Genomic DNA, 54,380 nt, shown 5'->3' on the forward strand with positions numbered 1-54,380 from the left:
GACCCGGCGAGCGTCGGCGCGGACGAACCGGAGGAGGGACCAGCGAGCGGGACCGACCCCGGCCTGTCCGCGCTCGCCGCCGACCGGCGCGCCCTCGTCGAGCAGACCGACCACGCCGAGTGGGTCGACCAGCAGCGCGAGCGGCAGCGCCGGCCCGGCCACGGTGACAGCTGGGACCCGGTGCCGGTGCCCCTGCCGACCTACGTGACCGCACCGGTCGCGCCGCGCGCCACCTCCGACGTGGACCTCGGGGCACCGGACGCGTGGAGCTCGGCGCGGTCCAGTGCCGTCGCGCCGGAGCAGGAGGCCGGGGCCGCCGCCGCGCCCGAGGCCGAGGCGGCGGTGGCGGAGCCCGCCGCCGACGACAGCACGGCGCCCGCCGACGGCCGGAGCGACACCCTCCCCCACGCTCGACGGCGCTCGCGCGGGGGGACCCCCACCGCTGCCTCCGCCCGCCGGGCACGCGAACGCGGCCGCACGCCCCTCTTCGACCAGTACGAGGACGGCGACCGCCCCCGCGCGGCCAACGAATGACCTGACGGCGAGGGCGCGGGGCGCCTCGGCACCCCGCGCCTGACCAGTCAGGGAACGGATTTCCAAGCACCCCGACGGGGATGCTAGAGTTTCACTCGTTGCAAGGGCCTGTGGCGCAGTCCGGTAGCGCACCTCGTTCGCATCGAGGGGGCCAGGGGTTCAAATCCCCTCAGGTCCACTGCACGGCTGTCTCTGAGTCTGCTCAGGGATGGTTGACAAGATCCCGACCGATCTCCAGATCGGTCGGGATCTTGTCATTTCCGAAGCTGTTCCAGCCGGGCGCACCGGCGTGCGGTGAACGTCACTTGGAGGAGTGATGGACCAGCGAGCGCAGGACCGCGGCACGGTGCACGGGACGGTCGGCCCCGGCCGGCTTCCTGAGGCGGACTGCCCGTTCTGTCGCATTGTTCGGGGCGCCGCACCCGCGCGCGTCGTCCGTGAATGGCAGGGAGCGTTGGCCATCCGCCCGCGGGGTGGCGGTGTCACGCCGGGACATGTGCTCGTGCTGCCCAAGACGCATGTCCCCGATGTGGCGGCCGATCCGGCCGTGTCCGCGATGACGATGAGGCACGCCGCCGAGCTCGCCGCCGAGGTGGGCGATTGCAATGTGATCACCTCGCGGGGTGCGATCGCCACGCAGACGGTCCCGCATCTGCATGTCCACGTGGTGCCCCGCCGTCAGGGAGACGGGATCGCGTTGCCCTGGACGACCTCGGCTGCCGGGGACAACCCGCCTCGTCCGGGAGACCGGCGCCCACGGTGGACGGCCCACCGCCCCGCCTGGCGCTGAGCACCGCGGCGGAGCCGGCGCACCGGGTGGTGGGGGGCCGTGGGAGGTCAGCTCAGGAAGAGGGTCAGCAGAGTGCCGGCGATGACGAGCGACCCGTAGCAGAACAGCATCGGCCGAGACAGCAGTACGGGCAGCCAGGGCGCTTCGCCGCCGTAGCGGTGGGCGTCCATCGTGAACGGGGGTGGAGGGGCCTCCCCGCCGGTGACGACCTTCTCGTGCAGGCCCCGGAACAGCCGCTCCTGACGAAGGTAGTAGCCGTCGAGCAGCCAGAATCCGATCGCCACGGTCGCGGTCACCGGAATCGTCCTCCAGGGCGTGCGGCCGTGTGCCACGGCGATCAGCGTGCTGTCGAGCGTGATGCACCAGCCCTTGACCAGGAAGGAGTTGTTGCCCAGCCGGGAGATCACGCTCTGCAGCAGTTCCAGGTGTTTGACGTCCTGCTCACTGAGGTGCGGGCGCCGGCTCATTCTTGCGGCGCCGCTGCCGGGGCGAACCGCGCGGGCGCGTCAGGGATCAGGAACTGGCGGTGCAGTTCATCGACGAGGTCCTCCAACTGATCCTCCAGCAGATCTGGGGCGTACTGGTTCAGCAGGTCGGTGTAGTGGTCCAGGATGTCCAGGCGCAGCCGGGGGGTGGCTCCTCCGCTGCTCTCCTCGTCCACGGGCAGGGCGTACTCCCGTAGCGGCAGTCGCAGGGTGCCGGCCAGCCCGGTCTCGGCCCGCTCGTCGACGATTGCGGCGCACGCGTCGTCCACCACCCGGCGCGCCTCGGCCGCGGCCCACTCCACGGCGGCGGACAGCCGGTGCCAGGACGCGGCGTGCGCGGTGATCCGCTCTCGCGCCGCCGGGACCATCATGCGCACCTGGCCCTCGGCGGAGGACAGGTCCTTCTTTGCCTTCTTGCAGCTCTCGGCGTACGGATTGTGCGCGAGGACCGCTGTGGTCAGCGTGGCGAGGCTGAGAGCGGTGAGGACGAAGACCGCCATGAGGTAGCCGTTCTCCCCGAAGGTCGCAGTGACCTGGTTGCTCTGCTTTGCGCGGCTGTGGGCGGTCGCCGCGAGCAGGCCGACGAGCAGCGCGTTGCCGAGCACCGGCAGCGTCAGGCCGGGCCAGGGAAGGTCGTCGGGCCGCCGGGTCTCCTCCCGCGGACCGTCCAGCCGCCACAGGTACCGCCAGGCGGCCCAGGGGGCACGCCGTACGCGTGCGAGGCGGCGGTCGTTGCGCTCCCGGAGCCGGAAGAGCGAACGGGCGAGTACGGAGGCCATGGCGAACTGGAGGCAGGACACCCCGATCGCGGCCAGATAGCCGAATGCGTGGATCGCCGTGTTCGCCAGGCCGTGCGCGTCCGGCAGATCCAGGAGAAGAACCACGGCCTCCCCGACGAAGGGCAGTTCGAAGAGCGAGCTGAGCACGAGCATGACCCACCGCAGCCACTTCCACGGTCGCCGTCCGTGGCGCCGGTCCTCCGGCCCGTCCGCGGCGTGCCGGTTCCTTACCTCCTTGACGTCGTCTCGTGCCTGCCCCGCTGAGCGGCGGGCCGCGAACCACCGCACCACGTCGATGGCCTCCCGCGCGGACTGGAATGTCTCGTGGAGTGCGTCGCCCATTTCGCCGAGGGAGGACTGGGCCTTGGCCAGGTCGGTGTTGCCCCGGGTGAAGGCACGCGTCAGCGCCGCGTGCTCCTGGCTGTCCACAGGGTCCACGGGGCGCCCGGCCTGGCGCTGACCGTTCGGGTCGACCAGAGGGAGGAAGGGTCTGGTGCAGGGTATCGGCGACTCGCGGGGACCCCCAGGTCCAGAACCGTTACTGCCGTTCACGTTCATAGCTCGGCGTCCGACCTCACTTCCAGAAGACGCGGATGTCCACGCGGCGGTCGCACTGGAGCCGCTCCTTGGCGGACATGTCGTCGGTGGACCTGCTTGCGGGGCACCCTGGGGACACCCCCTGGCCGAGCGCGTGGACGCGTGCCCTGGGCACCCCGTGCTCGGCGAGCACCTCGGCCACCGCGTTCGCGCGGCTCTGGGAGAGCGACCGGTCGTTGCCGGAGCCACCACGCGGATCGACGTAACCGTCGACCTCGACGCGGTCGAGTCCCGGTGTGGTGCGCGCTCGGACGGCGATGTCGGCGAGCGGCGCCGTGGCCGTCGGGCGCAGCTCTGCGGAGCCGGTGTCGAACAACGCGGCACCCGGCAGCGGATACGTCCGGGAGCGGCCGTCCCGGTACGGCACCGTCGGGTCGGCGGGTACCGGGCCGGTGGCGTGCGGGGTGGGCGCCGGGCCGACCGGGGTGTCGACGGCCGTGCAGGACGCTGCGGTCCCGCCCGCGCGTTCGCAGAGGGTTCTCCACAGGCGGGCCAACCATGCGCGCTGGCCCTGGTTCGCCGACGGCTGGTCCTCGGCCGACTGCCCCAACCCCACGAATGTGACGTCGACGCCAGTCAGGTCGGGCAGTTCGGAGAACTCGCCCTTGGTGGCGCACACCGACGCGATGGCCTTGATCTCCTCCTCGGAGCCGAAGGCGGCCTGGCGCAGGTCGGCGCAGCCGGTGGTCGACAGGCCGTCGCTCAGCACCACCAGCCGCCGTGAGCCCTCGACCCCCCGCAGCAGGGCCACGCCCGTCGCCAGCGCGCCCAGGACGTCGGTGCCGCCGTGGGCGGGAACCGCGTGCTGAGCGGTGGTGAGGTCCTCGGTGAGGCATCCGACCGCGTGGTCCCGGTTGGACTTCTGCCCGCCGGAACCTCGCGCGCTCCTCTTCCAGTCGGCGGACCGCTTCCGGAAGGCCCAGTCGACGTCTCCGGGGGCGCCCGCGAAGGTGCCGAGGGAAAACGTGTCGCCCGCCGCGACCCTCTTCCGCAGCAGGGCGTCGGCGGCTCCGGAGTAGTCGGGTCCTCCGGCACCGAGCACGGAGGCCGAACGGTCCATCAGGAGGACGGTGGCGCCCGCGCGAGGGCCGGGGGCCTGGTCCTTCATCCAGGCGCAGCCGGCTCTCGGATCGTCCGTGTCGCAGCCGACGAGCAGGGCGGCGAGCAGAACGACCGGTGCCAGGGCGCCGGCCGCGCGGGTGAGGTGGGATGTCCTCACAGCTCCATCTCCTCCAGCATGACGAGATCCCCGGCCCAGGCACCCGGGCCGAGCCCCATCTCCTTGCGGAAGGCGTTGAGCGCCGTGTCGTACATGGTGGTGAACTCGTACATCCCGGAACGCTGGTGTGCCCCGCTCGCGCCCTCGAGTGCCCGCAGCAGTGCCTGGACGCTGGTGAGGCGCTCCTTGCGCAGCGCCGACATCACCACGTGGAACTCGTCGTCGGCGAAGGCGGACGCGAAAGGCACCAGCAGGCGTCGCTTGTGCGCGTCGAGTTCGTCGAGCAGTTCCAGGTCCTTGATCACTTCGAGCCAGGCCTCGGTGAGCTCCCGCGCCCGCTTCGCCCTCAACTCACCGACCCGCAGTGTCTCCTTCAGAGTCAGTTCCTCCAGGCGGTACTGCAGCACGTGATCACGCACGGCGGGATCGACGCGCACCCGGACCGACGGTGTGCAGCGGATGCGGCCCTGTGCGTCGTCGTAGCACCAGTTGCCGTCTGTCGAGAGCCTGGTGTTGATCGCCTGCTCGGCCGCCTCCGGGTCGTCCGGCGCACAGGCGCGGGCGGCCGTCCAGGCGACCCGGAGCAGTTCCTCCCGAGCCGTCTCCTCGTGCTGGCGGACACGGGTCTTCAGCGTCTCCCGGGACATCTCCGTACTGGTCCACCGGAAGGCAGGAAAGACCTGGAAGGAGAACACGTCGCCGTGGGCCGCCATGGGGATCGCGCTCTCCACGGGCGGTGACTGCACCGACACCTTTTTCCGCGGTCCCGCTCCGTCGGTGTCGTCGTCGGAGCGGGCGTCCTCCGCCTGCGGCTCGCCGGTGCCGTCGCCGTTCTTCGAATGCCACCATGTGCGTACCGCTTCGCGCACGGTGGCGAGCAGGCCCTTGGGCCGTCGTCGCATGGCTGATCCTCCTGTGATCGGCTGGACTGCGGGATGTGGTGGGGAGCGGCCGGGCGGGCCGGCGCTCAGGTCCGGCGCTTGCGGATCGCGCGCAGTACGCGTCGCGCGCAGGCCGCGTCCGGGTTCTGCTGCACCGTGCGGGCGACGTTGAAGAGGGCCCGGGGAAGGTGCCGTTCGGTCGAGAGAACGCGGGGTGCGAACCTCTCCAGGAACAGGCACAGCTCGCTGTCCCTGTCGCCGGCCAGGAGCCACTGCTCCAGCAGCGCCCACGCCAGTTTCGTGTGGTCCGGGTCGAGCAGTGCGTGCCGCCACAGCAGCGCAAGGGACGTCTCGCGCTCGGGACTCGCCATCGCCCGGTCGGCGAGCGTCGGGCGGAACGGCAGTTCAAGCCCGACGGTGTACGGGCCGAGCACGAGCAGGGTCCCCACCGCGTGCCGGAGCGGGGACGCGTCGTTGTCCGGGCACCTGACCCACCGGGCGAGCGCCTCGGTGACGGGTTCGACGCCACCGGGTGTCAGGAACAGTGCGGCCGTCGCGTAGGCGATGGAGGCGTAACGGACGGGAGTGCGCCGGCCGCCCAGCGCTTCCAGGGCCTGCAGGGTGCGCGGAACATCCCGCGTGCCCACCAGCGTGCCGTAAGCCCGGGCCGCGCTGTCCCGCAACTGCGGTGTGGGGCTGCGGGCCCAGTCGGCGACCTGCCGGTCGATCCGTGCCGTCAGCCAGGAGTCCCCGGCCTCGACGGCCACCGCGAGGGACAGGGCGGCGTTCTGCCGGATCCGTGCCGACCCGTCGCGGGCCCAGAACTGTACGAGGTCCCGGTAGACGCTGTCGAGATCGTGGCGCAGCAGGAGGCCTGCGATGACCGCGGCCCTCGACCGGACCCGCGGCAGCCGGTCCTCGGCCAGCGTCCGCAGCCACCGCAGCAGTGGTGCGCGCAGCCACCCCGCCCCGTGCCAGACGACGTCGAGCACGGTCGCCATCAGCTCCGGCTCCGCGAGCCGGACGCGGCGCGGATTGTCGGACAGGCCGGCGTCCGGTGCCGCGGCGATGCCCGCGCCGGTATCGACCAACTGGTCGATGACCAGGTCCAGGACCCGGCGCTCGGGAGCGGCCTCGCGGGTCTCGGCCCGCTGCACCTCGTCACAGAGCAGCGTCCCGGCCCGGATGAAGTCGGACAGGGGCAGGCCGTCGAACAGGACGAAGGCGAGGCGCAACGGCAGCTGGTGAGGGCTGAGTGCCGCATCGGGCGCCGAGCCCAGACCGAGCAGGTTCTGGGCCTGGGTGCGCAGCCGGTCGCGCCAGGCCCCGAAGGCCTGGCCGAGTTCCTCTGCGGGACGATGCAGGTAGCCGGCCAGCGTGCTCGCCAGGGACACGACCTCGCGGACCGGTGGGTTCGCACGGAGCTCGTCGTCCACACGCGGGTCCCGCAGCGCGTCACGCAGGAACTCTCCCAGGGCCTGCCGCGGACATTCCCCCGCCCCGTGGTCCTTTGCACGGTGCTTTTGGAGGGCAGAGTCCAGGTGAGCCTTGAGCACCTCCTTCAAGTCGGGCCCGGTGTGCCGGAACGCGTACGGTGACAGCGCGTCGATCTTCGCTCCGGCGCTCTGCACGATCAGGACCACGTGGGCCCCGATCCGCTCCGCCCGGAGCGCCAGGGTCTCCAGGGCGGCCGGTGTGGGCAGCTCGGTGCCCAGGTCCAGCACGACGCCGTGCCCCTTGGCGAGCTGCTGGTCGGCCTGCTCGGCCAGGGCCTGTGCCAGTCCCGTGCCTCCGCTGTGCAGGACGGCGACCCGGTCTGCGCCGCAGGCATCGGCCAGCAGTACCCGGGCGGTGTTGTCCCGCCCGGTACCGCGGGCTCCGATCACGACGGCGAGGTGCGTCGACGTCAGGCAGTCGGCCATCGAGCGGTGATCCGGGACCGGTGCGTGCAGACGGTGGCGCCGCTGTATGTCCCCGGCGTCCAGCGGGGTCCGCTGGAACTCGACGGGTTGGGAGCCGGCCAGGTTCAGCGAGAGGGCGGTGTTGTGATGTCCGCCGTACGTGTTCGCGTTGCCGGTGGAGTGGCGGATCAGGAAGGAGAACTGGTCGCCGGAGATCGGTTCGACGGTTTCGCCTTCGTCCTCCGCGGCCCGGGACGGTCGGGGTGCCGACGGCCGCGGACCGGGAGCGTGCGAGCTGCCCGTGGCTCCCTGGCTGTCGTCCAGGGCGCTGCCGTCCTTCGGGGGGCCGGGAGCCGACGGGGCCGCCGTGCCGTCCTCCGGGGCGGCGGACAGGGGGGTGGCCGCGTCGACGGGGTCGTCCTGCCGCTGCGGTGCCTCCGTGACAGGGAGGTCGGTGCCGGAGGCGGCAGGGTCGGCGTCGCGGTGATCGTCCGCCGGGGTGCTCACGGGTGCTCCAGGTCGTCGTCGTCCTCGGGGTCCGTAGCGGTGGCCGGAGTGGTGGAGTCGTAGTGGTTGATCGAGTTGTACCGGCCGCCGAAGATGGCGTTGCCGCCGTCCATCCGCTCGATGGTGAAGGCGGTTCCACCGCCGGTCCCCGCGCCGCCGCCCTCGCCGCGCCGCTTCGGCCCCAGATCGGGGACGGCCTCGCGGATCGCGGCGAGGAGCGGAGGGAAGTCGATGTGCTCCTGGTGCGGGCGGAAGTAGACGGCCTGCCGGTATGCCAGGTACCGGATGTCGGCGGGGAGTTCATCCTCGTCCGGGAGTTGCGCGCCGTCGACCAGGACGGGGATGACGGGCAGCTTGTACAGGCCGGCGAGAGCGATCTCCCGGCGGACCCAGTCGTCCGCACGGTCGATGAGGCGGCGGCCCGAGGCGTCCGACACGGACGCCCACCGGGCTCCCACGACCACGAGCAGGAGGTCGCACTTCCTGACGGCCCGTTCGAGCTGTTCACGGAAGTCGTGGCCCTTCGGGAGGCTGCGCTGGTCCCGGAACGCCGCCCGCGCGCCGAACTCGCACTGGAGCTTGGTGTCGATGTGCGGGCCGACGGAACCCGTGTCAGCGCGACGGAAATTGGTGAAGAGAGAGGGGGTCACGGGGCTCCTCGTTCCGCGATGGAAGAGACGGCTGGTTCGCCATGTGTGCCTCGGGCGTGCGGGAAGGCCGCTGAATGACCGAAGGCGGTGCGTAAACCTGACATTTTCAGTCGCCCCGAGGGGGGTCAACGGTGTTGCCTGGCGCCACTTGTGTCGGCAACAGGACACAAAATCGGTCCACAGGGGCCGCATGGGATCGAGGCGACGGATGTGCCCGGTCGCGTACGGAGGTCCGCCCGTGCTGGATTCGGTGCGTCCGCGGTGGCGGTGCGGCGCACAGGGGGGTGGTTCAGTCCGCTGAGCCGCGGCGTGCGCGCGGTGCGGCGTCACCGCTCAGGCCGGCGGCGATGACCGGGAGGACCTCACGGACTGCCGCATGCCCGCTGCGCCTGGTCAGTGCCGAACGGAGTTGCCTCACGTCGGTTCGTACGGTGGCCGAATCGGTCGTCATGACGTCGTGGGCGACGGACTCGGCCACCTCGCAGGCGCGTTCGATCTCTCCGGCGTCGGCCAGGGCCAGGGCCAGCCGCGCGCTGTGGCGGGCTCTGGCGCGCAGCGCGTACGGTGCGATCTCGTCCTGGCCGGTGTCGAGCAGGGTCACCGCGTCCTCCGGTCGGCCGAGTTCTCGCAGGCACCAGGCCTTGACGAAGGCGGTGAGGTCGGGAATCTGGGTGCCGCCGAGGGTGGGAGTGCCGTCCGGCTGCGGCTGCGACTGGTCCAGGAGGCCGGCGCCGTGGTCCAGAGCCCGGCGGCAGGCGTCCTCGTCGCCGAGGAGCGCGTACCCCTGAGCCTCGCGCTGCGCGGCGAGTGCTCTGATGCGGAGGCCCCGGGCACGCGTCCCCGCAGCTCGGGCGAGCTCGACGGTGGCGAGCGAGTCGTCCTGATACAGGGCGAGTTCGGCCTGCCTCAACAGGGCGTAGGCCACGAGCTCCTGGTCTCCGACGGTCTCGGCGATTTCGGCCGCGTGGTCGGTCCAGTACCGCGCGGCCCGGTCGTCACCCGCCTCCTGCCACATCCACCCGGTGTACTCGGCGAAACGTGCGGCGAGCCCCAGAGCGGCGCTCCGGTGTGCGTGCGCCGTGCCACGTCGCAGTCCGCGGAGGGTCGCGGTCGCCGTGACGCTCAGTGGGATCACCACGGCCGGTCCGGAGAACTGGCCGAGCCGGCGGCATTCGTCGAAGAGGGCCCGGAACACCGGGAGTATCGCCTCGGCCGGCGCGTTGTTGAGCGAGGCGGGGGTGATGGCACTGCGCGCGACGACGGTGGGAATCCTTCCCGCCTCCGAGGCGGCCGGGCCGGGGGACATGAAGTCGCCCTCCCCGTCGTCGTGCAGGTGGAAGGACCAGGAGGCGGCGCCCGTCGACGCGCCCGCGGCCGAGTCCCGGTTCCGTTCCCCGGCGGGTCCGGGCGTCAGCAGCGCCGCAAGCTCTCCCCCCGCGTGGAGCTTGGCGTCCAGGGCGAGGGCCATCCTGCCCGTGGGCGTGGCGAGTCCGCGCTCGATCTTGCTCAGGTACGACTTCGAGATGTGGACCGCGTCGGCCAGTCGGGCCAGTGACAGCGTGGACTCCTCCCTCCTGCGGCGCAGTTCCGGGCCGAAGTCCGACCGGGCTGGTGACATGGTGGCTCCCCGCCTTGCTCCGTTGCTGGACGGATATTGCCACACTTGGAAAGAAGATCGTCTACTTAATTAATATGTGCGAGCGTATGTCCGAATCTGAGCCGTATCTTCGATAATGCGTTCTGGTTTCGTGGGATTGGCGCCCGCTTCCTGCCACGTCCACCGGCTGTACTCCGCGAAGGCGAGATGCGCCGAGAACCACGAATCGCCGGGGTCTCGCCCTGGTGTCCCGGTGACGTGTGCGGCGGCAGGGGGTGACTCAAGCCTGACGCAGGGCCTTCGCGAAGCAGCGGCTGGACTCGTAGTGGCGGTAGTAGCCGAACTTGACGCACGGTTCGTAGCCGCTGGAGGTGTACAGGGCGATGGCCTCCGGCTGCTCGGTGCCGGTCTCCAGGACCATGCGGAGGCGGCCGGCCGCATGGGCGTCGGCCTCCAGGGCCGCGAGCATCCGGCGGGCGAGGCCCCGGCCGCGCATCGCCTCGATGACGAACATGCGCTTGAGCTCGGCGTCGCCGTCCTGGTTGCCCTCGCCGTTCGCGTCCTGGCTGCGCCAGCCGCCGGTGGCGACCGGCCGGTCGGACTCGTCGTACGCGATCAGGTAGACGCCGTTCGGCGGTGCGAAGTCGGCCGTGTCGAGGACGGTGGCGTCGCCGCCGTCGCCGTAGCGCAGCTGGTACTCGGCCTGGACCTCGTCGTTCAGCTTGACGGCGTCGGGGTGGTCGAAGGCGACCGGGCGTATATTCATGTGAGGCATCGTATATTCGTGCGGGCGGTGAACGCGGTGGACAACGGGACTGCGTCCAGTGTGCCGGTATCGTGCCCTGGTGCTGACTGTGACCTCGGTCTATGTGTGGAAAACACTCATACCGTGACCTGCGGTGATCTGGAGCAGCGCGCCCAAAGCGCGCAGTGCCTTGCTGCGGCTCTGACCGGCGAACATGCGCGTAGGGGTAGGTGACCCCGGCACCTGTTTCAGGGTGCCGGGGTCACGTGTGTTGCGGGCCGTACCGCCCTGCGGGGGAACGGCGGGGTGGCCGTTCAACGGCGGTTCAAGTATCCGAGGGCGCTGTCAGGGCGCACTCTCGGTCGGCGACTCGGCCTGTTCGGTGAGTCGGGGTCACTGCGAATGCGCCCACCTCGGCAGTGGGTGGCCCGGCGTGCCCGAGCTTGGTGCGGTGAGTTTATCGTTCGCGTGTTTGAATCTGGGTCGTTTCGGCTGGCCAGTGACGTGCGGCGAAACTGTGCGGCTTCGCCTTGCATGCAAAGGTGGCGGAGCCCTTCTGGGTGGACGGTGACCGCCTCGGACTGCGTAAGAGCGTGATGTTCGCAGGCGTACGCCGTGCACTGCGTGTGATTGTGCGAGCGGAAAGGGCTAAAGTCCTTTCAGTCGAATGCCTAGGTGGCGAATTACCCCATGAAAGTACGGCTGTGACCTAGTCGACACCGAGGAATCAAAAAAAACTTTCCGGAAGCAGTTGTGGGTCGCGCCACATATGCACGATGGTTGTTGCGCGCCCAAAAAGGGCCCCCAGCCCACTACTTGGCGGTGAGCGGCTGGAGGCCCCAAGGCGCTGTGCCCTTCGGGAGCATCCGAGAGAGGAACAGTCCTTTGTCACGCAAGCGTAAGACAGCCATGCCCCAACGCGACACCTCCAAAGGGGAGCTGATCTCGTTGATTCTGGCGATCGCAGCACTGTCGGTTGGAGCCACACTTGTGATCGCCCACGCAGCGACAACAACCGAGGCTTCCAGCTTCGTCGTTACCGTCCTTGCGGCGATCGGCTGGGGGGCTCACCGAAGTAGGTAGCTGGGCACTGGTTCTACTGCTTAGTTAAGACCTCGACGAGTTCGGGGAGCTGCTGGGCTCGATTGGGCTCTGAACAGAGGCGATATGCGGTAGAGGCGATGGGCAACCCCGGCATCTGTGGTCACGGTGCCGGGGTCGTTCGCTGTTTGGAGACCTCGCCGCCCCTGCGGGGGATCAAGGACGGCGAGGCCGATCAGGGGAGGGCGTGTGCGCCTGTCGGCGTGCCCTTTTCGCGGTGCGTGGCCCATGTCTCGGCAGCGGCCGTGAGTACGGCTCTGTGAGGCATGGGACGCGTTCGTTCCCAGTCCTCCCACGCGGTGTAGACGGTGCGCGCGAACAACGTGAGGGTGTCAGGGGTGGCGGCCTGGTACACGGGGACTTGCCGGGCGATCCCTTCGGCCTGCTCCGGCGTGTGGCCGGCGGCGATGAGGCGGGGGATGGTCAGCGCGGTGTCTGCCCACGCAGGGGCGGGGCAGGCAAGGGCCCAGTCCAGTAGAAGCAGCTCGCCGGCATCTTTCATAAGCATGTTGTGGGGGGACAGGTCCGTGTGGGCGAGTGCTCTGCCTTGGAGTCCGCTCGGTACGTCCTGAGGCAGGAACTCGGCCCACCGTGTGTGAAGCGGCTTCTTGTTCAGAGTCTCGGGCCATGGCGTCTGCGATACAGCGGTGAGCGTGCGTACGAGGGCGGCGAGATCGTCCGAGCCTGGACCCAGATCGGGGTACCGGCCCTCGACGTATTCGTATCCGTACAGCCGCCACCCGCCGGCGTCGACCTCCCATAGTGCGCGAGGCGCAAGGGGCGCGTACTGCGTGACCTTGGCCTCGTGGCGGTACACCCACGCCTGTGGGTCGTCCTCGCGGGTGCCTTTGACGAACGCTCGGCCGGTTCGGGCGTCGATGGTGCAGGCAAGTCGGGACATGACGCCGTGCGGCGCGGTCTGGGCGTCGTCGACTGGGCCCGTGTGGCGTTCGACGGCGGCCCGGGTTTCTGCTGGTAGGTCGTGCCATTCGATGCGATCCACCCGCGGTCTCCTGCGTTGGTCGTGCAAGGGGGCCGGACCCCCGGCTTGGCCACAGCGTGGCACAGACCGGGGGCCGGCGAGGGTACTGCTACGGGTGGTTCGGGCTGTCCGAGCAGTTCGCGTGGCACTGCGAGCACTCGGCGAGGTCCAGCTCGGGCCAGAACTCCATGTCGATCTCGTACCCGGCGAGCGTGATCGCGTCGACCGTCCGCGCCCGGAGGGCCTTGCCGCCGCCGTGCTCCTCCGGGTCGAGGTATCCGGGCTGGTGGTCCAGGAACCGGCCGAACGTCTTCTCGCAGAACTCCCGGTACGCCTTGGTGTGGAGCAGGAAGGCGTGCCAGAAGTCATCGACGAGCGGCGAGGGGCTGAGCGGCCTCACGCTGAAGTCGCATGCGGCGAGGAACGCGAGCATCTGCCCGACGCCGCGGTCGGCCTTCTCCTCCGTCAGCTGCGGGAACTTGGCCCGCATGTTGTCGACCAGGGTTTCGCGCAGTTCCGTGCTGATCAACGTTCGCGCGTCGGTTGCAGGGCGTTCCTGTGCGGTGGTCACGTGCTTGCCTCCATGACTTGTGGTGGGTGCTGGCACTTGCAGGACTCTCGGCCGGTTACGCTCGGTCTCAGCGGGTCGGCCCGGGGTCCAATCCACCTCGGGGCGGCCCGTCTGCCGGTTCAGCTGAGGCGCCGGCGGAGGAACGTCGTTCCCCACATGAGCTGACTGCGTTCGAGACTCTCGGTGAGGTGCCGCATGGTCTCGGCCCTGTCGGCGCCCAGCGCGAGGGGGGCCAACGTGAGATACAGACGGCAACCGGCGCCCACGGAGACCAGGGCTAACCAGTCCTGTGACGGTTGCGGGACCGTCATCACGTACTGATCGTGTCCGTAGTCGAGCGCGACGCGCCCACGGCTGAGCATGAGCTGTCTGCCGATGGGTGGCGCAGGCTGATCACCAGGGCCGAGGTGCAACGCGGTTGCGAGGCGTCGCATGCCTTCCGTGACGGTTTCGAGGGTCTCGTGTTGGCGGCGTGGTCCGGGGTGCGTGATGAGTAACTGAGCGGTTGCCTTCGTGCCGTTCCGGTGGATGCCGGTTGCGGCGGTCACGGTGGCGACGAATCCGGGGCCTGGGGGTATGTCGAGGGGCGGCGCGGTCATGATGCCTTCACCTCGGCCCACACGGTCTTGCCGGACAGTGCGTCGGTGACGCCCCAATCGGCGCACAGGGCGTCAAGGATGATCAGGCCGCGGCCTCCTTCGCTCTCTTGTAACTCGGGGCGGGGCCGGGGGCGGCGCTTCACAGGGTCTTGTACCTCCACTCGGGTTCGGGTGTCGTTGACGTCGAGTTCGACCCGCATTGAGTCGCCGGGAGCCGTGCCGTAGCGGATGGCGTTGGTGACCAGCTCGCACGTCACCAGTTCGACCGCGTCGATGTACTCGGCGGACGCGTCCGGTAATTCGTACTCGAAGTGATCGCGCACGAACTTTCGGGCGACGCCGGCTGACACGGCCTCACCCGCCAAGAGCAGCACCGGCGGGGGGCCGTCAGCGGGTGCGCAGCAGGCGGGCGCGGTGGTCCGTCGTCGTTCGATCATGTGTCTCCCCTTACGGGTTGACCGTCCCGGCCCAGGGCGCGGACCGGATGGTTCGTCCGACTAGGCAACACGCGCGGCGCGGCTCGGGGTACCGTCGAGGGGGGTGTCGAAGGGTGTCGCTTTCGGTACCCACAGTCGTGAAGGGTGCGGGGATGACGTCACCGAATGAGGCTCTTGCGTACTGGCTTGAGCGTTCCGGGATCAGCCGGAAGGATCTCGCGCGGCGCGTGCAATCGAAGGCGCGGGAGTGGGGCCAGCCCAACATTGCTACGAACGCAACTCGGGTTCGGGGCTGGTTGGAAGGCGGAACGCCCCGCGCGCCTATCCCGGATCTGTTGGCCGCGGTGTTCTCCGACCACTTCGGCTTCCGCGTGACGACGTACGACTTGGGTCTCGGGGAGGGGAGTTCGGTCGACGCCGGCCTCGCCTACGACCCCAGTTTCGCGGTTACGGTGGAAGTCGTCGCCGACCTGGGGAGAGCTGACGTGGATCGTCGGAAGTTCCTTGCAGCCGCGCCGTTCGCAGCGGTGGCCGGGGTCGGTCCCTCGCGGGACTGGCTACTCAACACCCTTGACCAGGAACCGGAGCCGGGGCCGCGCGTGCGGCTGGAAGACGTGACGGCCGTCCGGAACATGTTCAGCACGTTTCAGCAGATGGACATCTTCCAAGGCGGAGGATCCGGGCGTCTGGTGCTGGCCGAGTACATGAACCAGCACGTCTATCCGCTGCTTCGCCGGTCGCATGACGAGCAGGTGCGGTACGCGCTGTGCGAGGCGGCTGCGGAACAGACCTATCTCCTAGGCTGGATGGCCTACGACAACGGCGAACACGCGATTGCGCAGCGCTACTTGATCCAGTCGCTACGCCTCGCCGAAGAATCGCGGAATGCTTCGCTGGGCGCGCATGTCCTTGCCGGGATGGCCGATCAGGCAACCCTCTTGGGTGACCCGCGCGAGGGTCGGCGCCTGGCACAGGCGGGGCGACAGGGGTTGTCGAGGGCGACCTCGCCGGCATGCCTCGCTGACCTGTGGTGCCTGGAAGCTCGGGCACTCGCCATCCTCGGCGACAAGACGGCGGCCGCTCACGCGGTCGTGCAGTCGGAACGGGCAGCCGAACGCATCGACCTCGCCGAAGAAGCGGAGTGGGCAGCGTTCATCGACCCCGCGTACCTCCACGGGGAGCATGCCAATACCTTCCGGGACCTGGGCGATGCGGAGTCGGCGGAGGAACACGCCCGCCGGTCCATCGACCACGCGCGCATGCAGAAGAGGGCCCGCCGCGGCGCCATGTCGCAAGCGGCGCTTGCCGTGTCCCACCTGCAACGGCGGGACGTTGACGGGGCGTACGCGGCCGGCATGCGCACGCTGCGACTCGCGGGCCAAGTGAAGAGTTCGAGGGCGGTCGAGGCCGTGCAGGATCTCACCCGTCGCATGCGGCCCTTCGGCGGTAACCGTCTGGTGGCTGACTTCACAGAGCGGGCGCGGGAGCTGGTCACCGCGGCGTAGGCCCGTGAACGCAGAGAACGCCCCCGTACGGCCGTTCGTGGCCGTACGGGGGCGTTCTGCTATTTGGCGGTGGCGAACTGCCAGACGGACAGGGCGAGGCCGAGAGCGGCGACCAGAGCGGCGATGGACGGCAGAGGCCATCGGGCGCGTTCGAGGGCGTCGAGGCGTTGGTCGTGGTCGGCGAGTTGCCGGTCGGTCTGGTCGCCCCGCTGAACGAGCAGGGCGAGGGAACCGTCGACCCGTGCGAACCCTTCGGCCATGGTGCCGCGTAGCTTCTCCAACTCGACGGCGACCGACTCGGGTGGGGGCGTCGGTGTGGTCATGCGGTACCGCCCTGGTCGTCGTCGACCAGGCCGAGGCCGACACGGTCGAGCAGCTGCTCGACGGCGGGCAGGGCCATGACACGCGCGACGCCGGCGGCGACGGCGACGGCCCCCGCTACCCACGGCAGGGACTCGGGGATGCCGGACGCGTTCACGATGGCGGGGAGGGCGACGGCGAACATGACGACGCCCTGAATGACGGTGCGGACGGTGCGCTTGTTGGCGGGGCTCATGAGGGTTCCTCGTTTCGGAGAGTGCGGGTACGGGGGCCCGCCCCGGCGGCGCGGTGCCGGGGCGGGCGAGGTGCCTACTTGCCGTAGGCGAGGCGGAACAGGGCGGCCCATCCCTGCGGGCCGATAGCGGGGTCGCGGGTGACGCCCTCGGCGCGGTATTGCGGGTGCTTGTTGTGGAACGCGGTCACGGCTGCCTGCGTCTTGGGCCCGTAGTTGTCGGACTCGGTGACGCTCTTGGACATGAACCCGGCGGCCTTGAGCGCGCGCTGAAGCGTGCGGGCCGAGGGCTTGGCCTTGTTCGGGGCGAGGCCGGCCGGGAACTTCGGCGGGGTGTACTTCGCCGGCTCGTCGTCCCCGTCGTCGGTGTTGCCCTGGGCCCACTCGCGCAGTGCCGAGGGGGACAGGTACGCGATGTTCCGGTCGACGGGGGTCGAAGTGAACTGCCAGAACGTCACGGTGCGCCCGCTCGGCTTGGGCCGGGTAGCGGCCTCTGCTCGGGCGTAGGTCGCCGCTCCCCACGGGTACGCGGGGTACCACAGGGACACACCCGACGGGACGTGCCCGGCGGCGATGTCCGAGGCGGACGTGTAGATGCCGACGACCTGCCCGGGGAATGCCTTCTTCACCGCGGCGATCCATGCCGAGGCGTACGCCCTGATCTGGGCGGCGGTGCGGCCCTGGTAGTTGCGGCGGTCGCTGTACGCCTCCAGGTCGAGCCAGTGCAGGAAGCCGGGACCGGCGTGCGCCTTGACGGCGGCGATGTAGTTCGCGGCCTCGGTGGCGGCGGACTGGTTCGGCCACGCGAAGTGATACGCGCCGGCGATCAGACCGGCGGCCTTGATGCCCTTGATGTGGGTCGCGAACTTGGGGTCGTGGGTCTTCTGACCCTCGCTCGCCTTGGCGAACGCGAAGGTGAGGCCGTCGGCCTTGAGTGCCTTCCAGTCCTGGGCGGGCTGGTACGCGGAAACGTCGATGCCGCGCGAGGTGCTGGTCATGGTGGGTGTCTCCAGACATGAAAAAACGCCCGGCGCGGTGCGCGGGGCGTACGGGAGGTATGGGGGTCAGGCGACGCGTTCGAGCTTGAGGTAGCAGCCGGCGAGCAGGACCGTTGCCGCGGTGTTGGAACTGTTCTGCGCCCACCGGAGCGTGAGGCTTCCGGCCGTGGTGCCGACGATCAGTGCGCCTTGGAAGGTGGTCCCGGTGGTGACGCTGAACGTCAAGTCGGTGCCGAGGGCGGAGGCGCCCCCGCCGTCGTTGTCGGTCCACACCATCGTTGCGCCGCTCGGCGCGGTCCAGCTGGCGCGGAAGCCTCCGCCCCCGTTGGTCCATACGAGAACGGCCTCGACGATGTACGTCGCGCTGGCGACCACAGGCAGGGTCAGGTGTGTGTCGGCGGCGACAGCGGCGGTACTGGTGCGGGAGGTGTCGGCCGACTTGGTGACGGCCTGCGTCTGTCCGACACCCTGAACGATCACGTTGCCGCTGAACGTCTTGTTGCCGGCAACGGTCTGGGCCCCGGTGAGGAGTACGGCCGTGCCGGTGGCGATGGCGCCCACCTGGGCGGCGGTGTAGGTGGGGCGCTGCGCGCTGGTGAGGATGCCGTCGGTGCCGAGGGTGGCGACCCCGGATGCGGCGCCGAGTGCGGTGGTGGCGACGGCCCCCACGTCGGCGGCGGCGAGGACGACCGCGGCGGCCGATATGCCGTTGACGGACTGGACGACGCCCGGTGCGCCCGCCGCGCCCTGGTCGCCCTTCGGTCCCTGCGGGCCGGTCGCTCCCGTTGCTCCCGTCGCTCCGGGTGCGCCGGTCGCTCCGGTCGCGCCCCTGGCGCCTGCTGCTCCGGCGGGCCCGACCAGGGACGCGAGCCACTGGGTGACGGTCCCGACGAAACCGGCCTTGACGGCGACCTCGTATGCGGAGTCGCCTCGTACGGCGACGTAGTTCGGGGTCGAGGGGTCGGTCGGCGCGAGGTCGGCGAGGTCTACCTCGGGCGCGTTGGTGGGCAAGAGGACCTGATAGACGCGGTTCATGGACACGCCCGCGAGCTGTTCGGCGACCGAGTACGACCAGCCGCTCGGGTTCATGCCGGGGGCGTCGGTGGCCGGTAGCTCGACCTCGAACGCGCCCGTGGCGTCGAGCGGGACCTTGACGGGCCCGCCGAGGATCACGTCGTACGCCCCGAACGTGATCAATGCCGGTGCGCGGAAGACGACTTGCCCGGACAGGGGCCGGCCGTCGGGGAACAGGAACCGTCCGGTCACGCGAACGGTGGGGATGCCCTCGGGGAGCACATCACACCCCCCTCGTCGGCCTCGGCGGTGATGACGGCGTCGGCGGCGGCGACCGTGGCGGCGGTCCGTACGGGAACGTCGGGTGCCTCGTCCGCGGTGAAGGTGTTCCGGGTGTAGGCGCGGTACATGCGGGTCTCGACGTTCTGCCCGCTGGTCTTGGCGCGGTGGCTGACGTCCCACACGACCGATTGCAGGAACTCGACGCCGTCGAGGGGCGCCTCGATGGTGCGCTGTGTCCATGTGTTCGCGGCGACGTCGTACTCGGCGAGCGTCCGCGCGGTGCCGCCGGACGGGGTCGCGGACACCTTGACCTGTCCCCCGCCGGTCCCGGCGTACGTGAAGACGACGATCACGGCGACCGCGTTGTGTGCGGGGCTTGCGCCCCACCACGCGGTGTCGTAGGTGGTGCCGGTGTAGGACTGGCGCGCGGTCGGGTACAGGCCGATGGGCATCCACGGGCGGCCGAGGAACCGGTCGGAGTACGCGTCATCCATCACGATCACGTCGCGTACGCCCTGGTCGCGGTTCCACATCCGGATCATTTGGCCGGCGCCCGAAGCGTCTTCGTCGCCGACGGTGAGTGCGGCCAATCCGTCCGTGGGGCGGGCGATGCCGACGGCCCAGTCTCCGGCGGGGGTCTGGCCGGTCATGAAGATGCGGTTGCCGTTGGGTGCCTCGGCGATCAGCCGGCCGCCCTCGCCGATCACCACGTCGCCGTTCAACACCTGGTTGAGGGCGGGCCGCATCTGCGCCCGCCCGCGCAGCTGCCTTACCTCGCGTTCGAGGGCGGCGAGGCGGTCGAGGACGTCTTGCGGGACGTAGGCCATGGTCAGGGAACCTCCAGGTACAGGCGGGCCGTCTCGGGGCGGCCTCGCTCGGGCGGGGTGATGGACAGGCCGACGACGCGGTACCGGGCGTCGAGGGTGTCGGGGTGCCACAGGTCGCGGATGCGGAGTCGGACCGTGGCGCCGAGCAGGGCCGGCGTGATGGTGCCGCCGAGCAAGACCTCGACCTCGGGTATCTGCACGGGGTTGCGGGCGGCGGTCCAGTCGGCGCGGGCGTGCGCGTCGAGGGTGGCCTGTTGTTCAACGGTGGTGTAGTCGCTGCTGCCGTCGAGACGCGGCCAGCCGGCGGCGATATCGGCGTCGTCGACCAGTACGGGCGAGGTGAGCGGGTAACTGTCCTGCGCCTGGTTGCTGTTGATGCTGGCGCCGCGGGACTGCCACGCGTTCGCCTTGCCGGTGGCGTCGACCGGCCACGTGTAGGACAGGACCGGTCCGGGGTGGTCGAGTACGACCTCGGCGGCGCCCGCGCGGATGACGGGGTGTCCGAGTTGAAGCTGTTTCACGCGGCGGCCGTCGGCGTCGCGGAACGATGCGATGCGCCACTCGAACCCGTCCTCGACGGCGGCGAGGTCGTCGAGCAGGTCGCCGATGGTCGGGAGGTCGTAGCGCAGGTACGTGCGGTCGCGCAGCACGCCGGACAGGTCGGTGTCGTACGTGACCCCGATGTTCCCGCCGGGGGTGTTCTGCACGTAGTCGACCATGCCGCGCGCGATGTCGAGTTGGTCGACCTGCTCGGCGGTCTGCGTGTCGTACAGCAGTCGGCGGTACAGGTACGACTCCCACCCGCCGGCCTGAATCTGCGCGCCGAGGAACCCGCGGGCGTCCGAGGCGAGGGCGAGGGTCCACAGGATTCCGCCCCACCAGATTTCGCGCCCGCGTTCGACCCACACGGCCGTTCTGCCGGGCACGATCGCCCGCCGGGCCCGCTCGGCGATGGCGCGGTTGGGAATCGGCACGGTACCGGTCAGGCGGCCGGTTTTCCCTATGTAGTCGTCGAGGGCGACGCCCTGTACGGGCAGTGCGTCGAGCAGCTGGTCGGAGCGCAGATCACAGAACAGCAGCCGGTACGGCGGCGCGATCACTGGACGAACTCCACGGTGAGCTGACCGTCGCGTACGAACACGTCGGTGCCGGTGCTGCTGCCGCTGCTGATGTTCCAACCGGGAATGAGCGTCACCTGACCGCCCGGAGTGAGGCCGAAGCGGTAGACACGGCGCGAGGCGACGACACGGCCGGCCTGCGCGCTGATCCCGTTCGCTCCGCCGTGGGCCTCGGTGTAGGCGCCGGTCGCCCGCCACGTCATCCATGCCGTGGCGGCGGTGGTGTTGCGGTTGGACACCTGTCCCCCGACGGTGATGAACACGGCGCCGGACGGGGGCACGGTAAAGGTGATACGCGGCCAGGCGGCGGCGGTGAAGTCGACGAACGCGCCGGTCTGGTTGAGCGGCGGGTCGGCGGCCTGCGCGGTCGAGATGGGACGGGTCGGGGTAGCGGGGTACTGCTCCCACACTCCGGCCGCGGCGTCCCAGCGGTCGAGGCCGGCGCCGTTGTCGCGGTACTGGCCGTCGTACGCCCCGTTGAAGGCGAGGCCGTACCCGCGCGGGATGATCCCGCCGTAGGCGGAGGTGAAGCGGCGCCGGTCGGCGAGGGCTGATGACCAGCTGATACCGCCCACGCCCGCCGAGGCGCCGGCGGGTACGGTCACGTCCCACAGACGCAGACAGGCCGAGGGCATGCTCGGCGCGGTCGGGGTGGCCGACCCCGTGCCGCGGATGATCTCGACGGTGGCGAGGTTCTGTCCGGCCTGGTCGAACAGCTGGTCGTACACGCGCAGGGCGACGGAGTCGATACGGGCGAACTGCGCCTCGCCGTCGGCGAACGTGAGGGTTACGGGGGCGTCGACCGACACGGGGTAGGCGCCCTGGGCGTCGGTGCCCTGTACCTGGGCGCGGCCGACTCCGATCTGTAGGGACATCGCCCCGGCGCCGGTCGCGGCGAACGGGTTCCCGCCGGCGATCACGCCGTCGCGGGTGCGCATCTCGGACTCGGGCGCGAACGTGCCGACCGGCGTAAGGCGGGTGTCCTCGCGAGTCTGCGTGAGCGGCAGCAGCCATGCGGAACGCACGGTCACGGTGGGGTTCTCCTTACCAGTAGGCCGAGCGGTAGCGCACGGTCGCCGACGCCGTCGGGTCGTTGCTGCCGGGCGCCGCGCGGAAGATCAGGGAAGAGGTGCCGGGCGCGAGCGTGAACGTCTGCTCGGGCACCGAGCGGGATGTCGCGGTGTAGATCCGCGACGCCGTGCCGTTGAGGACGACCGTCCCGGCGAGGGTGTCGACGCTGAGCACGTCGCCGGCGGCGAGCGGCATGTCGTACTCGATCGCGTCGCCCGTGGCGAGGCTGGTCAACGACGGGCGGGTCACCGGGCCCCGGAACTCCACAACGGGGTGGGTCTCGGCGTCACCAACATTCGTCGTCGACATGGCGCCCGTACTGCCTGGGTTGCCGAACGGGAGCGGCCACGACAGCGGCCACGACAGACCGGCCTCGGACACGGGCAGGGTCGCCGACACGGTGCGTTCGGCGAGTTCGTACCGGCGTGGGTCGGTGGCCTGCCACTCGATCGCCCCGCCGGCGATGGTGCCGAGGCGGTACCCAAGGCCGGCAGGGATCGCCCGCCGGGTGGCGCGGGCGTAGGCGAGCAGGGGCCCGCGCTCGTCGAGCCACACGACGAGCGGGCGCTCGTCCTCGACCGGCACTGTGCCGGCGTTGAGGGCGGCGACCACCGCGCCGATCGTGGCGCGCGGGGCCCGGACGAGCAGGCCGTCGAGGGTGACCGTGCGGGCCTGTGCGAGCAGCCGGCCAGGGAACGCGCCGTGTGCGTCGGACCGCGCCACGGTCCCGGAGTCGAGGGCGGGAAGCTCCTCCCAACCCCCGATCGAACGCCACCCGTAGGGGGTGCCGGGGCCGAGCAGCAGGTCGCCGTACTGGACATGCCCGGGGCGGGTCACCTGGTCACCAGCGGCCACGGTCACCCCCTCGCCTTGGCCAGCCACGCGAGCGCGCGGGCGTTGTCGTCGGGGGTGCCGTTCTCGGCGGCGTGCCAGTGCTCGACGTGCACGGCCGGGGCCGTCGAGGCGGCGGCGAACGGCGAGCCGTACCCGCCCGCGCCCGTGCCCGCGAGGGCGGGAACGGCGGGCGGAGTGACCAGCGTGGACATGACGCGGTCGAGGGCGCCCTGTCCGGAGCGGATACCGGCGACGACGCCGGCGGGAATCCAACGGCCGACCTCGCGCGCCATCACCTTGGAAGGGCTACCGATTCCGAGTGCCTTTGCAATCGGCCCCGGAATCATCTCTTTCGCGAAAGAGATCAGCTGAGATCTCAGCCAACTGCCCATCGACTGAACGCCCTTGAGCAGGCCGCGAACCAGATCGGTTCCCTTGTCGTAGAGAAGGGTTTTCAGGCTCCCGAGGGCAGACGATATCTTTCCCGGAAGTCCCCGCACCCAATTGACAAGTTCCGTCGCCTTGGTGACTGTGCCGTCTTTGATGCTCTGCCAGTGTTTGAGAATCAGGCCCGGAAGAGTCCAGTTCAAAAAGAAGTTGATCAGCTTCTGAGGCAGGGTCTTGGCGAACGCCGCGACGGCATTCCAGACATTCAGAGTGCCGGTCTTTATGGCGTCCCAATGTGAAATGATGATGCCGACGATCGTCCATTTCAGGAACAGGTCTAGCAGGAACTGACCAATTGACTTGATCTTGTTCCAAATCCAGTCCCACGCCAACGTGGTGTATTTGACGATCGAATCCCAGTTGGCGACGATCAGCGCGACCAGGCCAACGACGGCGGCGATCACCAGGGCGACCGGGAGCATGGACACGATCCACGCCGCGGCCATGCGCGCGGCCTGAATCGTGGCCTGTACGCCCATGGCGATCCACGCGCCGACCACGCTCGCAGCAGTGGCGACCGCGGCGGCACCCTGGGCGATCCAGCCGGCGAGGATCGTCGCGTTCGCGGCGAGGAATGACGCGGTGGCGCCCGCGCCGGCGGTGCTCTGGGCGATCCAGCCGGCGACGACTGCCGTCGATGTGGTCCATGCCTGTGCGGCGAGTGCGACCAGCGTCGGCAGAAAGAACGTGGTGATGAGAACGGCGGCGGCCGTGAACGCCGTGGAGTGGTCGGAGACGAAACCGGCCGCGGTGGCAACGCCCTTGCCGAACTTGAGGGCGTAGTCGGCGCCGGTCGTCAGGGCCGGTACGACGTAGTCGCCCATGACGTTCACGAGCGCCTGCATGGCGCCGCGCTTGAACATCTCGAACTTGGTCGCCGCGTTGTCGCGCATCGCGTCGCCCGCGGCGTCGGTGGCGCCCTTGACCTTGCCGAGGGCGTTTACCGCGCTGCTCGGGTCGATGTTCATCAGGGCACGCGACAGGTCTTCGGACTGCGTGCCGAGCAGCTGCTGTGACAGCCGGAAACGCTCGGTGGGATCCTTTACCGCCCGTAGCCGGTCGGCGATGGTGTCCAGTGCCGCCTTTGCCTGCGGCCCGCCCTTGGCGAATGCCGCGGCCATCTGGTCGGCGTTCAGGCCGAGTGCTTTAAGCCCTGCGGCGCCGCTTCCATCCTTGACCCTGATATTCAGTTCTTTTAGTGCGTCGGCGACGATATCGGCGTCGCGCGCACCGCCCTGCAACCCCTGTTGCAGAATGCCCATGGACGTCTTCGCGTCGAGGCCGAGGTCGCGGAACTGCGTCGGATATTCCGCGTACGTGTCGAGCAGATCCTCGGCGACGTTCACGCCGTTCTGCGTGCCCTTGACCAATACGTCGAGGGCTTCCTCTGCGGAATCGGCAATGCCGGTCTTCAGCATCGTTCCGACGGCGCGGGTTACCTTTCCGACGTCCTCGCCCATGACGGCGGCGGTGTCGGCTACCTGCTTTCCCAGGGTCTCGACCTGGGTCTGTGTCGCTTCCGGGGGCAGCAGGCCGTTTCGGGCGATGCCCTTGATGGCCTCGACGCCTTCCTCGACCGAGTCGACGATCGCCCCGGCGTACAGGTCGCCGGCGGCCTCGCCGTACTTCTTGGCCACGGGCGCGGTCGTGCCGAGTTGGGCCTGTAGCGTGCCGCGGATCTTGCTCTGTTCGAGGGCCTGCCCCACGCCGGTCATGAGGGCGGCGCCGATACCGGCGCCGACGGCGGCCCACCCGAACGCCTTCAACGCGTCGGCGCCCGCGCCGGCGGCGTCGTCGCTCCCGTCGGCCATGCCCTCGCCGATCGCGTCGCCGGCCTGCTGGCCGGCGCTGTCGGCGTCGGTGACAAGCCGTAGGCCGGTCGCGCGCATCCGGTCCTCGGTGCGCTGCATGCCCGCGGCGGCCGGGCGGTCGTCGACCTCGATCGTGGCGAGCAGTTCGCCGACGGTGAGGGCCACGCCGGATCACCTCCCGTCGGGGGTCATCCGGCGCGGTCGCCGGCCGTGCGGCTACGCGGCGGGGATGCCGGTGATAGCGGCGATCTCGGCGGGGTTGGTCACCTTGCGGGGAGTGCGCGACCAGGCGCGGGCGAACCGGGACTCGCCCGGCAGACCGGCGAGCAGGGCGAGGAACCGGCGGGTGGACAGGGCGGCGAGGTCACGGGCGGCGAGGTTGTACTCGCGGGCGAGGTCGCCCTCGACGGCGGTCCAGTGGGTCAGGACCGCTTGCCAGAACTCCGCCCCTTCTTCGTCTTCTTCGGGGCCCTGCGCTGCGCCCTGTTCGGCGCGGTGGCTTTTCCCGCTTCCTGCTGCTCGTACAGCTGGGCGGCGCGCTGCATGGTGCAGCTGCCGGGGCGGCGGATGTTGGCGGCCGAGTAAATCAGCACGACGCCGAGTTGCCGGTCGGTCATCCCGTGTTCGGCCCACGTATCGAGGACGTCGGCGCCGTAGAGAGTGGCGAGCATCTTCCGCACGTCGTCGGCGTCGCTGGAGTGCTGTACGCGCTCCATCTGCAACGTGAACATGAGCGGCAGGGACTCGGGAAGCGTGTACGTGCTGCCGAACAGGGTCAGGGTCTGCCGCGGGCGGGTGGCGGACTCCTCGGCGAAAAACGCGTCGAAGTCTGCCGCGCCCGCCGCGTCGGCGAGCTGCTGCTCGTCGTCGAGGTCGAGGTCGTGCTCGGTCACGTGGTCACCACCGGTTCCGTGGTCGGGGCGCCGCACCTGGTCATGACGGCCGACCATGACGTCTTGTCGTTGTTGCCTCCGCCCTGCTCGCCGGGCGTCACGGTGGCTTCCCACACGACCCACTGCGTCTGTGTCTCGTGCCGCCACCTGATCCGGTTGCGGGACTCGAACCCGAGGCGGTTCGTCCACACGTGGTCGATGTACGCCTGTCCGGGGTCCTGCGCCTTGGTGGTCTTGTCGATGCGGTACTGACCCTCGACGGACAGGGACGCGCCGCGCTGCATGACGTCCTGTTCGTACTGGCCGTCGCTCTCGAACACGGTCGTGTCGACGGTTTCCTCGTTCTCCCCGGGGGAGTGCGTGAACGTGTTCACGCCGGCGAGGGGAAGCCACGTGTCGGTGGTCGCGTTCGCGTCCTCGACCTCGAACAGCCATCCGCGGGCGTCAATGGGCCGGCTGGTGCTGGCCATGCGGGAACTCCTTACGTGGGTGCGGGGCCGGAGACGTCGAGGTCGAAGTTCACGACGTGCTCATGACGGCCGGTGCTGTCGGCGCCCATCGGGGCGGGGGTGCCGCGGGCGGCGGCGAGCGTGAGCCATGTCCCGTCGGGCAGCTGCACGCCGGCGAGGCCGTGCAGCGCGCGGTACAGGGCCTCGGCGCGGTTGCGGGAGACGCGCGGGTCGGGCCCGCCGCGCACGCGCACCTGTAGCCGGCGCTGCTCGGCGTCGTCGCGGGACTCGGGAGCGGGCCCGTCGTACAGCGCGAGGGACACGGCGGCGTCGGGCGCGGGCGGCATCGTCTCGACGAACAGATCGCCGGCCGTGCCGGTCGGGTCGTAGTCGACCAGGCCGAGGCCGTCGAGGTGGTGGGCGAGGCCGTCGAGCAGGTCGACGGTGTAACTCATGGGCTTGATGTCCTAGGGGCTGCTTATGCTCGGCGGCATGGCTGAAGATCGACCGAAGATCCCAATGGAGCTAAAGCGTGCGGTACTTGTCGAGGCGGGACATCGTTGTGCGATTGCCACGTGCCGCCAGACTCCAGTAGACCTGGCTCACATCGAGCCGTGGACCAAGGTGCAAGAGCACACGTTCGACAACCTGATCGCGCTCTGTCCGACCTGTCACAGGCGATTCGATCGAGGCGAGATCGACCGGAAGGCGATGCTTCAGTACAAGGCGAACCTTGAGATCTTGAACAGTCGCTATAGCGATACCGAGCGGCAGTTCCTCAAGGTGTGTGCTCAGAATTGGGAAGAATTTCGGCGCAAACATCTTCACCCAGGCGTGACGTTGGATGAATTCCGGGAAGGCCGGGTGGTCTCGCTCGGGAGTATGAGGATTCACACCGATATGTGGTGGCTGCTCTCGAACCTTCTCGATGACGGCATCGTCACTCTTGGTGATGATCTGCCCGGCCTCTTTGAAAAGGGCGGGGTGACCTCAGTAAGCCTTACTGACAAGGGGTGCAGCCTGATTGGGCGCGTCGTCGACGCAGAACCGATCTAGCGCAGTGCCCGCCGAACCTGCGTGGCGATGATCTCGGCGACCGTGCCGGCTTCGTCCGTCAACGGCCCTTCGAGGTATTTCGCGGTCCGGCCCGCGTCGTGGCGGTAGTTCAGTTCCTCGTGCTGCCTGATCGCGTACGGGGTGTCGAAGCTGACTGCGGCCGCGAGCTGGGTCTCGTCGACCGAGGCGATGCCGGAGCGTTCGAGGGTGCCCTCTTCGATCGGCACGCGGGCGCGGGCGCGTTCGAGGACGTGTTCGGCGGCGAGCCGCAGACCTCGGATGGCGCCGGCGCGGGTGCCGCGCAGTGCGGCGGCGCCGCTCCATGTGAGGCGGGCGCGGGCGGTCACTCGGCGCTCACCTCCGTGCAGGCGGGGACCGGCAGACCCGGCGCGGTGTGGCGGGCGATTCTGATCGCCTTGGTGGTGCGGCCGGTGGGGAGCGTGATCCGGGACTCGGCCGGACAGTCGAGGTCGGGGGCGGCGATGATCTGCGCGGTGGATGTGACCTCGCGCCCCTGGGGGTCGCGCACGGTCTTGATGGTCTCGGCGACCAGGGCGCGGACATCGGCGACCGGCGGGCCGTACGTCGGGCCGTACGCGCTGTCGCCGAGGTACGGCTCGATGGTGATCCGGTGGACGAGCAGCCACTCGGGGACGTTCACCAGATAACCCCCGGCAGCAGTCCGGCGCGCGTGAGGGCGCGGTGCGCGCGGGGCGCGAGGTCGACGTCGCCCGCGGCGGCGGGCGGGTCCTTGCGTCCGGACAGGGACACGAGGCCGATAGAGACGCTGTCCCATCGGCCGGCCGCGCCCGTGCCGTCGTCGCCAGTCGCGGCCCAATACTCGATCTGGGCGCGCACGGCCTCGGTGAGGGCGGTCACGACCTTGGGATCGGTCGGCATGCCCGCGCTGTCGGTGCGGTAGACGGCCGTCAACAGGGCATCGTCGATGTCCTCGGACGCCCGGACGAGCAGCCGGTCGGCGTTCGCCGGGGGCTGGCCGGTCCACACCTGTTCGGGGGTGGCGTAGACACGGCCCACGGCTCACCCCTTGGCGGTACGGGAACGGCCCGCGGGCTTGGTCGCCTGCGGGCCGTCGGGGCTGGTCGTGCCGGAATCGCCCGGCGGCCCGTCGTGGTCCGGCTCGGCGTCGAGCGGGGTCACGTCGTAGCCGTGGCGCCGGAAGTAGGCGACGGCGCCCTCGCTGTCGGTGGTGGCCTCGCCGTTGACGAACCACACGCCGGCCACCTGGCCGTTGAACTCCTTCACGGGAGTGGTCACCTGGTACACGGGGTCACCTGACCTTGATGTTGCGGAAGACGGATGCGGCCTTGGTGGCCTTGAGGACGACGCCGATCGGGCCCATTTCGACCTCGCCCTTCTTCACGGCGCCGGCGGCGGAGAAGTCGGGGAGCCACGTGTTCACCAGCTGCCCGCCCACGGTGGCCACGCCGTGGAAACCGTCGAGGCCGATCCGCACCGCGTACAGGTCCGTGAGGCCGGTCGCGGCGGTGCCGCCCACGGTGCGGTTCTCGATGGGGATGATCGGCGCGGAACTGCCCGCCTTCTCCCCGGGGTCCACGAAGGTGATCCCGCCGTAGCTCTCGCGCACGATCGGGCGGCCGTTGGCGCCGATCAGGCCGTCGACCGGGTCGCGGGTGTATTGGCCGGCGCGGCGGGCGAGGGCGCGCACGCGGGCAAGCGCGGTGCTGTTGCCGATGACCAGGGACGGGGCGCCGTCGAGCAGTGACAGCCACTCGTCGAGGATGTCGAGGGCCTTCTGTTCGGCGCGCGGGTCGGTGTCGAAGTCGGTCCAGTCGGTCACCGTGCCGAGGCGGAACTCGGTGGACGATCCGGCGAGGGCCTTGTCGAGGCCGTCGAACGAGTCCTCGTTCGTGGCCTGGTCGCCGTTGATAACGGCGTCCTGGAAGGTGGTCCGGGCGGCCTTGATCTTCTGCGTCATGTTCAGCGTGACCGCGTTGGACGCTGCCGGGCCGATACGGGCGATGACCCGGTCGACCTCGAACGATCCGCCGAGTACGGCGAGGTCGACGCTGTATCGCTGCGTCTTGACCTCGCTCGGGGTGTACTCGGTGTTCAGCTTCCGGAACGCGGCCGTGGGCTGGGTGATCAGCCGGCGGTACGTGTAGGTGAGGGTGTCGCCGTCGCCGGCGGGGTTCACGACGTCGTTGAAGACGAGCGAGTCGAGCAGGACGGATTCCTTGCGGAACTCGTCGATGACCTGCACGTCAACGTCATCGGTGGCGTTGTTCTTGGCCTCGTCGAGGGTTACGGGCATGGGGGCTGCTCCTGTCTGCGGTTAGCTGCTGAAACGGGCGGCGATGGCGTCGGCGAGGGTGGCCGGGCGCTTGTCGCCGGTCGGCGGCCCGTTGAACTCGGCGCCGCCTCGGGCCGGTCCTTGCGCCGTGGCGACGCCGAGGCGGGGGTTCGCCGTGACGGCGGCGGTGATCGCTGCCGTGAGTGCGGCGGAGTCGTTCGGATCGATCGCCTCGACTGCGGCCCGGAACGACACGGAGTCGAGCAGGGCGAGCGGGTCGGCGCCCGCGGCGGGCGCGGCGCGGTACACGGCGGTCTGTACGGCGGCCGTGCGCGCGGCGGTCTGGCTGTCGGTGATGGCGCGCTGTGCCCACTGAGGCAGACGGCTGATGTCGCCCTCGACCGGCGGCGCGACCGGTGCCGGCTGCTGCTCGGCGGGGGCCGGCGCGGGTACTGCAGGGGCGGCGGGCGCCGCTTCCGGCGCGGGCGCGGGCGCGGGGGTCGGGGCGGGGGGCAGGGCGGGCGGAGTGGTCGGCTGCTGCGGCGCGGCGGGCGGTACCGGCGGCGCGGGCGGTGTGGTCGGCGCGGGCGCGGGCGCGGGCGCGGCGGGGGTCTGTCCGCCCGGCTGGTTGCCGGGGTCGCCCTGCGGCTGTCCGCTCGGCGCGGTCGAGGACGGGGCCGGGGTCGTCATGGGTGCACTCCTGGTGCGGTCGGGCCCGCTCGGCGCGGGCGTCCGGGCATGCGAAAGGGGGCCCGCGCGGGCGGGCCCCCTCGGGGTGGTGGGGTCGGTGGGTTACTCGGCGGCGGCCGTCGCGGGGCGCTCGCGGGCGTAGCCCTTGATCCATGCCGTGCTCAGCAGGGAGTCGAGGGGGTACGGGCACGTCCTCACGTCGTCGCCGCGGCGTCCGGCCTCGGCGCCTTCCGTGACGGCCCGCACGATGTCCTCACGCGTTCCCACGTGCTCACCTCTTGTTCTGCTGGTCGGACTCGTTCTTGCGGGCGCCGGTCGCCCAACGCTGTTCGCGGCCGGTGACCTGCTCGATGAACTCGGCCTGTGTCAGCCGGCCGTGCTCGGCCCACCACTCTTTCAGTTCGTCGCTCGCCCGCGCGTACGCGATTCGAGCCGGACCGGAGAAGAGTTCAGCCGGATTGATCCCGGCGGCCTGGGCCTTCTTGTTGAGCAGGTACCCGTTACAGGCGTGCTCGGCGGCGAGGTACTGCCGATAGACGTACTCCTCGTACATGGCGCGGGCCTCGGCGCGGGTGACCCGGCGGGCCGTCTCCTCGGTCACGCCCTTGGCGGCGTCGGCGGCGATGGCGGCGGCCAACTCCTCGGCGAACGCGTCGTCGTCGGCGAGGGCGCCCCACGTCTCCGGGTCCGGGGCGGGGTCCATCGCTTCGGCGAGGGCGTCGCGGTCGGCGAGCAGGTCGTCAACGGCGTTGCCGGTCACGGCGGGCGGCGGCAGTTCGACGGCGTCGCGACGGTCCATCTCGGCGGCGATCCGCAGTAGTTCGCCGTTGGTGGCGTACTGCATGCACCACGCGAGGGCGTCGTCGCCCACGTCCGAGAGATCCGCGGCGAGGTTCCCGCCGGGGAAGTACCTCGCGAGCAGGGCGCGGCGGTTGGCCTCGGCGTCGAGGGCGGCGCGTTCGTCCGGCCCGGCGAGGCGGGCGCGGGCGGCGAGGTCATGGTCGGACAGGCCGACCAGGTCGCCCCGTACGCCCGGAAGCCGGGCGGCGGTGTCGCGGCGGTCCATCTCCGCCATGACGCGCAGTGCGTCGCCGTCGTCGAGGTGCGGGAACGCGCGGGCGAGGTCGTTGTCGCTGAACGCGAGCAGGTCGTCGGCGAGGTGCCCGCCGGGCCGTACCCGGTCGAGCAGGTCGTCGAGGTCGCGGCGGTTGGCCTCGGCCTCGATCCTCGCGCGGGCGCGGTCGTCGAGCAGGCGGGAACCCTCGGCGCCGGCGAGCTGGTCGTCGCGCATCTCCCGTATCGACCGGTCGTCGCCCGACCACACGCGCGCGGCGTCGACCTGCTGCGCGGTCGGCTCGGTGCGCGGGGCGGGGAGGTTCGAGGCGCCCGGCTGCTCGCGGTGCCGCAACCGGCGCAGGTCGGGGTGTGCGGCGAGGTGGTCGCGCATGGCGCCCTGCCACTGCCGAACCTTGGCGCGGGCGGCGCGCTGCGCCTCGGGGGTGACGGCGGCGGCCTCGCGGTTCTTCCATCGCCTGATGTTCCGCTCGATCTTCCGCTGTCGCTGCCCTGCCTCGTACCCGGCGGGGTCGCTGGTCGCGTTCTCCACAGGGGTGATGCCGGGGGTGTAGGCGCTCACAGAGTGGCGGCAGTTGGGGTGTTGCAGCCCTGCGCGACGGGCCTCGTCGAGTGAGCCGGCGACGCTCACCCGGACCGTGCGGCCGTCCTCGACGGCGTGCTCGGCCTCGACCGTGCGCTCGCCGTCCGCCCCGCCCACGGTCAACACCTTGCGTTCCCATGGGCGGCAGAGCGGGCACTCGCGCGGGGAGTCGGAGACGATGACCAGGTCGACGCCGGCCTCGGCGAGCGTGCGCGCGTGCGCCTCCGTCGCGGCGCGGCCGACGGACGTCCGTACGGCCATCTCCGCGTAAGAGGTGAGCTGCCAACGGCGCCCGGCGCGGTCCGTGAACGACGCGATACCGCGGTCAGCGAATCGGCGCATGGCGTCCTGCGTCGCCTCCCGACGGGTGCCGGTCCCCAGTAGGGGCGTGGCGGTGACCTCGGCGACGACCGTCCGGTACTGGTCGTCGACCGCCCGGAGAATCGAGCGGTGCGTCGAGGTGAGCCGGTCGACGGTTTCTTGTGCGAGGCGGTCGACGGCCTGCGCGTTCGGGGTGACCTCGTCGACCAGGCGGCGGGACTCGTCGGACAGGGCGCCGAGTTCGGCGACCGCGGCGCGGTGTCCGGTGTTGTACGCCTCGGCGACGGCGTCGAACACGTCGAGGCTGACGGCCTTGCCGAGTTCGTCGACAACGGCCTGTGCGGCGCGGCGCACGGCCTGAACGGCGGCGAGCTTTCGCTCGACCCACCCCGGGGCGTCGAGGCCGTCGGCGAGCTGTCGGGCGATGACGCCCAACAGCCGTTCCTCGGCGGCGGCGTACAGGTTGCGGGTGGTTTCGGCGAGGTCTTCGACCATGCCCGGATGGATCGGCACTTACCCCCCTGTGTGGTGCTGGTCACAGGGGCGAGTTTCGAGACGCGCTGAAATTCACCGGGACTCACCGAGACTCACCGAGACTCGCCGGGCCGTCGCGACGACAAATCTGGGGCATTTAGGAAATAGAGCACGCGGGGTATGTGTTCGCGTGCCCCCCCAACTCCCCCTCGACCGCATATGCTTGCTTCCGTCACCGCGTGACCCACCGCGTTCGCCTCGCCGCGATCGTCGGCGAGGGCCCTAGATCTCAGGGCACCTTGGGGTCACTGGAGGTGGCGCACGATGGGACGTCGCGAGGTACGCGGCAGGCGGAAGGGCAAGCGGAAGCCGGGCAACCGGCTGTCGTGGGTCGACTGGCTGCCGGTCATCAGGCTCATCATCGAATGGCTGCTGCGGTAGGGCTGTACTAGACAGCTCTGACGTGATCCCGGCGGGTACGGTACGGACTCAGCACTGAGCCCGGCCGACTGGCACGCGACCGGGCTCACTTGCTGCACGCCAAAGCGAGGGCCTGGTGTCTAGCTCCAACTAGACATCAGGTCCTCCGCTGTGCTATGGCACAACGAATGTTTGGCGTTTCAGGTGAAACAGTACCTTGGTGCGGACAAGGTGGGAAAGTTTTGCGCGTCGAATTGGGTTGTGACATTGCCGATGACATTTCGGATGACATTGCTGATGTCAGTTGGGAAATGAACCGACGGGGTCGGGCGCGGCGGCGCCGGTTTCGGCGAGGATCGCCCGCACTTCGGCCTGTACGGCGGTGTCGTCCCACGTCGGGTTCAGGATCTTGACCTTGGTTGCCGTACTGACGGCTCCGGCGCGGTTGAGCAGGTCGAGCGTGGTCGCCGTCTGCTCGGCCGACTCGGCGACGCCGTCGCCGAACTCCACGCGCGGGCGGGCGGGCGTGATCCTGCTGCCGAACAGCTTCGCGTCGAGCAGCAGCAGGACATGAACCATGTCCGCGACGGCGTGCCGCCAGTAGCCGGCCTTCTTGCGGCGGGTGACCATGCTCCGGGCGTCGCGGCTGTCGACCTCGGTCGCGGTGACCGGCGCTCCGTCGCCGTCGAGGCCGAACGACTGGGGCGAGTAGCCGGCAGACTGGGCGGCCTCCCGTGTGATCGCCTCGGTGGTGCTGCGGTGCTCCTCGACCCTGATGTCGAACTGATTCAGCGTGATCCCGTTGCCCTCGTTCGGCGGCATCCGCAGGGAGTGCCAGACCTCGCGGTCGTCGTCGAACGACGCCCCTCGGCCGGCTCCCTCGTTGCGCATGTACCCGTCCGGGACGATCAGGCGGGCGCGGGCGAGGCGGATGTCGCGCATCCACGATGTCCACGTTTCGTCGAGGCTGTCGAACAGGTCGTAGATCGGTGCCGCGTAGTCCGAGCGTCCGATCGGTGAACCGCGGTGCAGCCGGTTGGGCAGCACGTTGGGGACGTAGGCGGCGGTGAGCTGCTGAATGCCGGTCGTGATGGCGTCGCCCTCGGCGTCGAGGCTGCCGACCAGGTCGGCCGTGTCGGGGTGCTCGGTGAGCGGCACCCTGCGCCCGACGTTGTCGGCGGTCCCCTGGTACAGGGCGTGCACGATGCGGCCGGGCTCGTGCCGCTCGAAGTGCCGCCATACCGTCGAGGTTGTCGAGCCTTCCAGTTCGCGCCAGAAGTTCACGGCGCGCAGCAGGCCGAACCGCCACTCGGGTACGGCGCCGTCGGGCTGCATGACGGTGAGCAGGGGGCGCGGTACTAGGTCGCGGTCCCATGTCACCCGCAGGAACACGCCGGACAGGGCGGCGGCCTGCTCGGCGGCGCCGAGGAACACCTGTTGGGCGCGGCCCTCGTCGAGCAGCTGGTCGAGGCGTTCCTGTGTGGCGGTGTCCGCGACGGCGATCGTCGGCATGTCGGAGAACAGCAGGGCGGCCGAGGTCGCGGCGATGTCGCCGGCGAGCGGGACGTGTAGCCGGTGGTCGCGCCGGTCGAGGCGGTGCTCGAACGACCGGCGTCCCCACAGGCGGCGCCGTTCGGTGTGGCGCGGGTGGTTGGTGTAGATGCGGGCGAGGCGTTTCCGGTCGCCGCTGTACCACGCGTCGTCGATGCGCATCGCGTCGTAGTACGGGGCCCACGTCGGGGGCGGCCATGCCGCGCCCGGGTCAGGGAGTGCCATCCTCGCCCCCTTCCTGGCCTGTGATCTCGAACGCGTCGGCGGCGCTGCGGAACAGGGCGGCGAGGGCGGGGCGCAGCTGCTCGCCGGGGGCGAGGGTGAGGTCGCCTACCTCGACGGTGTGCTCGCCGACGGTGAGGGTTACGTGCAGGGTGAGCGGTGCGGCCATGGCGGCGGCCTCCTTATGCGGCGAGGGTGAGCAGGTGCCGCCATTCGTGGGCGGTGGAGTGCACGGCGTAGCGCAGTGCGTCGCACGAGTGGTCGGCGACCTTGACGGGCTTGTCCTCGCCCTTGTCGGCTGCGGCCGTGTCCCATACGTAGCCGGGCAGTTCGTCGAGCAGTCCCTCGCAAGACCGGTGTATGCGCAGCAGGCCGGCGCCGAGCAGGCTCGCCACGGACCGGATGCCGTCCACCACTTCGTTGGAGGCGCGGGCAACGCCCTCGTAGGAGTCGGCCCACAACTGCGTGATGAACGATGCCGCGCTCGGGTCGACGAACGTCCACTCGGGGGCGACGCCCTGCTCGGAAACCCACGCGCGCAGTGCGGCGCTGTACTGGGCGTCGGTCATCTGCCGTTGCGCGGTGCGGGAGTCGTGGCGCCACTCGGCGCACGCGTACAGCCGGCCGTCGACTCCCTCGCCGAGCAGGATCGCCGAGGTGGCGTTCACGGTGCCGTAGTCGACGCCGATCCAGTACCGGCGCATGGGCGGCAGGGTGTCGACGACGTGCTCGGACTCGTCGAACATGTCGTAGATCGCGCCCTCGGCCTGGACCCACAGGCCGAGGACGTTCCGCTTGTAGAACAGGCCGGTGTGCGTCGACTTGATCCGGGCCTTGTACTCGTCGTCAAGGCCGGGATTGTCGTCCAACTGGAAGTGCCACGAACTGAGCCGGGCCTCGGTCGGCCTGAGCAGGTAGTCACGGCGTAGCCAGTGATTCGGATTGTCCGGGTTGGTGGTCGCGAAGATCTTCGACCCCGGCACGCTGCACCGTGCGGTGAGCTGGTCAAAGAACGACTTGGGGAGCGTGGTCGCCTCGTCCACGTACGCCCCGGCGCACGTCAGACCTCGTACCTTCGGTTCGGCCTGGGCGTCGTTGGCGCCGAGGGCGTGCACGGTGCGGCCGAGGACGGTCGCGGTCGGGGCGCCGCTGGTGTACTGGATGTCGTGGGCGACCTCACCGAACACGTCCGGGTTCATGAGCGGGCCGAACACGTTCCGGGCGAGGCTGTCGCGGGTGCGCCCGACCATGACCAGTTCGCCGCCGGTCGGCGGGTCGGCGACGTACCCCAACCACCGGAGCAGGCTCGCGATGGTCTTCCCGGACCGAACGGAGCCTTCCCACAGGTTGAGGAACGCGGCGGCCTCGACGATCGAATCGACCTGCTTCGGCGACAGACCGAGGTCACCCGTCATCGTCGCCGTCCGGGCCGTCTGGTGAACTGCCGTGCCTCTCGGCGTAGTTGCGGGCGAGTCCTTCCATGAGGCGCCCGATCACGGAGCGGGAGTGCTCGCCGGCCTCGTCGCGCGGCGGGGTGAGCTTGAGTGAGCGGTCGAGGGCGGCGCTGGCGGTGGCCATCATGGTGCGCCGGTCGGCGGGGGTCGGCTCGTCCTGCCACTTCTCGGCGTAGGTGTGATCCTTCCCGCCCCACTCGAAGTAGAGATGCGGTTCGGTCATCCGGGCGACCTCGCGCTCGGCGATGTCGTGCAGTGTGACGGCGAGGTCGGCGCGGCGGGCGGCGAGGTCGGCCCGGCGTACCCGGGTGGCGGTCTCGACCTCGGCGGCGCGGTCGAACGTGAGTGGCGGGTCGCACGCTGCGGCGATCTTCGACACGGTCGAGGGCGACCGGCGGATCGTCTTCGCGATCTCGTTCCGGCTCTTGCCCTGGGCGTGCAGTCGGCGAACCTGCTCGCGGTCGTCGTCGTCGATGGGGCGTCCCACGGGCGGTCACCTCCCGCGGGCATGCGAACGGCCCGGCATCCAAGGGTGTGCCGGGCCGTCGGGGGTTGGGTCAGGCGGTCTTGCAGAACGTCGCCAACGCGGTGTTGATCTGCTTTGCCTCGGCGGCGCTTACCTCGTGCGAGCTGGTGCCGAACCGCTGTTGTGCGGCCCAATCGACCTTCGCTGACTTGCCGTTGATGGCGGAGCACTGGTTACGGCTGTTGTCGATGGCCTTGTCTTCGTCCGTGACCAGGTCGGGACTGACCTTGCGCAGGGCGGCGAGCAGGGCGGCGCGCGTCTGGCCGGTCGGCTCGGCGGGAATGCCGGCGTCGTGCAGTGCGGCGGCGGCGTCACTGGCGCTCACGGATTCGGGCGCGGCCGGCGGTGCCGACTTCTTCGCCGTGGCGTCGGCATCGCTGCTGCTGCACGCGGTGAGCGCTGCGAGGGCGGCGACGGCGGCGAGGGTTAAGGCGGTGGCGCGGTGCTTCACGGGTTGTCCCCCCACGGTTGGTAAGCGTTACGTAAGAGGGACGTGTGCAACGTGGGGATGGTTGCAGGGAGCATGCGGACGCCCCGCCGCTGGGGGGAGGGGGCGGCGGGGCGTTCGGGTAGGGCGTCCGTATGCGGGCACGCCGAAGACGGGCCCCACTTTAGGTCACAGAACGATAACGGCGCAACTGGTCTTGTCCGGCGGCCGCGCCCGCGCGCGGGACGGCCCGCGTCCGGCCGCGCGGCGCGCGCCCCGCAGTGTCATACAGCGGGGCGCGCGGCTGTCATACGTCCTGTTCAGGCTGTCGGACGGGCTTGTACGGCTTGATGTTCGTCGTCACGATGACGGGCGCCACGCCCGCCGGGTAGTGCCCGCGGTTCCATGCCTCGTGGTACACGTTCGCCAGGATGAGCAACGCCTGTCGGACGGCCGTCGAGGCGTCGCAACCGGTCTTCATGATCACGCGCAGGTCGTCGTACATGCCCTCGTCGAGGATGCGCACGGACAGGGCTTTGCCTACGTCCGGCGGGAGGTTCGGGGCCTTGGCCGGCTGCTCGGTAGGGTTGGGGATAGCCATCGGGGGTCGCTCCCGTGTGGTGAGTCGGGCCCGTTCGGCGTGTGAGGCGCCGGTCGGGCCCGCGTTGGTATGGGGCGGGCTACTTCTGGTCGTCGTCGCTTACTGGCGCGGGCTCTGCGAGGGCGGCCGGTTCGCGCACGTGGACGAACAGGGCGTCGTCCTCGGTCCCCTCCGGGCCTTCCCAGATCAGAACGCGGGCGCGGTGGGTCCTGACCTCCTCGTCGTCCTCTTCGGCGTCGGCGAGCAGGTCGTCGGCGAGCTGCGCCTCGGTGCCGGGCGCGGCGTCGTTGTCGCCGCTTCCCCACGTCTGCCAGCCTTCGCCGGCGGAACTGTCGAACAGCTCGATGCGGTGCTCGTAGAGCGTGTGACCGGCGGGCACGTGCGCCCGCCGGCGCTCGTACGCGTCCTGTTCCGCCTCTCGTACGAACTGTTCGAACCACTCGGGCGTTCCGGGCTGTTCGGGCTTGCGCAGCACGTCGTACACGTAGGAGTCGGTCACGCCGAGCAGCTTCGCAATGGCGGGCGGCTTCATGCCGTCGGCCTTGGCCCGACGGATCACGAACGGGGTCGACTCCACGGCCCGCTTCCCCTGGTCGCGGGTCTCAGCGATCTGCGTGAGCGCGAGGGCGGCCGGTCGCTGCTCGACGGGGAACTCGCGCTCGACCATCGCCGTGCGCTCGGCGAGCCGCTGCTCGCGCTGCGTGCGGCGCACTGAGCGCGAGAACGATGTCATGACGCGGGGCTCCGCCTCGGGCAGGATGCCCGAACCGACAACGGCCTGAACCAAGTTGAGGGCGAGGGCGGCGAGCTGGGGGCGGCCGTCGAGCAGCCTGTCGAGGGCGGCGCGGGCCTGGGCCGGGTCGGGCGCGGGCTTCACCTCGAACCTCTTGTCATCGAGGGCGCGCAGCGCGTCGGCCTGCTGCTCCTCGAACGTCTGCGGCTGCTGATCTCTGGTGCTCATGGGGTGGTGCTCCTGTCGGTGGTCGGGCCCGCCCTCGGGCGAGGGTGGGCGAGGCGGTCAGGCGGAGAACAGGGCGACCTGTTCGGGCTTGTGGGGCACGCCGTCGAGGGTGAGCTGTTCGGGGCGAGACGGTCGCCACGGCGCGGGGATCACCAGCATGCCGACGGGCTCGGCGACCTCGACCTCGGTCCGCCACTGGGCGGCGACGGCCTCGGCCTCGGCGCGGTCGCGGGCCTCGGCGCGGACGCACCGCTTGCACAGGTGCCACCCGCGCACGGCGGCGAAGATCCAGTTACGCCCGCCCGCGGGGCGCCCGCAGTACAGCTCTCGGGTTCCGGGGCGGCGGTAGTGGCCGGTCGTCTTGCGGGCGGCGCCGCGCACTGCGTAGGTCTCCACGGGGTTTCGCTCCTCGGCGGGGCCCGCCCTCGGCGGGCGGGCCCCCTCGGCGGTCAGGCGGGGACGATCAGGGCGAGGTCAGTCGCGGGCCACGGGTCGCAGACGTCCCACGGGTTGTCGTCGCCGAGGTTCACGACGGCTTCCGTGCAGTCCGCGAGGTTGTCACACGATCCGCACTGGCACGTGCGGTCGTAGGGCTTCGGGTGCGCCTGGTACTGGTCGTTGAAGTAGTCCGAGCGGGGCAGACGGCCGAGATTCCGGTAGGCCGTGAGCTGTGTCCGCACGGCGTCGCCGTGGTGGTGGTCGGGGAACGACGCGAGGATCGTGTCGCCCTCGGCGATGTCCCATGCGCGCACGATGCGGGCGGCGGCGGGGTCGACCAGCAACGGGGCGTGATCCTCGTCTTCGGGGAGCGCGGTCACGACCACGGGGAAGAACTCAAGGCACTTCATTGGGTGTCCCTTCGGCGGGGGCGCCCGCGCAGGGCGCCCCCTTCGTGGTCGGTCAGGCGCGGGCGTCGAGGATGTGGGCGCGGGCGGCGAGTGCGGCCGTCTCGATGTGCTTCCACTTGCCGTCGAGATCGTCGAGGCCGCCGTACGGGGCGCGGATGACGGCGACCTCGATCGGACGGTCGGGGTAGATCAGGGCGCGGGCGGTGCCGTTCTCGAACAGGACGGCGATCCCCTCGTCGTTCCACGCGAGGACCCACCCCATGGCGGTCACGGTGGGGTACTCCTCGCGCTCCTCGTCGTCGAGCAGGGCGTCGCGGAAGCGGCGCGGCTGAAAGGTGATCAGGCGGGCGGGCCGCAGCTTCTCGACAGCGAGGGCGAACGCGGCCTCGCGGGTCGAGATACCTGCGCCGAGGTAGTCGCGGCTCGGGTAGATGTCACCCTCGGCGGGGACCTTGGCGACGGCCCAGTACCCGTCAAGGGGCTTGCTCGCGGTGTTGAACACGACGTACTCGGCGCGGTCGAACTGGAACGCGGAACGGCCCTGCTCGTCGGGCTCGGCGAGCTGCGGCTCGGCGGCGGCCTCGCGGTGGTGGGTGCCGTCGCACTCGTCGGCGCGACCGGTCTCGACGCAGTCGCACGGGCACCCGCAGTCGGTCACGGGGCGCACGAAGAACACGAACGCGTCGACCGTGTGCTCGCCGACCAGTTCGGCGACGGTCTCGCACTTGGCGAGGCGGTCGTACAGCTCATCGAGCGGGCCGTCGTCCTCGACGTCCTCGGCAACGCCGGCGATGTCTCCCTCAAGCCACGCGAAGATCATTTCGTAGTCCTCGCCGATGCACTCGACCCGGTACTCGGGGTCGAGGCCGATCTCGTGAAAGCCCACGTGGTAGCGCGTGCGGTTGGTGTTCATCAGGGGGTCGCTCCCTCTGTTCGGTGGTGGTGGCGGGTGAGGACCGCCATTGGCGTGACCACTGTAGGCACTTCTGAAGTTGCTACACAAGTTACTTCAGAAGTTGGTTCAGAACTTCGGTAGGCGTCCAACTGCCGGGCGTGCCGGAGGAGTTGGCCGGTCGCCCGTTACCGGCTACGCGGCCGGTCGTTGCCGGTCGGGGGTGAGGGCGGCCCACAGGGCGACCAGGTCGGCGCCCCGCCACTCGCCACGGCGGCGGCCGTCCTCGGCGGGCGCGGTGCAGCGTGCGCCGGTCGAGCAGGCGACGACCGGCTCGCCGCCGGCGCGTGTGCGGCCGGTGAGGCTTCCCCCGCACCAGGGGCACGGCCGGTCGAGGGCGGTCGACCGGCCGTCGCGGCAGAGGGCGCGCTCGATCCTGCGGCGGGCGCCGGCGGCTGTCGCGGCGATGTGGTCGAGCAGCAGGGCGGGGACCGGCGTGAACAGGTCGCCGTACTCCTCGCCGAGGGCCCGCCCCTCCAGCCATACGGCGGCCCAGTGCAGTCCGTACGCGCGCGATCCGGCCGACTCGGGCGTCTGGTAGTGCCACCGGCCGGGGTGCTGCCGGTCGCCGAGGTCTTCCCGCATGACCGTGTGCGGCGGGTACGACCGCAGCGCGACCGGCGTCCGCCGTACGGTGCGCTGTACCTGCTCGGCGACGGCGTCGGCGAGGTCGAACAGGTCGCGCTCGGTGTCAAGGGCGGCGTCGAGGGCGTCGAGGTTGAGCGGGGCCGGGTGTTCGCGGATGGTGAGCGGGAGCCGGCCTATGACGGGCGCGGCCGGCATGGGGTCGTCAGTACGGTCGGCGGCGGCGAGCTGGTCGAGGAACCCGCCGCGGGTCTCGCGCGGCGGCCACTCGGCGGCCGGGGGGTGCGCGATGGCGGTGAGCAGGTCGCCCCACTGCTCACGGACGGCGGCGAGGTCGACCGCGGCGCGGCGGCCGACCGGCGGGGCGTCGAGGGGGGTCGTCATGTGTGGCTGCTCCTGTGCTCAGTGCTGGGCGAGGGCGTCGCGAACGGCGTCGTACGCGTCGTGCAAGCCGTTGGCGTAGGCGAGGGTGTGCGGCAGTCCGAGGCGGGGCCGGGGCACGGTGGGCAGCAGGGCCCGGACGGCGGCGACCTGCTTACCGGCGGCGCGGTAGACGCCGAGGGTGTCGGGCCCGAACACGGCCCGGTACGCCGTGAGCTGTTCCTCGGCGTCCGCGGCACGCTGCTCGGCCTCGGCGACGTCGCCCTCAAGCTCGCGTACGACGGCGTCGGCGGCGGCGCGGTGGTGGGCGAGGGTGCGCGTGGTGCCCTCGTTGGCCTTGCGGGACTCGTCGGCGCTGCGTCGTTCCTGGTCGACGTACTCGCGCAACAGCCGGGCCTCGGCGGCGCTGAGCCGGCCGCGTTCGGCGCGGGCGAGCAGGACGTCGAGGGCGGCGCGCCGGTCGGCGCGCTCGTGGTCGCGTGGCTTGGTCCGAAAGTGCCGGCGGCGGGTGGTCATGTCTGCTGCTCCTTACGGCGGTTGGAGTTGCGGGCGAGGCGCAACAGGTCGCGGTCGGCCTGTGCGTCGGCGCGGGCCCGGCGCGATGTGCGGTCGCGGCCGGCGAGGGGGCAGGGGTCGCGGCGGGCGGCCCACCACCCGAGCGGGGCGCCTGCCACGATCACGGTCGCCGTGACGACCAGGACATCGGCGGCGAGCTGCTGGGCGGCGCTCACTGCTGCGCCTGCTCGTCGAGGTGGGCGGCGACGGTGTCGAGCAGTTTCCGGATGCTGTCCTTGCCGGTGAGCAGGCCGCGCGAGCTGCGGGTCACGCCCCACTGCCGACGGGTGGCGTCGGTGTGCTGCCGGGCGAGGCCGGACAGTTCGCGGGTGTGGGCGGCGAGCAGGGCGTAGGCGGTCGCGAGGGCGGCGGCGGGGGTGCGCTGCTCGGGGTCGAGCAGGGCGTCGCGCAGTGAGGCGAGGGCAGGCGACGGCTGGTCGGCGTTGAAGTCGAGCGACCGGCGGGTCTCCTCGACGGCCCGGCCTGTGGGGGTGGCCATGGCGGCGAGGCCGGCGGCGGCGCGGTCGGCGTCGTCGGCGGGCAGCTGGTCGGTGACGGCGGCGAGCAGGCGGTCGAGGCCGTCGGGGCGCTGCGTCTGGCCGGTGCTGCGGGCGAGCAGGACGGCCGAGGGTGGGGCGGGTGCGTCGTGTATCGGGCACGGGCGGCCGGTCGCGCGGGCGGTCGCGCACAGTCCGGCGGGGCTGTCGAGGCCGTCGGCGAGCTGCCGCAGCACGTCGGCGGCGGTCTGCCGGGGGAGGTTGGTCGCGATGTCGGCCGGTCCCTCGTTCGGCACGGTGACGATCAGGCGGTGAGTGTCGAGCGAAGCGACGGCGACGGCGTCGGGAGCGCGGGTCATGGGGTGGTGCTCCTGTCTCGTGTCGGGTGGGCCGAGGTGCTGCTCGCGCGCGCGGGCGGCGCCGCGTCCGGACGCGCGGGCGGCCGGAACGGGCCTTGGCTGGCAGTCACGCGGCCCGTGCGAGGGCGCGGTCGGCGCGTGGGCGGATGGGCTCGACGGGGGCGAGGCGGGCCTCGCGCTGCTCGGCGCGCTTGGCTCGGGCGGAGGCGTTCTTGCACTTCCGGCACTTCCGCGTTCCGTTCTTCGCGCGGATGGTGTTCGCCCGGTCGTAGGCGTGGCCGGCTGGGCAGTGCGTGACGGCGGCGCGGGCGGCGACGTGGTTCGTCGAGCGGAGGATGTTCGTACGGTGCGTGACGGCGTCGAGGTGGCCGGGGGCGACGCATTCGCGGCGACGGCACCGGTGGTCGATCTCAAGGCCGGTCGGTATCGGGCCGTTGGCCTGCTCGTACGCGTAGCGGTGGGCCTTGACCGTGCGGCCGTGGGCCCAAAAGGTGCCGTAGCCCTTCTCGTTCTGCGATCCGTCCCACAGGTGGCAGGGGCCGGGACAGTCCCGGCGGAGTGACCAGGGGCCGGCGGTGTTCACCTTGTCGGCGAACCGCTCGGCCGGGGTGGGCCGGTGCATGGGGTGTGCCTCCGTCGGGAAGTCGTTCCGAATGTTCTTTCACGATTGGTACGTTCCTTCCATCGTTGGAACATAGTCCATAGGGGGCGGCCCTGGTCACCCCGATTTCCGCCCCCTGGCACGGTGTTACGCGGCTTCCGGGCGGTCGTCGTGCTCGGCGAGGACGATCGTCCATCCCATGGCGACCAGTTCCTCGACGACCTGCTCGGCGACGTCCTCGGCGGTGTCGAGGCCGTTCCCTCGGGCGTTCTCGACGCCGGCGCGCACGACGGCGAGGGCGGCGGCGGGGATCATCGCTGCGCCCCGGTGACATGGCGGGCGTCGCGGCGCCCGCACTGCTCGCGGGCGACCGGCGGGCGCACCATGAGCCGGGCGAGGGCGGCGCGTTCGCGCGCGGACTTCTCGGCGGCGGCGCGGCCGGCGGCCTCTTCCTGCTCGGCACGGTGCCGCTCCTCGGCGGCACGCCGGCGCTGCTCCTCCTCGGCGGCGCGGCGCTCGGCGAGCAGGGCGGGCCCGTCGACCTCGAACCAGGTCGACCACCGGCCGTGCCCGTTGTGCTCCTCGACGATCACGTACGCGCCCTGCTCGGCCATGTTCCGGGCGATGCGGCGGGCGGCCTTGCGGTCCTGCGTCGGCCTGATGGCCGGGCGGTCCGGATGCCGGTCCCACGATCCCGTGATCCGGTACCCGCTGTTGTTTTTTGTGCGGTCGGTCGCGCTCGCGCGGCGGCGGTGCGGGGCGCGCTCCGGGTGCTTCCTGCGGCTGGTCATGCGGCCGGCTCCTTCGGTGCGTAGCGGCGGGCGAGGTCGAGGCGCGAGGGGTGCGCCGAACTGCGGGGATTGCGGCGGTAGTTGGTGCAGGGATCGCCCGCGGCGGCGCGGCACTGCTGGTACGGGCACGGGACGTCGAGCGGGTCGGGCAGTCCCTCGACGGCGCGGCGTTCGCGCTCGGCGCGGCGGGGGCGGAACTCGGCGAGGGCGTCGGCGACGGTGCGGGGGACGTAACCGCCGAGGGCGGCGAGGCGTTCGGCGGCGAGCTGGTCGCGCTCCTCGCGGGTGCCGCCGGTCAGTTCGTGGTACGTCGAGGCGGTCGAGGCGCCGGTCGCCACGGCGGTGCGGGTGCCGACCAGTTCGGCGCGGTACGCGGCGGGGTCGTCCGGGTCGGCGGCGGGAACGGGGTCGTGGTGGCGGTCGACGACGTCGCGGCGGAAGCTGTGCCACGGGCGCGACACGTCCGACGGCCGGACTGGGTACGGCGAGGTCGCGATGTGGTGGCGCACGACCTGTGCGGCGTCCCAGTGGCGGCCGTTTGGGTGCGGGGCGCGCGGGGGGACGTCGGCGAGCAGGTCGGCCCACTGGTCGAGGGTTTCCTCGGCGGCGGCCTGGTCGGCGGGCGCGGTGCGCGGGTCGAGGCGCACAGCGTAGGCGAGCAGGGCCGCGACTTCTTCGCGGGTCATCTGGCTTGCTCCTGGGGTGAGTTGAGGGCGGCGGCGAACATGTCGGCGGCGCGGGCGACGCGTCCGGGCCGGGCGGCGGCGAGGGGGATCACGTCTGCGCCCGGCGACGTCGGGGCGCCGGCGGGGACGGGCGGGAGCGCACTCCAGCCGGGCAGGAAGTACCGGACCGAGCGGGGGCGGCTACGGGCGCGGCGGCACTGCTCGCGGGCGTGGTCGACCAGGGCGGCGACGGCGGTCCGCTTCACGATCGCCTCAAGCCGGAACCAGTCGGCCTCTGCGAGGGACCACTCGACGACGATCCCGGCGGCGGTGAGCGCGTCGCACAACGGCCGAAGGTTCGGCGGGACTGCGGGCGTCGAGCCGTAGCTAGCTGGCTGTACCTCCGAAGGAGGTACAGCGGGATGGGACGGGTCGGGACGGGGGGACCGTGACGGGTCAGTGCCGTCACGCTGTGACGGTCCTTCCTGACCTGCGATGTCTTGCGGGAACTCGATCTGATTCGCGGCCGGTTCGCGATTTCCGTCCGACGGATCGCCGTCGGTTCCGACGTGATTTGCCGATGGAACGGGCGGATTACGCTCCTGGTTCCGCTGCTCGTCGGCGCGTTCACGGGCCCGCTGCTGCCGCTCGGCGGCGCGTGCGCGCTCGGTCTCGACGCGCGCCCGGCTCGGGTTGTAGATCAGGAAGTCGTGCATGTAGTAGTCGCCGGGCGCCGGCTGCTGGCACTTCGGGTGCGGGCACGTGTGACCGTGCTCGTGCCACAGGCCGGCGGCGACCAGCTTCCGGGCCTGCGGCGCGGTGCCGTACAGCTGGGCGACGACGCCCGGAACCATGCCCTCGGTGAGGTGTTGGGCGGCGTACGCGCCCGCTTTGGCCCACAGGCCGACGGCGGCGTTACCGGCCTTGAGCGTCTTGGGGTGCCCGTAAAACGTGTCGTCGACTTTGAACCAGGTCACAGGGTCTGTGCTCCTCGGGATGGTGCGCCCGGGGCGAGGGGCGCCGTTGGCTCGTCCTCGCCCCGGGGCAGATCAGGCGGCGGCGGTGACGTATGGGCGGGTCCGGGCCGGCTGGTGCTCCTCGCACCGTGGCCCGCACGGATACGGCCGTACCTCGGAGTCGTGGCACGTCGGGTTGCCGTGCCCACAACTCGGTGTGCTGGCAAGCCGGTTGCACTCGGCGCAGTACCGCTTGCCGTGGGCGCGGTGGCGGCCGTGTACGGCCTGGTCGTGCTCGCACTTGGGCGGCCGGTGCCGCATGCCCTTGACCGAGGCGAGGGCGGCGCGCTCGCGCTCCCGGGTGACCTGGTCGTCGACATGGGCGGGCGAGCAGCAGGTCGGCACATCGCACGATGGGCGGGCGGGACCGACCGGCGCCCGCCCGTGCCACATCATGAACGCGGCCTGAAACGCGGTGTAGGCGGTGCCCTTGTGCTGGAACCGGCCCCCGCCCTTGGCGGGGGTGCCGGTCCATTCGCGGTGTCCGCCCTCGGTCTCGCGGGTGTTCTTGAGGAACACGAGCGCGAGGTCGACGGAAACGCCCGGTGCGGACGTGGCGGCGCTCATGCGGCCAGTCCGAACCGCTCGGCGATCCCGGCGCGGTGTAGCAGGAACCGCAGCGCGTACGCGGCCTGCTGAGGCACGACCCCGTTCCCCAACGCCTTGAGCTGCGCGGGACGGGACAGGCCCGGTACGCCGGTGACGTGGCCGGGCTCAAGCCCCATCATCCACTCGACGAACGCGGCGGTCAGGCGGCCTCGATCGTCAGTTGGCCGGGGCGCCGGTCGGCCCGTGACCGCTTCCCACTGCGCAACGGCGTAGGCGTAGGGCCCCCAATCGACGCTGCCGCGCTGGCCAGTGTCGGCGTTCCGTCGCCGTGCTTCTGGTTCGGGCTCCCCTTCGTGCCGTCGCTCGCCCTGGGCGTCGGCAACAGGTGCTCGACCTCGTCGGCGAGCGTCGGGCCGTGTCCGCCCCCCTTCCTCTTGTCCGGGTGCTGCGTCCCCCCGCTGATCCCGAGTGACGCCGTCGGGGTCTTCAGCAGCCGTACGACGGCCGGTAGCCCGTCGTCGTGCCCCCTGCCCCGGCTGTCCCTCGCGAGGGGTGTCGGCAGTTGCGTGATGCGGGCCCGCAACGTGTCGTTGCGGTTCCCGTCCGGGGTCCCCGGCCCGTTCCACTCGCTCGTGGTCGGCGTCGGCAGCAGGCCACGCGATGATGAAAACGCGCTCACGCTGGTGGGGCGCCCCGACGTCGGATGCGCGCTGCACGTGCCATTCCGCATCGAACCCGAGGTCGGCCAAGTCGCCGAGTACGGCGCCGATAGCTCGAAGAGTGTCGGCGTCTCCGCCGTCTGCATCCACAGGCGTTCCGTCGGCTCCCACACCGCGAACGGCCTTGGCCGAGAGAAGACCGCGGACATTTTCGATCACCACCAATCGGGGTCTGAGTACGGAAATGGCGTGGGCCACGTGGAACCACAGGCCGGACCGGGTCCCCTTGATCACGCGCTCGGGCGGCGGGCCCGCCGGGTCGGCGAGGTCGCGCGCGTTGAGTTCGGCGACCGCGGCGGCGGCCACCACACCGGACAGGCGCGAGGGGACGGCGCCGGACGGCGCGGCGGCCTCGCACGTCGTGAGGTCGTGGTCGCCCCAACGGCAGTTCCCGCACAGCAGGACGCCGGCGGGTACGACGGTGTCGCCAATCAGGCCGGCGCGCTTGCCGGCGAGGCTCACGTCGGTGCAGGGGAAACCGGACGTGAGGACGTCGACCGGCTCGACCTCCGACCAGTCAACAGCCGTGATATCGCCGTGGTTTGGGACGGCGGGCCAGTGATGGGCGAGGATGCGCGCGGCGTACTGGTGCTTGTCGCCGGGCTCGTACTGGCAGTGCCACGCCACGGACGCGCCGAGGACGTCGCACACGGCCATGTCGAGGCCGCCGTATCCGGAGCACAGCGACCCCACCCGCAGCGCGTCGCCCTCATCGATGGCGAGCTGTCCCGGCACCATCTCGACGGCCCGCTCGGCGAGCAGCTTCCCGACCGCGTCGAGAGTGAGACTCACGCGGCCTCACCTCGGCCGGGGGGTGCCGTATGACGGATGTGACCGGCGAGTCTGGTGATGCGGCCGGCGAGAGTGATCGCGTCGTCGGGGGCGAGCAGGTCGTCGAGGGTGTCGGCGGGCGGGGCCTCGGCGAGCAGGGCCTCGCGACTCCCGTCGGCGGCGGCGGCGCGCATGGCGCGTTCATGCTCGGGCATGTCCACGCTCACGACGGCGTGATCGAGGCGGACGACGTTCGCCCCGTGGACGGTGAGCAGACGGCCGACGGGGTCGGGGTCGGCGGTGTACGCGACGGCGAGGGCGTCGAGCAGCTGCTCGGCGCGGTCGGCGATCGGCAGACGGACGGCGAGGCCGTCGGCGGTGAGCGTCGGGCGGATCACCGGCGCAGCTCCTCGGGCATGACCGGCCTGGTGGCGATGTCGAGGGCTCCCGTAATGGCGTCGTAGACCTGCGGGCGGGTCCAGTCGGCGGCGGGGAACATCCGCAGCAGCAGGCCGCGGGCGGCGCGGTGCGCGTCGCGGTCGGCCTTGACCGGCCCGCCGAGGGCGTCGCCGAGGACGACCCACGTCGCGCGGCGCTCCTCGCCGTCGCGGTTGGTCGGCACGGGGATGGTCTGAACGCGCGCGGTGCCAGGGGCGATCTGGTCGAGCTGCCGGGCGATCACGGCGGTTCGGGTGGCGTGCTTCTCGGCGTCCGCGGCGGTCGGCGCGGCGGTACTCTCAGGGGTGTTCACGATCGATACCTCTCGGGGTTCGGTCAGGCGGGCCATCCGGGCGCAATCCGGGTGGCCCGCCCTGTTTTCAGGCGGCGGCGCGGTGCTGCTCGACGGCGGGCGCCTGCCGGCGCTGCTCGCGTTCGAGGCGGCGCAAGATCAGTTCCATTGCTGGATCGAGGCGCCCGGCGGCGCGGTCGCTGTCTCGGCGGTCGCGGGCGGCGTCGAGGACACGCCGGGCGTTCGCGAACGCCTGCTCGCGGGAGATCACGGGGCCGGTCACACGGCGGCCCGCTTGAGCAGCTGCCCGGCGGAAATGCCGTAGTGCGTCTCAACTGCCGCAGCTACGTTGGCACTTGGGGCCGTGCGGCCGTGCCACAGGCGCCATGCGGTGTTCCGCGCAACCTTCAACCGGCGTGCAGTGTCTGACGGGTTGTGATCACCCGCCTTGCGGGCGGCGGCGACCAGGGCCTCGCGGTCGTACACGGGCATCATCCTTCCGTGGTTGGTAATCTCTTTCCATGGATGGAACGTAGCACGGTGGGGCGTGTGGGGAAACTGTGAAGTCCTGGAGTTTCAATGTTCATTGACACTCGGCATATGCCCGACAACAATCGGTCACCTGTTCGAGTGTGTTGCCGCAGTTCATGGGGGTGAACCGTGTTAAAAGTGTGCAATCAGAACAGGTTCATGACGACCCGTAGCTCGGGCTGTCCAGGCGCGGTATGTTCCATCCATGGAACAGAACAACCAGCCGGGGAACGACAGGGCGACCCCGGCCGACTTCGCGCGATGGTTTCGCAGCCAGCTCGAACGACGCGGCTACGAGATGCGCCCCAGGGGCGGCGGACAGAGCCGGTTCGCCGCAGACTCCGGCCTGAGTGCCGGCACGATCAGCCGCATTCTGAACAAGCAGGGCGCCCAGGACATCAAGGTTCTCGAAGCCCTCGCCAACGCGCTTGACCTACCTCTCGCCGAGGTACTGGTCGCCGCTGGCGTCCTCAGCCGGAGCGAGCTAGCCGGCGTTCAGAATCCCGCCCCGCGCCCCGACGGCCCACTCACCCCGGAGCAGGCCGCGGAAGAAATGGGCATCGAGGACCCCGACGACGTCGCGGTTTTCGTCAACACAACCGAGTTCCTGATCAGGCGCCGCGCCAAAACCCGCGATGGACGCGCCGCCGAGAATTGACGCACGGAGGCACCACAAGTGACCCACCGGTTCACGCCCGCATTCGCCGTACTTCTGCTCTTGATGGGGCAGTCTGCGGGCGTCCTCGGCCTGCTCGGTGACAACGATTCCCTCTGGCAGGCGGGGCTCTTCATCACCCTTACCGCCGTCCCGCTGCTCATCGTTGGCGCAGTGCACAACTCCCAGCAAGCCACGGCCGACCAGCTCGCCGACGCAGACCGCGCCGGATACCTCCGCGGCCTCGACCACGTTGCCCGCGGTCTGCTCGACGCACCCACCCCGCCCGAACCGGGGCACAGGGAGGACCGCACCGAGAGGACCGCGGGCAACGTGGTCACACTTCGCCCGAACTTAGTCCGACCAACCGAACGGAAGGCGCAGTGACAGTCTTAGATCTACCAGCCACATTCCGCGGCTCGCCTATCGACGAAGACGGCGAGCCGTGGCTCGGCTACATCCGCGTGTCTACGTGGAAAGAGGAGAAGATCAGCCCCGAGCTGCAAGAGACGGCCCTCCGAGGATGGGCCAAGCGCACGGGCCGACGCCTACTCGAACCACTGATCATGGACCTTGACGTGACGGGCCGTAACTTCAAGCGCAAGATCATGGGCGGAATCAGGCGCGTTGAAGCCGGAGAAGCGCGCGGCATCGCGGTATGGAAGTACAGCCGCTTCGGACGCTCCCGCGACGGCGTCGCCGTTAACCTCAAACGCCTTGAAGACGCAGGCGGCCAACTTGAATCCGCCACCGAAGAAGTGGACGCGCGTACGGCCACCGGCCGACTGCAACGCGGCATCCTCTTTGAGTTCGCCGCGTACGAATCCGATGTGCGTGGTGAGCAGTGGCGCGAGACACACGATCACCGCCGCTACAAGCTCCACTTACCCGCCACAGGGCGCCCTCGGTTCGGGTACGTATGGCACCCCCGCCGGCTCCCGGACCCCCAACGGCCGGGGCAATTCATCCTGCAAGAAGAACGCTACGTCGCACACGAAGCCCTCGGCCCGGTCATGGCCGACCGCTTCCGGCAGTACGTCGACGGCGACCCCTTCTATGCACTGGTCAGCGAGCTGAACGCTGACGGCCACCGCACCACCCGCGGCGGCCCCTGGTCCGAACAGACCCTCATCCGGTACATGGATTCGGGTTTCTGCGCCAGCCTGCTCCGCGTCCACAACCCAAAGTGCCAGTGCGCCCCGGAAGTACGTGGGAACTGCTCCGATGTGCTGTTCATACCCGGAGCGCAAGAGGAACTGATCAGCGCTGAACTCTGGCAGATGTACCGAGAGCGACGCGAGGCGATGCGCAACACCGCGCCACGTGCCCGCCGAGCGACCTACGAACTGTCGGGACTCATGCGGCACACCCAGTGCCGCGGCAACCTAGCCGCGAACAACTCTCAGCGTGTTGTCGACGGCCAAACGGTCAAGATCCCTGGGTTCTGGTATCGGTGCGGGCTCCGAACCGTCAGCGGTCCGACCGCGTGCCCCGGAGTGTGGATCAAGCGGGAGCAAGCCGAAGGCGAAGTCCTCAAGTGGCTTGCGCGAGAGGCCGCCCCCGGTATCGACGCCGCCCCGAGCGTTCCCGAGCAGCGCACGGAAGTGCGCGACGATCGCGTGTCGGCCGCCCGCGAGCGCGCACGCCTCCAGCGCGAGTCCGACCAGCTCGCCCGTGCGCTGGTCAACCTTCGGACTGACCGGGCTATGAACCCCGAGGACTACGGGCCCGGCGAGTACGAGGCTGCTCGGGACCGTATCCGTACCCAGCAGGCCGCCAACACGAAAGCGATGGAGCGGGTTGCCGAGGTTGAGGCGACTCCGCACCGCGCCGACTACGAAACGTTGATCGTCGGCACGGTCGAGGAGTGGGAGACGCTGAACGTACGTGAGCGCAACGCGATCTTGAAACAGCTTGTGCGCCGCGTGGCCGTCGCCAAGACGGAAGACGGTGTGCGGGTCGAGGTTCATCCCGTGTGGGAGCCGGACCCGTGGGCGCCGGAAAGGGAGGTGGCCGGCGTCCAGTAACGTGCGGGCGTCTTCCTTTGCTCTGGAGAGTGTTTTGCTAACAGTGACCTCGGTGAACGTGAACGGGCTGCGGGCCGCCGCGAAGAAGGGCTTCGTGGAGTGGCTCGCGGAGACCTCGGCGGACGTGCTCTGCCTCCAGGAGGTGCGCGCCGAGCCGCAGCAGCTCCCGGAGGAGGTGCGCGCGCCCGGCGGCTGGCACGTGCTGCACGCCCCCGCGGCCGCCAAGGGGCGCGCGGGCGTCTCCCTGTACACCCGGCGTGAGCCGGACCGGGTGCGCGTCGGCTTCGGGTCGGAGGAGTTCGACGCGAGCGGGCGCTATGTCGAGGCCGACCTGCCCGGCGTCACCGTCGCCTCCCTCTACCTCCCCTCCGGCGAGGTCGGCACCGAGCGGCAGGACGAGAAGTACCGGTTCATGGGGGAGTTCCTGTCCTACCTGAAGGAACTGCGCGAGCGGGCCGCCGCCGACGGGCGCGAGGTCGTCGTCTGCGGCGACTGGAACATCGCCCACCAGCAGGCCGACCTGAAGAACTGGCGCGGCAACACCAAGAACTCCGGCTTCCTCCCGGAGGAACGGGCCTGGCTCGGCAGGGTCCTCGACCCGGCCGACGGCGGATACGTCGACGTCCTGCGCGCCCTGCACCCGGAGGCCGAGGGGCCGTACACCTGGTGGTCGTACCGGGGGCGGGCCTTCGACAACGATTCGGGATGGCGCATCGACTGCCAGATGGCCACGGGCGGGCTGGCGGCCAGGGCGGTGAAGGGGTTCGTGGAGCGGGCGGCCACGCATGCCGAGCGGTGGTCCGACCACGCGCCGGTCACCGTCGTGTACGACCTCTGATCCGCTGAACCGCGACGCCCGGCCCGGGGCCCGCGGTCGTCACGGCCGCTTGCGCAGCCGCCGGTCCAGGGCCAGGGAGACCTCTGCCTCCACCACGCTGCGGGCCAGGGGGCGCAGGCGTTCCATGTCCTCCTCGGGGCCGTGGCGAAGGACGAGGTCGGCGAAGAGTTCGGCGAGGGCGTCCGCGTGTTCGCGGACGCTGCGGCCGGCGGCCAGGACCTCGGCGAGCGGGAAGCCCTCGCGGACCAGGGCCTCGGAGGCGTCCAGCAGGCGGCGGCTGATGTGGACGATGTCGTCGCCGTCGGTGCCGAGGTAGCCGAGGTCCATGGCGGCCGCGAGGTTCTCCGGGGTGACCTCGCCCTCGAAGCGGGCGGCGAGCTCCTCGGGGGTGAGACGGACCGGCTCCTCCTCGGTGGGGGTGCCGAGGCCGACGAGGTCGGCGACGTTGCGGCCCTGGTCGAGGGCGTCGGCGAGCTCCGCGATGCCGTTCAGGGTGTGGCCGCGTTCCAGGAGCGCCGAGATCGTGCGCAGCCGGGCCAGGTGGTGGTCGTCGTACCAGGCGATGCGGCCCTCGCGGCGGGGTGGCCGGATCAGCTTGCGCTCGCGGTAGAAGCGAAGGGTGCGCACGGTGATGCCGGCCCGCGCGGCCAGTTCCTCCATGCGGTACTCGCGGCCACCGCCCTGGGCGGAGGCCGTGGAGGTCGTTCGTCCGCCGTCGTCCGTCACGTGCGCAGCCTATGTTGTACCGCCGGTACCCGCGGCGGAGCCGCTGATGTGAACGTCCTCCGTCCGGCCCCTACCCATCGGTACGGAGCTGTTCTACAGTCCAATCGTGCCAGTGTTCACTGGCGTAATCACGGGCGAGGTGTGGAGGCTCCGGGATGGCCCAGCACGAGCATGTACGGGTGGCGGTGATCGGGTCCGGGTTCGGCGGCCTGGGCGCGGCCGTGCGGTTGCGCAGGGAGGGGATCACCGACTTCGTCGTCCTGGAACGGGCCGGCAGCGTCGGCGGTACCTGGCGGGACAACAGCTATCCGGGGTGCGCCTGCGACGTGCCCTCCCACCTGTACTCCTTCTCCTTCGCACCCAACCCCGACTGGCCGCGCACCTTCTCCGGGCAGGAGCACATCCGCGCCTACCTGGAGCACGTCACCGACGTGTTCGGACTCCGGCCCCACCTCCGCTTCGACGCCGAGGTCGAGCGGATGACCTGGGACCCGGAGGCGCTGCGCTGGGAGATCGAGACCGCCGCCGGCACCTTCTCCGCCGACGTCGTCGTCTCCGCCACCGGACCGCTGTCCGACCCGAAGATCCCCGAGATCCCGGGGCTGGACTCGTTCCCCGGCAAGGTCTTCCACTCGGCCCGCTGGGACCACGACTACGACCTGCGCGGCAAGCGGGTCGCCATGGTCGGTACCGGTGCCTCCGCGATCCAGATCGTGCCCGCCGTCCAGCCCGAGGTCGACCGTCTCACCCTCTTCCAGCGCACCCCGCCGTG

66 protein-coding genes, 1 tRNA gene and 1 pseudogene (2 of these 68 only partly in view) are annotated in these 54,380 nt (G+C 70.8%); 12 read left to right on the forward strand and 56 right to left on the reverse strand.

Translation table 11 applies throughout. The annotated features are described in order from the left end of the window. The 3 genes from glpR to AB0472_RS15315 form a co-directional block, all read left to right on the forward strand. Nucleotides 1–534: the end of a gephyrin-like molybdotransferase receptor GlpR gene (gene glpR, locus AB0472_RS15305; RefSeq protein WP_366356736.1), read on the forward strand. It extends 810 nt beyond the left edge of the window; the window shows 534 of its 1,344 coding nt (coding positions 811–1,344); the start codon falls outside the window, past its left edge; its stop codon occupies nt 532–534. 104 nt (nt 535–638) lie between these two features. Continuing rightward, nucleotides 639–712, forward strand: a tRNA-Ala gene (locus tag AB0472_RS15310). A gap of 138 nt (nt 713–850) precedes the next feature. Then, a complete protein-coding gene (locus AB0472_RS15315; protein ID WP_366356738.1) occupies nt 851–1,324 on the forward strand; it encodes an HIT domain-containing protein in 474 nt (157 codons plus the stop codon). A gap of 47 nt (nt 1,325–1,371) precedes the next feature. On the opposite strand, the gene AB0472_RS15320 is transcribed toward AB0472_RS15315, so the two are convergent. The 8 genes from AB0472_RS15320 to AB0472_RS15355 all read right to left on the reverse strand — a co-directional run bounded on the left by AB0472_RS15320 (nt 1,372) and on the right by AB0472_RS15355 (nt 10,706). Further along, nucleotides 1,372–1,791, reverse strand: coding sequence for a hypothetical protein (locus AB0472_RS15320; protein WP_366356739.1), 420 nt, complete (start codon nt 1,789–1,791; stop codon nt 1,372–1,374). Next, nucleotides 1,788–3,017, reverse strand: a complete 1,230-nt coding sequence (locus tag AB0472_RS15325; RefSeq protein ID WP_366356740.1) for a hypothetical protein — start codon at nt 3,015–3,017, stop codon at nt 1,788–1,790. The genes AB0472_RS15320 and AB0472_RS15325 overlap by 4 nt, the downstream gene beginning before the upstream one ends. A 145-nt stretch (nt 3,018–3,162) precedes the next feature. Next, entirely contained in the window at nt 3,163–4,404 is a 1,242-nt protein-coding gene (locus AB0472_RS15330) for an OmpA family protein (RefSeq protein ID WP_366356742.1), read from the reverse strand. Next, a complete protein-coding gene (locus tag AB0472_RS15335) occupies nt 4,401–5,306 on the reverse strand; it encodes a hypothetical protein (RefSeq protein WP_366356744.1) in 906 nt (301 codons plus the stop codon). The genes AB0472_RS15330 and AB0472_RS15335 overlap by 4 nt, the downstream gene beginning before the upstream one ends. A gap of 65 nt (nt 5,307–5,371) precedes the next feature. Next, nucleotides 5,372–7,693: a hypothetical protein gene (locus AB0472_RS15340; protein ID WP_366356745.1), complete on the reverse strand. Its 2,322-nt coding sequence runs from the start codon at nt 7,691–7,693 to the stop codon at nt 5,372–5,374. Next, nucleotides 7,690–8,343 (reverse strand): toll/interleukin-1 receptor domain-containing protein, encoded by a 654-nt coding sequence (locus tag AB0472_RS15345; protein ID WP_366356747.1) that lies wholly within the window; start codon nt 8,341–8,343, stop codon nt 7,690–7,692. Before AB0472_RS15345 ends, AB0472_RS15340 begins: the two co-directional genes overlap by 4 nt. Nucleotides 8,344–8,632: 289 nt before the next feature. Next, nucleotides 8,633–9,961, reverse strand: a complete 1,329-nt coding sequence (locus tag AB0472_RS15350) for a helix-turn-helix transcriptional regulator (protein WP_366356748.1) — start codon at nt 9,959–9,961, stop codon at nt 8,633–8,635. Between the two features lie 259 nt (nt 9,962–10,220). Then, a complete protein-coding gene (locus AB0472_RS15355) occupies nt 10,221–10,706 on the reverse strand; it encodes a GNAT family N-acetyltransferase (RefSeq protein WP_366356750.1) in 486 nt (161 codons plus the stop codon). A gap of 503 nt (nt 10,707–11,209) precedes the next feature. Here AB0472_RS15355 and AB0472_RS15360 point away from each other — a divergent pair. After that, a pseudogene (locus AB0472_RS15360) lies at nt 11,210–11,320 on the forward strand (diacylglycerol kinase family lipid kinase); the annotation flags it as partial. A gap of 641 nt (nt 11,321–11,961) precedes the next feature. Here AB0472_RS15360 and AB0472_RS15365 read toward each other — a convergent pair. From AB0472_RS15365 to AB0472_RS15380, 4 genes are all read right to left on the reverse strand, one after another. Continuing rightward, nucleotides 11,962–12,789 carry a phosphotransferase gene (locus AB0472_RS15365; RefSeq protein WP_366356752.1) on the reverse strand — a complete coding sequence of 276 codons (828 nt, stop codon included), beginning with the start codon at nt 12,787–12,789 and terminating at the stop codon, nt 11,962–11,964. 88 nt (nt 12,790–12,877) lie between these two features. Then, complete coding sequence (locus tag AB0472_RS15370; RefSeq protein ID WP_366356754.1) at nt 12,878–13,339, reverse strand: hypothetical protein; 462 nt, start codon at nt 13,337–13,339, stop codon at nt 12,878–12,880. A 119-nt stretch (nt 13,340–13,458) separates the two neighbouring features. Continuing rightward, nucleotides 13,459–13,938, reverse strand: coding sequence for a hypothetical protein (locus tag AB0472_RS15375; RefSeq protein ID WP_366356756.1), 480 nt, complete (start codon nt 13,936–13,938; stop codon nt 13,459–13,461). Continuing rightward, nucleotides 13,935–14,375, reverse strand: a complete 441-nt coding sequence (locus AB0472_RS15380; protein WP_366356757.1) for an ATP-binding protein — start codon at nt 14,373–14,375, stop codon at nt 13,935–13,937. The genes AB0472_RS15375 and AB0472_RS15380 overlap by 4 nt, the downstream gene beginning before the upstream one ends. A gap of 152 nt (nt 14,376–14,527) precedes the next feature. Between AB0472_RS15380 and AB0472_RS15385 the strand changes: the two genes are divergently transcribed. Continuing rightward, a complete protein-coding gene (locus tag AB0472_RS15385) occupies nt 14,528–15,880 on the forward strand; it encodes a transcriptional regulator (RefSeq protein WP_366356758.1) in 1,353 nt (450 codons plus the stop codon). A gap of 59 nt (nt 15,881–15,939) precedes the next feature. Here AB0472_RS15385 and AB0472_RS15390 read toward each other — a convergent pair whose 3' ends face one another. From AB0472_RS15390 to AB0472_RS15445, 12 genes are all read right to left on the reverse strand, one after another. Further along, nucleotides 15,940–16,203, reverse strand: a complete 264-nt coding sequence (locus tag AB0472_RS15390) for a hypothetical protein (RefSeq protein WP_366356760.1) — start codon at nt 16,201–16,203, stop codon at nt 15,940–15,942. Next, nucleotides 16,200–16,436, reverse strand: a complete 237-nt coding sequence (locus AB0472_RS15395; RefSeq protein ID WP_366356761.1) for a hypothetical protein — start codon at nt 16,434–16,436, stop codon at nt 16,200–16,202. Before AB0472_RS15395 ends, AB0472_RS15390 begins: the two co-directional genes overlap by 4 nt. Before the next feature lie 74 nt (nt 16,437–16,510). Further along, nucleotides 16,511–17,431 carry a GH25 family lysozyme gene (locus tag AB0472_RS15400; RefSeq protein WP_366356762.1) on the reverse strand — a complete coding sequence of 307 codons (921 nt, stop codon included), beginning with the start codon at nt 17,429–17,431 and terminating at the stop codon, nt 16,511–16,513. Nucleotides 17,432–17,497: 66 nt separating this feature from the next. Next, nucleotides 17,498–18,697 (reverse strand): hypothetical protein, encoded by a 1,200-nt coding sequence (locus tag AB0472_RS15405; protein ID WP_366356764.1) that lies wholly within the window; start codon nt 18,695–18,697, stop codon nt 17,498–17,500. Further along, complete coding sequence (locus tag AB0472_RS15410; protein ID WP_366356765.1) at nt 18,694–19,554, reverse strand: hypothetical protein; 861 nt, start codon at nt 19,552–19,554, stop codon at nt 18,694–18,696. The genes AB0472_RS15405 and AB0472_RS15410 overlap by 4 nt, the downstream gene beginning before the upstream one ends. A 2-nt stretch (nt 19,555–19,556) precedes the next feature. After that, nucleotides 19,557–20,651, reverse strand: coding sequence for a hypothetical protein (locus AB0472_RS15415; protein ID WP_366356970.1), 1,095 nt, complete (start codon nt 20,649–20,651; stop codon nt 19,557–19,559). Beyond that, nucleotides 20,651–21,703 carry a hypothetical protein gene (locus AB0472_RS15420; protein WP_366356767.1) on the reverse strand — a complete coding sequence of 351 codons (1,053 nt, stop codon included), beginning with the start codon at nt 21,701–21,703 and terminating at the stop codon, nt 20,651–20,653. The genes AB0472_RS15415 and AB0472_RS15420 overlap by 1 nt, the downstream gene beginning before the upstream one ends. 13 nt (nt 21,704–21,716) lie before the next feature. Next, nucleotides 21,717–22,598, reverse strand: coding sequence for a hypothetical protein (locus tag AB0472_RS15425; protein WP_366356768.1), 882 nt, complete (start codon nt 22,596–22,598; stop codon nt 21,717–21,719). 2 nt (nt 22,599–22,600) lie between these two features. Beyond that, the gene (locus AB0472_RS15430) at nt 22,601–25,000 is read right to left on the reverse strand and encodes a phage tail tape measure protein (protein WP_366356770.1); all 2,400 of its coding nucleotides are present in this window, start codon (nt 24,998–25,000) and stop codon (nt 22,601–22,603) included. A 257-nt stretch (nt 25,001–25,257) separates the two neighbouring features. Then, complete coding sequence (locus AB0472_RS15435) at nt 25,258–25,728, reverse strand: hypothetical protein (protein WP_366356772.1); 471 nt, start codon at nt 25,726–25,728, stop codon at nt 25,258–25,260. Further along, a complete protein-coding gene (locus AB0472_RS15440; RefSeq protein WP_366356773.1) occupies nt 25,725–26,198 on the reverse strand; it encodes a hypothetical protein in 474 nt (157 codons plus the stop codon). The genes AB0472_RS15435 and AB0472_RS15440 overlap by 4 nt, the downstream gene beginning before the upstream one ends. An 11-nt stretch (nt 26,199–26,209) precedes the next feature. After that, nucleotides 26,210–26,632 carry a minor capsid protein gene (locus AB0472_RS15445; protein ID WP_366356775.1) on the reverse strand — a complete coding sequence of 141 codons (423 nt, stop codon included), beginning with the start codon at nt 26,630–26,632 and terminating at the stop codon, nt 26,210–26,212. A gap of 37 nt (nt 26,633–26,669) precedes the next feature. Between AB0472_RS15445 and AB0472_RS15450 the strand changes: the two genes are divergently transcribed. Then, nucleotides 26,670–27,233 carry an HNH endonuclease signature motif containing protein gene (locus AB0472_RS15450; protein WP_366356777.1) on the forward strand — a complete coding sequence of 188 codons (564 nt, stop codon included), beginning with the start codon at nt 26,670–26,672 and terminating at the stop codon, nt 27,231–27,233. On the opposite strand, the gene AB0472_RS15455 is transcribed toward AB0472_RS15450, so the two are convergent. The 31 genes from AB0472_RS15455 to AB0472_RS15605 all read right to left on the reverse strand — a co-directional run bounded on the left by AB0472_RS15455 (nt 27,230) and on the right by AB0472_RS15605 (nt 48,852). After that, nucleotides 27,230–27,580, reverse strand: a complete 351-nt coding sequence (locus AB0472_RS15455) for a hypothetical protein (RefSeq protein ID WP_366356779.1) — start codon at nt 27,578–27,580, stop codon at nt 27,230–27,232. The genes AB0472_RS15450 and AB0472_RS15455 overlap by 4 nt on opposite strands. Further along, nucleotides 27,577–27,894 (reverse strand): hypothetical protein, encoded by a 318-nt coding sequence (locus AB0472_RS15460; RefSeq protein WP_366356781.1) that lies wholly within the window; start codon nt 27,892–27,894, stop codon nt 27,577–27,579. Before AB0472_RS15460 ends, AB0472_RS15455 begins: the two co-directional genes overlap by 4 nt. After that, complete coding sequence (locus AB0472_RS15465; RefSeq protein WP_366356783.1) at nt 27,891–28,271, reverse strand: hypothetical protein; 381 nt, start codon at nt 28,269–28,271, stop codon at nt 27,891–27,893. Before AB0472_RS15465 ends, AB0472_RS15460 begins: the two co-directional genes overlap by 4 nt. 3 nt (nt 28,272–28,274) lie before the next feature. Next, on the reverse strand, nt 28,275–28,511 hold the full coding sequence (locus tag AB0472_RS15470) for a hypothetical protein (RefSeq protein ID WP_366356785.1): 237 nt from the start codon (nt 28,509–28,511) through the stop codon (nt 28,275–28,277). Nucleotides 28,512–28,524: 13 nt separating this feature from the next. Beyond that, complete coding sequence (locus AB0472_RS15475; RefSeq protein WP_366356787.1) at nt 28,525–29,529, reverse strand: major capsid protein; 1,005 nt, start codon at nt 29,527–29,529, stop codon at nt 28,525–28,527. A gap of 21 nt (nt 29,530–29,550) precedes the next feature. Further along, nucleotides 29,551–30,198 carry a hypothetical protein gene (locus tag AB0472_RS15480; protein WP_366356789.1) on the reverse strand — a complete coding sequence of 216 codons (648 nt, stop codon included), beginning with the start codon at nt 30,196–30,198 and terminating at the stop codon, nt 29,551–29,553. Nucleotides 30,199–30,300: 102 nt separating this feature from the next. Next, nucleotides 30,301–30,465 carry an Rmf/CrpP fold protein gene (locus tag AB0472_RS15485; protein ID WP_366356791.1) on the reverse strand — a complete coding sequence of 55 codons (165 nt, stop codon included), beginning with the start codon at nt 30,463–30,465 and terminating at the stop codon, nt 30,301–30,303. Nucleotides 30,466–30,469: 4 nt separating this feature from the next. Further along, nucleotides 30,470–32,689, reverse strand: coding sequence for a phage minor capsid protein (locus AB0472_RS15490; RefSeq protein ID WP_366356793.1), 2,220 nt, complete (start codon nt 32,687–32,689; stop codon nt 30,470–30,472). A 681-nt stretch (nt 32,690–33,370) separates the two neighbouring features. Then, on the reverse strand, nt 33,371–34,846 hold the full coding sequence (locus AB0472_RS15495) for a phage portal protein (RefSeq protein ID WP_366356795.1): 1,476 nt from the start codon (nt 34,844–34,846) through the stop codon (nt 33,371–33,373). Beyond that, nucleotides 34,833–35,012: a hypothetical protein gene (locus AB0472_RS15500; protein ID WP_366356797.1), complete on the reverse strand. Its 180-nt coding sequence runs from the start codon at nt 35,010–35,012 to the stop codon at nt 34,833–34,835. The genes AB0472_RS15495 and AB0472_RS15500 overlap by 14 nt, the downstream gene beginning before the upstream one ends. 13 nt (nt 35,013–35,025) lie before the next feature. After that, nucleotides 35,026–36,258 carry a PBSX family phage terminase large subunit gene (locus AB0472_RS15505; protein ID WP_366356799.1) on the reverse strand — a complete coding sequence of 411 codons (1,233 nt, stop codon included), beginning with the start codon at nt 36,256–36,258 and terminating at the stop codon, nt 35,026–35,028. Further along, nucleotides 36,248–36,784: a helix-turn-helix domain-containing protein gene (locus AB0472_RS15510; RefSeq protein WP_366356801.1), complete on the reverse strand. Its 537-nt coding sequence runs from the start codon at nt 36,782–36,784 to the stop codon at nt 36,248–36,250. Before AB0472_RS15510 ends, AB0472_RS15505 begins: the two co-directional genes overlap by 11 nt. A 70-nt stretch (nt 36,785–36,854) precedes the next feature. Beyond that, complete coding sequence (locus AB0472_RS15515) at nt 36,855–37,274, reverse strand: hypothetical protein (protein ID WP_366356802.1); 420 nt, start codon at nt 37,272–37,274, stop codon at nt 36,855–36,857. Nucleotides 37,275–37,557: 283 nt separating this feature from the next. After that, the gene (locus AB0472_RS15520; RefSeq protein WP_366356804.1) at nt 37,558–37,851 is read right to left on the reverse strand and encodes a hypothetical protein; all 294 of its coding nucleotides are present in this window, start codon (nt 37,849–37,851) and stop codon (nt 37,558–37,560) included. 79 nt (nt 37,852–37,930) lie between these two features. Then, on the reverse strand, nt 37,931–38,812 hold the full coding sequence (locus tag AB0472_RS15525; protein WP_366356806.1) for a hypothetical protein: 882 nt from the start codon (nt 38,810–38,812) through the stop codon (nt 37,931–37,933). A gap of 57 nt (nt 38,813–38,869) precedes the next feature. Continuing rightward, on the reverse strand, nt 38,870–39,208 hold the full coding sequence (locus AB0472_RS15530) for a hypothetical protein (RefSeq protein WP_366356808.1): 339 nt from the start codon (nt 39,206–39,208) through the stop codon (nt 38,870–38,872). A 53-nt stretch (nt 39,209–39,261) separates the two neighbouring features. Continuing rightward, nucleotides 39,262–39,660: a hypothetical protein gene (locus tag AB0472_RS15535; protein ID WP_366356809.1), complete on the reverse strand. Its 399-nt coding sequence runs from the start codon at nt 39,658–39,660 to the stop codon at nt 39,262–39,264. Between the two features lie 52 nt (nt 39,661–39,712). After that, nucleotides 39,713–40,573, reverse strand: coding sequence for a hypothetical protein (locus AB0472_RS15540; RefSeq protein ID WP_366356811.1), 861 nt, complete (start codon nt 40,571–40,573; stop codon nt 39,713–39,715). A gap of 174 nt (nt 40,574–40,747) precedes the next feature. Continuing rightward, nucleotides 40,748–41,581 (reverse strand): hypothetical protein, encoded by an 834-nt coding sequence (locus tag AB0472_RS15545; RefSeq protein WP_366356812.1) that lies wholly within the window; start codon nt 41,579–41,581, stop codon nt 40,748–40,750. 18 nt (nt 41,582–41,599) lie between these two features. Beyond that, nucleotides 41,600–42,094, reverse strand: a complete 495-nt coding sequence (locus AB0472_RS15550) for a hypothetical protein (protein ID WP_366356814.1) — start codon at nt 42,092–42,094, stop codon at nt 41,600–41,602. Continuing rightward, nucleotides 42,091–42,309: a hypothetical protein gene (locus AB0472_RS15555; RefSeq protein WP_366356816.1), complete on the reverse strand. Its 219-nt coding sequence runs from the start codon at nt 42,307–42,309 to the stop codon at nt 42,091–42,093. Before AB0472_RS15555 ends, AB0472_RS15550 begins: the two co-directional genes overlap by 4 nt. Beyond that, nucleotides 42,306–42,989 (reverse strand): hypothetical protein, encoded by a 684-nt coding sequence (locus AB0472_RS15560; RefSeq protein WP_366356817.1) that lies wholly within the window; start codon nt 42,987–42,989, stop codon nt 42,306–42,308. Before AB0472_RS15560 ends, AB0472_RS15555 begins: the two co-directional genes overlap by 4 nt. 106 nt (nt 42,990–43,095) lie before the next feature. Then, nucleotides 43,096–43,611 carry an HNH endonuclease signature motif containing protein gene (locus AB0472_RS15565; protein WP_366356819.1) on the reverse strand — a complete coding sequence of 172 codons (516 nt, stop codon included), beginning with the start codon at nt 43,609–43,611 and terminating at the stop codon, nt 43,096–43,098. A 126-nt stretch (nt 43,612–43,737) separates the two neighbouring features. Next, complete coding sequence (locus AB0472_RS15570) at nt 43,738–43,905, reverse strand: hypothetical protein (protein ID WP_366356821.1); 168 nt, start codon at nt 43,903–43,905, stop codon at nt 43,738–43,740. Continuing rightward, nucleotides 43,902–44,381 carry a hypothetical protein gene (locus AB0472_RS15575; RefSeq protein ID WP_366356823.1) on the reverse strand — a complete coding sequence of 160 codons (480 nt, stop codon included), beginning with the start codon at nt 44,379–44,381 and terminating at the stop codon, nt 43,902–43,904. The genes AB0472_RS15570 and AB0472_RS15575 overlap by 4 nt, the downstream gene beginning before the upstream one ends. Further along, entirely contained in the window at nt 44,378–45,067 is a 690-nt protein-coding gene (locus tag AB0472_RS15580) for a cell surface glycoprotein (RefSeq protein ID WP_366356825.1), read from the reverse strand. Before AB0472_RS15580 ends, AB0472_RS15575 begins: the two co-directional genes overlap by 4 nt. Further along, nucleotides 45,064–46,023: a mucin-2 gene (locus AB0472_RS15585; RefSeq protein ID WP_366356827.1), complete on the reverse strand. Its 960-nt coding sequence runs from the start codon at nt 46,021–46,023 to the stop codon at nt 45,064–45,066. Before AB0472_RS15585 ends, AB0472_RS15580 begins: the two co-directional genes overlap by 4 nt. A gap of 72 nt (nt 46,024–46,095) precedes the next feature. Next, on the reverse strand, nt 46,096–46,629 hold the full coding sequence (locus tag AB0472_RS15590) for a hypothetical protein (protein WP_366356829.1): 534 nt from the start codon (nt 46,627–46,629) through the stop codon (nt 46,096–46,098). Then, nucleotides 46,626–48,122, reverse strand: a complete 1,497-nt coding sequence (locus tag AB0472_RS15595) for a DNA cytosine methyltransferase (RefSeq protein WP_366356830.1) — start codon at nt 48,120–48,122, stop codon at nt 46,626–46,628. The genes AB0472_RS15590 and AB0472_RS15595 overlap by 4 nt, the downstream gene beginning before the upstream one ends. Next, nucleotides 48,119–48,499, reverse strand: a complete 381-nt coding sequence (locus AB0472_RS15600; protein WP_366356832.1) for a hypothetical protein — start codon at nt 48,497–48,499, stop codon at nt 48,119–48,121. The genes AB0472_RS15595 and AB0472_RS15600 overlap by 4 nt, the downstream gene beginning before the upstream one ends. Next, nucleotides 48,496–48,852 (reverse strand): hypothetical protein, encoded by a 357-nt coding sequence (locus AB0472_RS15605; protein WP_366356833.1) that lies wholly within the window; start codon nt 48,850–48,852, stop codon nt 48,496–48,498. The genes AB0472_RS15600 and AB0472_RS15605 overlap by 4 nt, the downstream gene beginning before the upstream one ends. Between AB0472_RS15605 and AB0472_RS15610 the strand changes: the two genes are divergently transcribed. The 5 genes from AB0472_RS15610 (at nt 48,845) to AB0472_RS15630 (ending at nt 52,882) form a co-directional block, all read left to right on the forward strand. Continuing rightward, nucleotides 48,845–49,156 carry a hypothetical protein gene (locus tag AB0472_RS15610; RefSeq protein WP_366356835.1) on the forward strand — a complete coding sequence of 104 codons (312 nt, stop codon included), beginning with the start codon at nt 48,845–48,847 and terminating at the stop codon, nt 49,154–49,156. The two genes, AB0472_RS15605 and AB0472_RS15610, sit on opposite strands and share 8 nt — an antisense overlap. A 411-nt stretch (nt 49,157–49,567) precedes the next feature. Continuing rightward, entirely contained in the window at nt 49,568–50,020 is a 453-nt protein-coding gene (locus tag AB0472_RS15615) for a helix-turn-helix transcriptional regulator (RefSeq protein WP_366356837.1), read from the forward strand. Between the two features lie 18 nt (nt 50,021–50,038). Next, on the forward strand, nt 50,039–50,404 hold the full coding sequence (locus AB0472_RS15620; protein WP_366356838.1) for a hypothetical protein: 366 nt from the start codon (nt 50,039–50,041) through the stop codon (nt 50,402–50,404). Further along, complete coding sequence (locus tag AB0472_RS15625; protein WP_366356840.1) at nt 50,401–52,044, forward strand: recombinase family protein; 1,644 nt, start codon at nt 50,401–50,403, stop codon at nt 52,042–52,044. Before AB0472_RS15620 ends, AB0472_RS15625 begins: the two co-directional genes overlap by 4 nt. A gap of 34 nt (nt 52,045–52,078) precedes the next feature. Further along, on the forward strand, nt 52,079–52,882 hold the full coding sequence (locus AB0472_RS15630) for an exodeoxyribonuclease III (RefSeq protein ID WP_366356841.1): 804 nt from the start codon (nt 52,079–52,081) through the stop codon (nt 52,880–52,882). Between the two features lie 39 nt (nt 52,883–52,921). Here AB0472_RS15630 and AB0472_RS15635 read toward each other — a convergent pair whose 3' ends face one another. Further along, on the reverse strand, nt 52,922–53,542 hold the full coding sequence (locus tag AB0472_RS15635; RefSeq protein WP_366356971.1) for a MerR family transcriptional regulator: 621 nt from the start codon (nt 53,540–53,542) through the stop codon (nt 52,922–52,924). A gap of 221 nt (nt 53,543–53,763) precedes the next feature. Between AB0472_RS15635 and AB0472_RS15640 the strand changes: the two genes are divergently transcribed. Continuing rightward, a protein-coding gene (locus AB0472_RS15640; RefSeq protein ID WP_366356843.1) for an NAD(P)/FAD-dependent oxidoreductase crosses the window boundary here: on the forward strand, nt 53,764–54,380 show its start. The gene runs 910 nt beyond the window's last position; only the first 617 of its 1,527 coding nucleotides appear in the window; the start codon lies at nt 53,764–53,766; its stop codon lies off the right edge, out of view.

This window comes from Streptomyces sp. NPDC086777 (genome assembly GCF_040702065.1).
Taxonomy (GTDB): domain Bacteria; phylum Actinomycetota; class Actinomycetes; order Streptomycetales; family Streptomycetaceae; genus Streptomyces.

Excerpts from the sequence above, each read along its gene's own strand:
- AB0472_RS15375 (WP_366356756.1), bottom strand. The coding sequence starts at position 13,938 with ATGACCGCGCCGCCCCTCGACATACCCCCAGGCCCCGGATTCGTCGCC.
- AB0472_RS15575 (WP_366356823.1), bottom strand. The coding sequence starts at position 44,381 with ATGACCAGCCGCAGGAAGCACCCGGAGCGCGCCCCGCACCGCCGCCGC.
- AB0472_RS15480 (WP_366356789.1), bottom strand. The coding sequence starts at position 30,198 with ATGACGACCCCGGCCCCGTCCTCGACCGCGCCGAGCGGACAGCCGCAG.
- AB0472_RS15395 (WP_366356761.1), bottom strand. The coding sequence starts at position 16,436 with ATGAGCCCCGCCAACAAGCGCACCGTCCGCACCGTCATTCAGGGCGTC.
- AB0472_RS15590 (WP_366356829.1), bottom strand. The coding sequence starts at position 46,629 with ATGAGCGCCGCCACGTCCGCACCGGGCGTTTCCGTCGACCTCGCGCTC.
- AB0472_RS15445 (WP_366356775.1), bottom strand. The coding sequence starts at position 26,632 with ATGAGTTACACCGTCGACCTGCTCGACGGCCTCGCCCACCACCTCGAC.
- AB0472_RS15550 (WP_366356814.1), bottom strand. The coding sequence starts at position 42,094 with ATGACCACCCGCCGCCGGCACTTTCGGACCAAGCCACGCGACCACGAG.
- AB0472_RS15335 (WP_366356744.1), bottom strand. The coding sequence starts at position 5,306 with ATGCGACGACGGCCCAAGGGCCTGCTCGCCACCGTGCGCGAAGCGGTA.
- AB0472_RS15475 (WP_366356787.1), bottom strand. The coding sequence starts at position 29,529 with ATGCCCGTAACCCTCGACGAGGCCAAGAACAACGCCACCGATGACGTT.
- AB0472_RS15540 (WP_366356811.1), bottom strand. The coding sequence starts at position 40,573 with ATGAACACCAACCGCACGCGCTACCACGTGGGCTTTCACGAGATCGGC.
- AB0472_RS15635 (WP_366356971.1), bottom strand. The coding sequence starts at position 53,542 with ATGGAGGAACTGGCCGCGCGGGCCGGCATCACCGTGCGCACCCTTCGC.
- AB0472_RS15315 (WP_366356738.1), top strand. The coding sequence starts at position 851 with ATGGACCAGCGAGCGCAGGACCGCGGCACGGTGCACGGGACGGTCGGC.
- AB0472_RS15570 (WP_366356821.1), bottom strand. The coding sequence starts at position 43,905 with ATGATCCCCGCCGCCGCCCTCGCCGTCGTGCGCGCCGGCGTCGAGAAC.
- AB0472_RS15440 (WP_366356773.1), bottom strand. The coding sequence starts at position 26,198 with ATGGCCAGCACCAGCCGGCCCATTGACGCCCGCGGATGGCTGTTCGAG.
- AB0472_RS15545 (WP_366356812.1), bottom strand. The coding sequence starts at position 41,581 with ATGACGACCCCCCTCGACGCCCCGCCGGTCGGCCGCCGCGCCGCGGTC.
- AB0472_RS15385 (WP_366356758.1), top strand. The coding sequence starts at position 14,528 with ATGACGTCACCGAATGAGGCTCTTGCGTACTGGCTTGAGCGTTCCGGG.
- AB0472_RS15355 (WP_366356750.1), bottom strand. The coding sequence starts at position 10,706 with ATGAATATACGCCCGGTCGCCTTCGACCACCCCGACGCCGTCAAGCTG.
- AB0472_RS15535 (WP_366356809.1), bottom strand. The coding sequence starts at position 39,660 with ATGAAGTGCCTTGAGTTCTTCCCCGTGGTCGTGACCGCGCTCCCCGAA.
- AB0472_RS15320 (WP_366356739.1), bottom strand. The coding sequence starts at position 1,791 with ATGAGCCGGCGCCCGCACCTCAGTGAGCAGGACGTCAAACACCTGGAA.
- AB0472_RS15615 (WP_366356837.1), top strand. The coding sequence starts at position 49,568 with ATGGAACAGAACAACCAGCCGGGGAACGACAGGGCGACCCCGGCCGAC.
- AB0472_RS15525 (WP_366356806.1), bottom strand. The coding sequence starts at position 38,812 with ATGAGCACCAGAGATCAGCAGCCGCAGACGTTCGAGGAGCAGCAGGCC.
- AB0472_RS15450 (WP_366356777.1), top strand. The coding sequence starts at position 26,670 with ATGGCTGAAGATCGACCGAAGATCCCAATGGAGCTAAAGCGTGCGGTA.
- AB0472_RS15505 (WP_366356799.1), bottom strand. The coding sequence starts at position 36,258 with ATGACGGGTGACCTCGGTCTGTCGCCGAAGCAGGTCGATTCGATCGTC.
- AB0472_RS15410 (WP_366356765.1), bottom strand. The coding sequence starts at position 19,554 with ATGGCCTACGTCCCGCAAGACGTCCTCGACCGCCTCGCCGCCCTCGAA.
- AB0472_RS15520 (WP_366356804.1), bottom strand. The coding sequence starts at position 37,851 with ATGGCTATCCCCAACCCTACCGAGCAGCCGGCCAAGGCCCCGAACCTC.
- AB0472_RS15565 (WP_366356819.1), bottom strand. The coding sequence starts at position 43,611 with ATGCACCGGCCCACCCCGGCCGAGCGGTTCGCCGACAAGGTGAACACC.
- AB0472_RS15560 (WP_366356817.1), bottom strand. The coding sequence starts at position 42,989 with ATGACCCGCGCTCCCGACGCCGTCGCCGTCGCTTCGCTCGACACTCAC.
- AB0472_RS15495 (WP_366356795.1), bottom strand. The coding sequence starts at position 34,846 with ATGGCACTCCCTGACCCGGGCGCGGCATGGCCGCCCCCGACGTGGGCC.
- AB0472_RS15400 (WP_366356762.1), bottom strand. The coding sequence starts at position 17,431 with ATGACCAGCACCTCGCGCGGCATCGACGTTTCCGCGTACCAGCCCGCC.
- AB0472_RS15350 (WP_366356748.1), bottom strand. The coding sequence starts at position 9,961 with ATGTCACCAGCCCGGTCGGACTTCGGCCCGGAACTGCGCCGCAGGAGG.
- AB0472_RS15380 (WP_366356757.1), bottom strand. The coding sequence starts at position 14,375 with ATGATCGAACGACGACGGACCACCGCGCCCGCCTGCTGCGCACCCGCT.
- AB0472_RS15500 (WP_366356797.1), bottom strand. The coding sequence starts at position 35,012 with ATGGCCGCACCGCTCACCCTGCACGTAACCCTCACCGTCGGCGAGCAC.
- AB0472_RS15390 (WP_366356760.1), bottom strand. The coding sequence starts at position 16,203 with ATGACCACACCGACGCCCCCACCCGAGTCGGTCGCCGTCGAGTTGGAG.
- AB0472_RS15580 (WP_366356825.1), bottom strand. The coding sequence starts at position 45,067 with ATGACCCGCGAAGAAGTCGCGGCCCTGCTCGCCTACGCTGTGCGCCTC.